The 45,154-nt window shown below is 72.4% G+C and carries 44 protein-coding genes, 1 other RNA gene and 1 pseudogene (2 of these 46 only partly in view); 25 read left to right on the top strand and 21 right to left on the bottom strand.

All coding sequences use genetic code 11. The annotated features are described in order from the left end of the window. Nucleotides 1–531 precede the first annotated feature (531 nt). The 5 genes from ACFY2Z_RS00500 to ACFY2Z_RS00480 all read right to left on the bottom strand — a co-directional run bounded on the left by ACFY2Z_RS00500 (nucleotide 532) and on the right by ACFY2Z_RS00480 (nucleotide 7,340). Nucleotides 532–1,524: a small ribosomal subunit Rsm22 family protein gene (locus ACFY2Z_RS00500; RefSeq protein ID WP_390741971.1), complete on the bottom strand. Its 993-nt coding sequence runs from the start codon at nucleotides 1,522–1,524 to the stop codon at nucleotides 532–534. Nucleotides 1,525–1,536: 12 nt separating this feature from the next. Further along, entirely contained in the window at nucleotides 1,537–2,724 is a 1,188-nt protein-coding gene (locus ACFY2Z_RS00495; protein ID WP_390741970.1) for a serine hydrolase domain-containing protein, read from the bottom strand. Beyond that, nucleotides 2,664–4,001 carry a multidrug effflux MFS transporter gene (locus ACFY2Z_RS00490; RefSeq protein WP_390742408.1) on the bottom strand — a complete coding sequence of 446 codons (1,338 nt, stop codon included), beginning with the start codon at nucleotides 3,999–4,001 and terminating at the stop codon, nucleotides 2,664–2,666. The genes ACFY2Z_RS00495 and ACFY2Z_RS00490 overlap by 61 nt, the downstream gene beginning before the upstream one ends. Before the next feature lie 422 nt (nucleotides 4,002–4,423). Beyond that, on the bottom strand, nucleotides 4,424–5,644 hold the full coding sequence (locus tag ACFY2Z_RS00485; protein WP_390741969.1) for a D-alanyl-D-alanine carboxypeptidase family protein: 1,221 nt from the start codon (nucleotides 5,642–5,644) through the stop codon (nucleotides 4,424–4,426). Nucleotides 5,645–5,747: 103 nt separating this feature from the next. Beyond that, nucleotides 5,748–7,340: a CocE/NonD family hydrolase gene (locus ACFY2Z_RS00480; protein ID WP_390742407.1), complete on the bottom strand. Its 1,593-nt coding sequence runs from the start codon at nucleotides 7,338–7,340 to the stop codon at nucleotides 5,748–5,750. A gap of 181 nt (nucleotides 7,341–7,521) precedes the next feature. On the opposite strand from ACFY2Z_RS00480, the gene ACFY2Z_RS00475 reads away from it, so the two are divergent. Next, on the top strand, nucleotides 7,522–8,253 hold the full coding sequence (locus ACFY2Z_RS00475; RefSeq protein ID WP_390741968.1) for a TetR/AcrR family transcriptional regulator: 732 nt from the start codon (nucleotides 7,522–7,524) through the stop codon (nucleotides 8,251–8,253). Here the strand turns inward: ACFY2Z_RS00475 and ACFY2Z_RS00470 are convergent. Further along, nucleotides 8,247–9,269: an aldo/keto reductase gene (locus tag ACFY2Z_RS00470; RefSeq protein ID WP_390741967.1), complete on the bottom strand. Its 1,023-nt coding sequence runs from the start codon at nucleotides 9,267–9,269 to the stop codon at nucleotides 8,247–8,249. The genes ACFY2Z_RS00475 and ACFY2Z_RS00470 overlap by 7 nt on opposite strands. A 196-nt stretch (nucleotides 9,270–9,465) precedes the next feature. On the opposite strand from ACFY2Z_RS00470, the gene ACFY2Z_RS00465 reads away from it, so the two are divergent. Further along, nucleotides 9,466–10,011, top strand: coding sequence for a DoxX family protein (locus ACFY2Z_RS00465; RefSeq protein ID WP_390741966.1), 546 nt, complete (start codon nucleotides 9,466–9,468; stop codon nucleotides 10,009–10,011). Between the two features lie 43 nt (nucleotides 10,012–10,054). Here the strand turns inward: ACFY2Z_RS00465 and ACFY2Z_RS00460 are convergent, their stop codons facing one another. Further along, a complete protein-coding gene (locus ACFY2Z_RS00460) occupies nucleotides 10,055–10,420 on the bottom strand; it encodes a MazG-like family protein (RefSeq protein WP_390741965.1) in 366 nt (121 codons plus the stop codon). Nucleotides 10,421–10,851: 431 nt separating this feature from the next. Between ACFY2Z_RS00460 and ACFY2Z_RS00455 the strand changes: the two genes are divergently transcribed. The 7 genes from ACFY2Z_RS00455 (at nucleotide 10,852) to ACFY2Z_RS00425 (ending at nucleotide 16,982) form a co-directional block, all read left to right on the top strand. Continuing rightward, nucleotides 10,852–12,054: an ATP-binding protein gene (locus ACFY2Z_RS00455; RefSeq protein WP_311690526.1), complete on the top strand. Its 1,203-nt coding sequence runs from the start codon at nucleotides 10,852–10,854 to the stop codon at nucleotides 12,052–12,054. After that, a complete protein-coding gene (locus ACFY2Z_RS00450; RefSeq protein WP_390741964.1) occupies nucleotides 12,051–12,452 on the top strand; it encodes a roadblock/LC7 domain-containing protein in 402 nt (133 codons plus the stop codon). The genes ACFY2Z_RS00455 and ACFY2Z_RS00450 overlap by 4 nt, the downstream gene beginning before the upstream one ends. Then, nucleotides 12,449–12,823 carry a DUF742 domain-containing protein gene (locus ACFY2Z_RS00445; RefSeq protein ID WP_311690523.1) on the top strand — a complete coding sequence of 125 codons (375 nt, stop codon included), beginning with the start codon at nucleotides 12,449–12,451 and terminating at the stop codon, nucleotides 12,821–12,823. Before ACFY2Z_RS00450 ends, ACFY2Z_RS00445 begins: the two co-directional genes overlap by 4 nt. Beyond that, nucleotides 12,798–13,385, top strand: a complete 588-nt coding sequence (locus tag ACFY2Z_RS00440) for an ATP/GTP-binding protein (RefSeq protein WP_390741963.1) — start codon at nucleotides 12,798–12,800, stop codon at nucleotides 13,383–13,385. Before ACFY2Z_RS00445 ends, ACFY2Z_RS00440 begins: the two co-directional genes overlap by 26 nt. Before the next feature lie 116 nt (nucleotides 13,386–13,501). Further along, nucleotides 13,502–14,812 carry a cytochrome P450 gene (locus ACFY2Z_RS00435; RefSeq protein WP_390742406.1) on the top strand — a complete coding sequence of 437 codons (1,311 nt, stop codon included), beginning with the start codon at nucleotides 13,502–13,504 and terminating at the stop codon, nucleotides 14,810–14,812. 107 nt (nucleotides 14,813–14,919) lie between these two features. Next, complete coding sequence (locus ACFY2Z_RS00430; protein WP_390741962.1) at nucleotides 14,920–16,185, top strand: cytochrome P450; 1,266 nt, start codon at nucleotides 14,920–14,922, stop codon at nucleotides 16,183–16,185. Next, on the top strand, nucleotides 16,182–16,982 hold the full coding sequence (locus tag ACFY2Z_RS00425; RefSeq protein ID WP_390741961.1) for an enoyl-CoA hydratase/isomerase family protein: 801 nt from the start codon (nucleotides 16,182–16,184) through the stop codon (nucleotides 16,980–16,982). The genes ACFY2Z_RS00430 and ACFY2Z_RS00425 overlap by 4 nt, the downstream gene beginning before the upstream one ends. Nucleotides 16,983–17,039: 57 nt before the next feature. Here ACFY2Z_RS00425 and ACFY2Z_RS00420 read toward each other — a convergent pair whose 3' ends face one another. The 3 genes from ACFY2Z_RS00420 to ACFY2Z_RS00410 form a co-directional block, all read right to left on the bottom strand. Continuing rightward, nucleotides 17,040–18,347, bottom strand: coding sequence for an MFS transporter (locus ACFY2Z_RS00420; protein ID WP_390741960.1), 1,308 nt, complete (start codon nucleotides 18,345–18,347; stop codon nucleotides 17,040–17,042). Between the two features lie 176 nt (nucleotides 18,348–18,523). Then, nucleotides 18,524–18,927, bottom strand: an RNA gene (gene rnpB / locus ACFY2Z_RS00415) — RNase P RNA component class A. A gap of 51 nt (nucleotides 18,928–18,978) precedes the next feature. Then, nucleotides 18,979–19,557, bottom strand: coding sequence for a Uma2 family endonuclease (locus ACFY2Z_RS00410; protein ID WP_390741959.1), 579 nt, complete (start codon nucleotides 19,555–19,557; stop codon nucleotides 18,979–18,981). 228 nt (nucleotides 19,558–19,785) lie between these two features. Here ACFY2Z_RS00410 and yaaA point away from each other — a divergent pair, with 228 nt between their 5' ends. Further along, nucleotides 19,786–20,586 (top strand): peroxide stress protein YaaA, encoded by an 801-nt coding sequence (gene yaaA / locus ACFY2Z_RS00405; protein ID WP_390741958.1) that lies wholly within the window; start codon nucleotides 19,786–19,788, stop codon nucleotides 20,584–20,586. A gap of 82 nt (nucleotides 20,587–20,668) precedes the next feature. Further along, entirely contained in the window at nucleotides 20,669–21,316 is a 648-nt protein-coding gene (gene eda / locus ACFY2Z_RS00400) for a bifunctional 4-hydroxy-2-oxoglutarate aldolase/2-dehydro-3-deoxy-phosphogluconate aldolase (protein ID WP_390741957.1), read from the top strand. A 37-nt stretch (nucleotides 21,317–21,353) separates the two neighbouring features. On the opposite strand, the gene ACFY2Z_RS00395 is transcribed toward eda, so the two are convergent. The 3 genes from ACFY2Z_RS00395 to ACFY2Z_RS00385 are packed head-to-tail and all read right to left on the bottom strand — an operon-like array spanning nucleotide 21,354 to nucleotide 24,229. Continuing rightward, nucleotides 21,354–22,610, bottom strand: coding sequence for a bifunctional RNase H/acid phosphatase (locus ACFY2Z_RS00395; protein ID WP_390741956.1), 1,257 nt, complete (start codon nucleotides 22,608–22,610; stop codon nucleotides 21,354–21,356). A gap of 12 nt (nucleotides 22,611–22,622) precedes the next feature. Then, nucleotides 22,623–23,366: a zinc ribbon domain-containing protein gene (locus ACFY2Z_RS00390; RefSeq protein WP_390742405.1), complete on the bottom strand. Its 744-nt coding sequence runs from the start codon at nucleotides 23,364–23,366 to the stop codon at nucleotides 22,623–22,625. Further along, nucleotides 23,363–24,229 carry a Nif3-like dinuclear metal center hexameric protein gene (locus ACFY2Z_RS00385; RefSeq protein ID WP_390741955.1) on the bottom strand — a complete coding sequence of 289 codons (867 nt, stop codon included), beginning with the start codon at nucleotides 24,227–24,229 and terminating at the stop codon, nucleotides 23,363–23,365. The genes ACFY2Z_RS00390 and ACFY2Z_RS00385 overlap by 4 nt, the downstream gene beginning before the upstream one ends. A 255-nt stretch (nucleotides 24,230–24,484) precedes the next feature. Between ACFY2Z_RS00385 and ACFY2Z_RS00380 the strand changes: the two are divergent. The 3 genes and pseudogenes from ACFY2Z_RS00380 to ACFY2Z_RS00370 all read left to right on the top strand — a co-directional run. Next, nucleotides 24,485–25,504, top strand: a pseudogene (locus tag ACFY2Z_RS00380) (hypothetical protein); the annotation flags it as partial. 561 nt (nucleotides 25,505–26,065) lie between these two features. After that, nucleotides 26,066–26,230, top strand: a complete 165-nt coding sequence (locus ACFY2Z_RS00375; RefSeq protein ID WP_390741954.1) for a hypothetical protein — start codon at nucleotides 26,066–26,068, stop codon at nucleotides 26,228–26,230. A 242-nt stretch (nucleotides 26,231–26,472) separates the two neighbouring features. Continuing rightward, a complete protein-coding gene (locus tag ACFY2Z_RS00370; RefSeq protein ID WP_390741953.1) occupies nucleotides 26,473–26,934 on the top strand; it encodes a hypothetical protein in 462 nt (153 codons plus the stop codon). Here the strand turns inward: ACFY2Z_RS00370 and ACFY2Z_RS00365 are convergent. The 3 genes from ACFY2Z_RS00365 to ACFY2Z_RS00355 all read right to left on the bottom strand — a co-directional run bounded on the left by ACFY2Z_RS00365 (nucleotide 26,903) and on the right by ACFY2Z_RS00355 (nucleotide 29,946). Beyond that, on the bottom strand, nucleotides 26,903–27,886 hold the full coding sequence (locus tag ACFY2Z_RS00365; RefSeq protein WP_390741952.1) for a 3-oxoacyl-ACP reductase: 984 nt from the start codon (nucleotides 27,884–27,886) through the stop codon (nucleotides 26,903–26,905). The genes ACFY2Z_RS00370 and ACFY2Z_RS00365 overlap by 32 nt on opposite strands. Before the next feature lie 34 nt (nucleotides 27,887–27,920). Continuing rightward, nucleotides 27,921–29,006, bottom strand: coding sequence for a Zn-dependent alcohol dehydrogenase (locus ACFY2Z_RS00360; RefSeq protein ID WP_390741951.1), 1,086 nt, complete (start codon nucleotides 29,004–29,006; stop codon nucleotides 27,921–27,923). Nucleotides 29,007–29,070: 64 nt separating this feature from the next. Then, on the bottom strand, nucleotides 29,071–29,946 hold the full coding sequence (locus ACFY2Z_RS00355) for a MaoC/PaaZ C-terminal domain-containing protein (RefSeq protein ID WP_390741950.1): 876 nt from the start codon (nucleotides 29,944–29,946) through the stop codon (nucleotides 29,071–29,073). Between the two features lie 280 nt (nucleotides 29,947–30,226). Between ACFY2Z_RS00355 and ACFY2Z_RS00350 the strand changes: the two genes are divergently transcribed. From ACFY2Z_RS00350 to ACFY2Z_RS00340, 3 genes are read left to right on the top strand one after another with little or no spacing between them, the layout of a single operon-like run. Then, the gene (locus tag ACFY2Z_RS00350; RefSeq protein ID WP_390741949.1) at nucleotides 30,227–31,138 is read left to right on the top strand and encodes an ATP-binding cassette domain-containing protein; all 912 of its coding nucleotides are present in this window, start codon (nucleotides 30,227–30,229) and stop codon (nucleotides 31,136–31,138) included. Then, complete coding sequence (locus tag ACFY2Z_RS00345; protein WP_390741948.1) at nucleotides 31,138–31,854, top strand: ABC transporter permease; 717 nt, start codon at nucleotides 31,138–31,140, stop codon at nucleotides 31,852–31,854. The genes ACFY2Z_RS00350 and ACFY2Z_RS00345 overlap by 1 nt, the downstream gene beginning before the upstream one ends. A 12-nt stretch (nucleotides 31,855–31,866) precedes the next feature. Next, nucleotides 31,867–33,192, top strand: a complete 1,326-nt coding sequence (locus ACFY2Z_RS00340; protein ID WP_390741947.1) for a sensor histidine kinase — start codon at nucleotides 31,867–31,869, stop codon at nucleotides 33,190–33,192. Here ACFY2Z_RS00340 and ACFY2Z_RS00335 read toward each other — a convergent pair. After that, nucleotides 33,170–34,654, bottom strand: coding sequence for an alpha-L-arabinofuranosidase B (locus ACFY2Z_RS00335; protein ID WP_390742404.1), 1,485 nt, complete (start codon nucleotides 34,652–34,654; stop codon nucleotides 33,170–33,172). The genes ACFY2Z_RS00340 and ACFY2Z_RS00335 overlap by 23 nt on opposite strands. A gap of 330 nt (nucleotides 34,655–34,984) precedes the next feature. Between ACFY2Z_RS00335 and ACFY2Z_RS00330 the strand changes: the two genes are divergently transcribed. The 7 genes from ACFY2Z_RS00330 (at nucleotide 34,985) to ACFY2Z_RS00300 (ending at nucleotide 41,877) form a co-directional block, all read left to right on the top strand. Continuing rightward, nucleotides 34,985–35,617 carry a response regulator gene (locus ACFY2Z_RS00330; protein WP_390742403.1) on the top strand — a complete coding sequence of 211 codons (633 nt, stop codon included), beginning with the start codon at nucleotides 34,985–34,987 and terminating at the stop codon, nucleotides 35,615–35,617. 190 nt (nucleotides 35,618–35,807) lie between these two features. Next, a complete protein-coding gene (locus ACFY2Z_RS00325) occupies nucleotides 35,808–37,547 on the top strand; it encodes an MFS transporter (RefSeq protein ID WP_390741946.1) in 1,740 nt (579 codons plus the stop codon). A 130-nt stretch (nucleotides 37,548–37,677) separates the two neighbouring features. Beyond that, complete coding sequence (locus tag ACFY2Z_RS00320) at nucleotides 37,678–38,397, top strand: class I SAM-dependent methyltransferase (RefSeq protein ID WP_390741945.1); 720 nt, start codon at nucleotides 37,678–37,680, stop codon at nucleotides 38,395–38,397. 67 nt (nucleotides 38,398–38,464) lie between these two features. After that, nucleotides 38,465–38,656 (top strand): CGNR zinc finger domain-containing protein, encoded by a 192-nt coding sequence (locus tag ACFY2Z_RS00315; RefSeq protein ID WP_390741944.1) that lies wholly within the window; start codon nucleotides 38,465–38,467, stop codon nucleotides 38,654–38,656. A 10-nt stretch (nucleotides 38,657–38,666) separates the two neighbouring features. After that, the gene (locus tag ACFY2Z_RS00310; RefSeq protein ID WP_390741943.1) at nucleotides 38,667–39,581 is read left to right on the top strand and encodes an N-acetylmuramoyl-L-alanine amidase; all 915 of its coding nucleotides are present in this window, start codon (nucleotides 38,667–38,669) and stop codon (nucleotides 39,579–39,581) included. Nucleotides 39,582–39,736: 155 nt separating this feature from the next. After that, a complete protein-coding gene (locus ACFY2Z_RS00305; protein WP_390741942.1) occupies nucleotides 39,737–40,510 on the top strand; it encodes a DUF5336 domain-containing protein in 774 nt (257 codons plus the stop codon). Between the two features lie 116 nt (nucleotides 40,511–40,626). Then, nucleotides 40,627–41,877 (top strand): LLM class flavin-dependent oxidoreductase, encoded by a 1,251-nt coding sequence (locus tag ACFY2Z_RS00300; protein ID WP_390741941.1) that lies wholly within the window; start codon nucleotides 40,627–40,629, stop codon nucleotides 41,875–41,877. Between the two features lie 247 nt (nucleotides 41,878–42,124). Here the strand turns inward: ACFY2Z_RS00300 and ACFY2Z_RS00295 are convergent, their stop codons facing one another. Continuing rightward, nucleotides 42,125–42,676 carry a hypothetical protein gene (locus ACFY2Z_RS00295; protein WP_390741940.1) on the bottom strand — a complete coding sequence of 184 codons (552 nt, stop codon included), beginning with the start codon at nucleotides 42,674–42,676 and terminating at the stop codon, nucleotides 42,125–42,127. A gap of 169 nt (nucleotides 42,677–42,845) precedes the next feature. Between ACFY2Z_RS00295 and ACFY2Z_RS00290 the strand changes: the two genes are divergently transcribed. Next, complete coding sequence (locus tag ACFY2Z_RS00290; RefSeq protein WP_355907665.1) at nucleotides 42,846–43,139, top strand: hypothetical protein; 294 nt, start codon at nucleotides 42,846–42,848, stop codon at nucleotides 43,137–43,139. Nucleotides 43,140–43,311: 172 nt separating this feature from the next. On the opposite strand, the gene ACFY2Z_RS00285 is transcribed toward ACFY2Z_RS00290, so the two are convergent. Beyond that, a complete protein-coding gene (locus tag ACFY2Z_RS00285; RefSeq protein WP_390741939.1) occupies nucleotides 43,312–44,382 on the bottom strand; it encodes a prenyltransferase/squalene oxidase repeat-containing protein in 1,071 nt (356 codons plus the stop codon). Then, nucleotides 44,379–45,154, bottom strand: the 3' portion of a protein-coding gene (locus ACFY2Z_RS00280) for a class I SAM-dependent methyltransferase (RefSeq protein ID WP_390741938.1). It continues 4 nt past the right edge of the window; 776 of the gene's 780 nt are visible here — the last part of the coding sequence; its start codon lies off the right edge, out of view; it ends in the stop codon at nucleotides 44,379–44,381. Before ACFY2Z_RS00280 ends, ACFY2Z_RS00285 begins: the two co-directional genes overlap by 4 nt. Further along, nucleotides 45,152–45,154 carry the 3' portion of a glycosyltransferase family 4 protein gene (locus ACFY2Z_RS00275; protein ID WP_390741937.1) on the bottom strand. 1,482 nt of this gene lie beyond the right edge of the window, so only the last 3 of its 1,485 coding nucleotides appear in the window; its start codon lies off the right edge, out of view; it ends in the stop codon at nucleotides 45,152–45,154. Before ACFY2Z_RS00275 ends, ACFY2Z_RS00280 begins: the two co-directional genes overlap by 7 nt.

The following is a 45,154-nucleotide window of genomic DNA, read 5'->3' as shown; positions in this document are numbered from 1 at the left end:
CCCGGTGCGGGCGGGGTCCCGTCGCCTGCGGAAGGGGCAGCCCGGTGCGGGCGGGGTCCCGTCGCCTGCGGAAGGCGCGGCCCGGTGCGGGCGGGGTCCCGTCGCCTGCGGAAGGCGCGGCCCGGTGCGGGCGGGGTCCCGTCGCCTGCGAAAGGCGCGGCCCGGTGCAGGCCGGGGTCCCGTCGCCTCCGAAAGACGCAGCCCGTGCAGGCCGGGGTCCCGTCGCCTCCGAAAGACGCAGCCCGTGCAGGCCGGGGTCCCGTCGCCTCCGAAAGACGCAGCCCGTGCAGGCCGGGGGCCCGTCGCCTCCGAAAGACGCAGCCCGTGCAGGCCGGGGTCCCGTCGCCTCCGAAAGACGCAGCCCGGTGCGGGCGGGGGCCGGGGCGGCCTCCTGGACCGAGGCCGCGTGCGTCGGAGACCGCGTACGTCGGAGACCGCGTACGTCGGAGACCGCGTACGTCGGAGACCGCGTACGTCGGAGACCGCGTACGTCGGAGACCGCGTGCGTCGGAGACCGCGTGCGTCAGGACCTCAGTCCTCCGGCGGCGGGGGCCAGGGGTCGCCCCAGTCGGTGTCACGGGCCGCCCGGTAGAGCGGGCCGTGGCGTTTGGTCACCGTGTCGCGGTGCAGGGACTCGTCCGGGCCGCACAGGTCGAGGAGGACCTGGCCCTTGCGGATCTGCGGTCGGCGGACGACCCGGGAGGCGGCCGGGTGCACCGGGAAACGGGCCGCGGCGACATAGCTGAACTTCTCGTCCTCGTACGCCAGCGAGCCGCCCTTGACCTGGCGGTGCAGCGAGGAACGGCTGACCCGGGCCGAGAAGTGGCACCAGTCCTCGCCGGGCACGATGGGGCAGCCCGCGCTGTGCGGGCAGGGGGCGGCGACCTGGAAGCCGGCGCCGATCAGCCGGTCGCGGGCCTCGATGACCCGGGCGTAGCCCTCCGGGGTGCCGGGTTCGACGACCACGACGGCCTGCGCGGCGCTCGCGGCGGTGTCGACGACGGCGGCACGGTCGACCTCGGTCAGCTCCCCGAGCACGTAGGAGACGGTGACGAGATCAGTGCTCTCAAGAGCGAGCGCCGATCCGATACGAGAGCGGTGCCACTCGGCGGCCTTCAGCGCCGGATTCGCGGCGGCGATCTCCCGGCCCAGCGCGAGCGCGGGCTCGGCCCAGTCGAGCACGGTGACCGGGCGCTGTCCGTCCCAGGTGGCGCTGACGGCCCAGGTCGCCGCGCCGGTACCGCCGCCGATGTCGACATGGCTCCCGGGCGTCCAGCCGGGCACGGCGTCGGCGAACTCCGCCAGCGCCGCGGACACCGCCTCGAACGTCGCGGGCATCCGGTACGCGGCATACGCGACCACGTCCGAACGGTCCCGCAGCACGGGCGCGTCGGTCGGGGTGCGCCCCCGGTAGTTGACGATCAGCCGCTCCACGGCCTGCGCGGCCTGCTTGGGCGGCAGCCCGTCGAGCAGTCCGGCGAGGGCGGCGCGCAGGGTGTCGGCTGGGGAGACGGGGGCGTTCACCCGCCGATTCTCTCAGGTGCCCCGGACCGCCCGCGCCAGCCGATCCCCCATCGCCACCCGCACCCGGTGGTCCGGATCCCGGCGACGGGGGTGGACCGTGTTCGCGAGCAGGACGAGAAAGGTGTCCGTCGCCGGGTCCAGGACCAGGGACGTGCCCGTGAAGCCCGTGTGGCCCGCCGCGCCCCGGCCCGCCAGGGCGCCCATGAACCACGGCGCATCGACCGCGAAGCCCAGGCCCGGCGGGGTCAGCATCAGGTCGACGAGGTCGGGGCCCAGGATGCGCGCGGCCCCGTAGGACCCGCCGGACAGCAGGGTGCGGCAGAAGACGGCCAGGTCCCGTGCCGTCGAGAAGAGGCCGGCGTGCCCTGCCACCCCGCCGAGCGCCCAGGCGTTCTCGTCGTGGACCACCCCGCGCAGCATGCCCCGGTCCGCCTTGGCCCACGGTCGCCGCTGGTCCTCCGTCGCCGCCGCGTCGGGGCTCGGCCCGAAGCCGGTCGACGTCATGCCGAGCGGGCGGGTGATGCCGTCGTGGACGAGCACGTCGAGCGGGTGCCCGGTGACGCGTTCCAGGACGTGCTGCAGGAGCAGCAGGTTCAGGTCCGAGTAGCGGTAGGTGCCGGGCACGCCGACCGGGGCCTCCGCGCGCAGCAGATCGAGCCGGGCTGCGTCCGACGGGCAGTCGTACAGCGGGAGTTCGGGCCGCAGTCCGGAGGTGTGGGTGAGCAACTGCCGTACGGTGATGCCGCGTTCGGCCGCCGGGCGAAAGTCCGGCAGATACGCCGCCACCCGCGCGTCGATGCCGAGTGTGCCGCGCTCCAGCTGCTGCATCGCGGCCACCGCCGTGAACAGCTTGGTGAGCGAGGCCAGGTCGAAGGGGGTGTGCACGGTCATCGGCACCCGTGCCTCGGGCGGCAGTTCGACACCCCGGTCCGTCTCCGCGTCGTAGGCGGCATACCGGACCGCCCAGCCCGCCGCCTCCTCCAGGGCGATCACCGGGCCGCGCCCGGCGAGCAGCACGGCACCCGCCGCCCAGGGGCGCTCCCCGCCGACGGCGGCATGGAGGTCCCGTACGGCCAGACGCAGTTCCTGCGGATCGAGCCCCGCCTTCTGCGGTGTGTCGATGCGCAGTCTCGGTGCGCTCAGCTGTCCTCCCCGAAACTCTCCACGCCCGCGCGGGTGCGGGTGTGCCAGGGACGGCACAGTGCCACGAAGCAGGCGAGGGCCACCAGTGCGGCCGCCAGTTGGACGACGGCCATCGGGACGGCCGTGTGCTCGCCGGCGATCCCGACGAGCGGCGAGGCGCCCGCCGCGATGAGGAAGGAGGTGGTGCCGAGCAGCGCGGAGGCGGAGCCGGCGTGCTGCCGGGTGCGCATCAGGGCCAGCGCCTGGGTGTTGGGGAGGGTGAAGCCCATCGCCGACATGAGGACGAAGAGCGCCGCGGCGACCGGCGCGAGTCCTACGGGGCCGAGGGCGCCCGTCGTCAGCAGCAGCAGCGCGGCTGCGGCGAGGGTGACGACGGTGAGGCCCGTCGCCAGCACCTTGTCGAGGGCGACCCGGCCGACCAGGACCTTGCCGTTGATCTGCCCCGCGACCATGAGGCCGACGGAGTTGAGGCCGAACAGCAGGCTGAAGGTCTGCGGGGAGGCGCCGTAGATCTCCTGGATCACGAACGGGGAGGCGCTCACGTAGGCGAAGAGCGCGGCGAAGGCGCAGCCGCCCGCGAGGGTGTAGCCGGTGAAGGCCCGGTCGGCGAGCAGGCCCCGCAGGGAACCGAGGGCCGCACCCGCTCCCCCGCCGTGCCTGCGGTCCCGCGGCAGCGTCTCGGGCAGCCTCGTCCAGACGAGCGCGGTGAGCGCGATCCCGACGGCCGTGAGGACGACGAAGACGCCCCGCCAGTCCGTGAAGCGCAGGATCTGACCGCCGATCAGCGGTGCGACGATCGGCGCGACCCCGGAGATCAGCATGAGGGTGGAGAAGAACCGGGCCATCGCCACGCCGTCGTACAGATCACGGACGACGGCGCGCGCGATCACGATTCCGGCCGCGCCCGCGAGCCCCTGCACCAGCCGGAAGACGACGAGCGCCGCGATCGAGGGGGCGAGCGCGCACAGCGCGGTGGCGACGACGTAGACGGCCAGCCCCACGAGCAGGGGGCGCCGCCGCCCCCACTTGTCGCTCATCGGGCCGACCACCAGCTGACCGACCGCCATGCCCGCGAGACAGCCGGTGAGGGTGAGCTGCACCGTCGCGGCGGGCGCGTGCAGCGACGTGGTGACCTCCGGCAGCGACGGGAGGTACATGTCCATGGCGAGCGGAGGTGTGGCGGTGAGCCCGCCGAGGAGGAAGGTGACCAGGAGCCCGGTACGGCGAAGCGCGGTGGTGGTGGGCGGTGGTGGGGCGGGGGCGGTCACCTCCACCCCGGGTATGTGGTCTTCCGGCTCGTTCTGGTGACGCGTGGTGCGGCCACCCTCGGGCATGAACCCCTCCCTCTCCTCGCGGTCCGCCCCCATGGTCTCAGCTCCTTTGGGGCGGCGGAGGAAACGGGCGGCCGGCGGACGCCGCCGGTGCGCTGCCGCCGGTTCCGGGGTCCGCGTGAACCTGCACAAGCGGAATGTGAACCTCCGCACCGTACCGGCATGTGACGGGCTTATGCTCAACACTCCTCCACCAGAACTTCACACTTGGAGTGGCGAGGTTCCGGAGACCACACCAGGGGGGAGGCGGCAGCCGTTCCGCGGACCGGCAGGGGGTGGACCCCGCCTGGGACCGCGGGGTGCGCACGGATCGCGGAACGGCTGCCCACTTGCCGCTCGTCCCCACCGACCACCGCTCGCCCGGCTCGTCACCACCGACCACGGCCGCCCGGCTCGTCACCACCGACCAGGACTCGGACGGCTCGTCAACGCCGGTGGCGGCCCTCCTCCGTCGCCTCCCGCCGCCCGCGGCTCCCCTCCGCCGTCGGCCGCCGCCTGCGCCCCCGCAGCGCGTACGCCCCGCCGGCCAGCAGCGCCACCACCCCCGAGGCCCCGCCGGCCAGGCCCCACGAGGAGCGGTCGCGCGCGGTCGCGGAACCGGCCGCCCCGGCGTGCACCGCCCCCTCGGGCCCGGGCGTCGCCTTCGCCCCGCCCTCGCTGAGCGGATCCACCAGCGCACCCACGGACCGGGCGGTCCCGCCGTGCCCGAAGCCCCAGTCGAGCAGGGCGGCGGTCTCCTCGTAGACACCGTTTCCGCCCGGCTCGGGGTGCATCACGGTCACGAGGAGGGTGCGGCCCCCACGGGTGGCGGCTCCCGTGAAGGTGTTGCCCGCGTTGCTGGTGTAGCCGTTCTTGACGCCGATGAGCCCCTTGTAGACGCCGAGGCCCCACGCACCGGTGAGCAGGCGGTCGGTGTTCTGGATCTGGAAGGTCTTCCTGCCGCCCGCCGGGAAGTCGGCGGTCCTCGTGGCGCAGTAGCCGCGGAAGTCGGCGTTCGTCAGGCCGTGGCGGGCGAACAGCGTGAGGTCGTACGCGGAGGACAGCTGTCCCTTGTGGTCGAAGCCGTCGGGGCTGACCACATGGGTGTCGAGGGCCTGCAGATCCTCGGCCCTGGCCTGCATCTCGGCGACGGTCTTCGCGAGCCCGCCGTTCATATGGCTGAGGACGTGCACGGCGTCGTTGCCGGACCGCAGAAAGACACCGAGCCACAGCTGCTCGACGGTATAGGTGATTCCGGGCTTGATGCCGACCAGGCTGGACCCGGCCGGGACGTCCGCGACCTCCGCGTCGGCCACCTTGTGGGTGAGGCGGCGGTCGAACTTGCCCAGCACGGTGTCCGCGAACAGCATCTTCAGCGTGGAGGCGGGCGCGAGCCGCTGGTGCGCGTTGTACGACGCCAGCACCTCACCGCTGTCATGGTCGGCGACGAGCCAGGAGCGAGCGGTGAGCTTCTTCGGCAGCGCGGCCGCGGGGCCCTGCACCTGGACGCCGGGGCCGCCGAGACGTGTGCCGCCGATGATCACCGGGCGTCCGGGGCTCGCGGAGGCGGGCGCGGCGACGGTCAGCGGCGCGGCGGCGGCGAGCCCGAGAACGGCACGCCGGGCCATCCGCGCGGCAGGAGGGGAGGGCGAAGAGGAATCACGCACCCCGGGACCGTACAAGGCAGCCTTCGACAGCAGACAGCGGGTCCCCAAAGGGTCGGCAAAGCCAGGGCCATGACGGAGTCACTCTCGCCCGTCCCCTGCCCGCTCAGCCTTCCGGAAGCGTCAGCACCGAGTCCGCGTGGAGCGTGATGCGCACCGGCACGAAGGTGGTGGCGTCCACCGGCGACTCCCCGGTGCCCGTACCGCGGACGAAGCGCGGATGGGCGCCCCCGCTGATCTGCCAGCGGATGCGGTGACCGACGGCGAAGCGATGGGCGGTGGCGCTCATCGGAACGGTGACCCGCGAGGGTGTCTCCGCAGTCGTCCGAATCCGGCCCAGCCCGTCACAGACGTTGACGGAGCGGCCCTCTTCGTCCACGTCGCACAGGCGGGCGAAGACGTGGGCGTGGCCGGTGTCCGTGGAGATGCTCAGCCGTGCGGTGACCGGGCCCAGGATGTCCACGGGCTCGGTCAGCTGCGGTCCGGTGAACGTCACGACGTCGGTCCGGGATTCCAGGGTGCGGTTGTCGCGAGGGCCGGCGGTACGGGAGAGCAGCGGGCCGCCGAGGGACGGGGTGGGGTCGTCCGGATCGTAGCGAAATGTCGTCAGCGGCGCGGAGTCCGTGGGGGCCTGCCGGGTGAGATGGCCGTCCGGGGTGGGGTACCAGGAGGTGGTGGCCGGGGCCGGCGGCCAGTCGTCGAGGTCGCGCCAGGCGTCCTCGCCGCCCATGTGCACACGCACCGCGGTGGGGCGCAGGGCGGAGGGGTCGCCGCACAGATGGGCGCGCAGCCACGCGAGGCTCTCGGCGAACACCTCGGGCCATCCCCGCCGGAGGGTGGAGGTGTGGGTCCAGGGGCCGACGAGCAGGGCGGTCTCGCAGCCGGCCCGGCGCAGCCGGTCGTACTGCTCGAAGGTCTGGTCGGCCAGCGCGTCGTACCACCCCGTGACCAGGCTCGTGGGCACGCGGAGCCGCTCCGCCGCCTGCGCCGACGACGCGCCGCGCCAGTACGCGTCCTGGGCGTCCGGGTGCGTCATCACCTCGTCCAGCCAGGGCACCTCGCCCCCGAGGGCGGACACATACGCCCCGCGCAGGGGCCGTGCGGTGGTGACGTCACGCAGGCGGCGCTGCAGACGCAGCGCCGCCCTCAGGAACGCGGCCGTGCCCCGGTGCTGGTAGGTCATGCCCAGGCCGTCGACGAGGGCGTTCTCCAGGCGCAGCACACCGTCCGTGTAGAACAGGGCGTGCGGATCGTGCAGCCCCACCTGCACCACCATGGCCTTCAGTTCCGGCGGCGGGTCGAGGGCGAGGGCCCATTGCACATAGCCCAGGTAACTGGGGCCGACGGTCCCCAGTGTTCCGTCGAACCAGGGCTGTTCGCGCAGCCAGGACACCGTGGCCCCGCCGTCCGCCGCCTCGTTGCGCCACAGGTCGAACGCACCCCCCGAACCGCCGGTGCCGCGGCAGCTCTGCAGGACCACGTGAAAGCCCTGTTCGGCGAAGAGCAGGCCGTACATGGGAGACCACGGCAGGCCCCGGCCGTAGGGCGAGCGGACGAGCAGGGTGGGGAAGTCGCCCTCCGCGCGCGGGAAGTAGTGGTCGGTGAGCAACGGGCTGCCGTCGGCGGCGGGCACCACCAGCCCCGGCTCCCGTCCGGCCTCGTGCCGTCTCGCCGGGAGGCCTCGCCAGGTCGCCCTCATCAGCCGTGCGGACAGTGGCGGCTTTCCGGCCGGTGGCGCCCAGGACGATCCGGCCACGGTGCCGGGCATGCGTGATGGCATCGTTCCCCCTCCTAGATTCCGTACCATGTACGAGAATAGGGGATGCTTGGATGGCCTTGGCAAGGGCCGCCACGACGACGGGGGAAAGGAGCGCGAGACCGTGCCCCAGGACGGAGGACCCGGCACCGCGGGCGTCGACCCCGAACAGCTCTGGCTGCCCCCGGCCGAACCCCGCAAGGGCCGCAGGCCCTCCTTCAGCCGTGCGGCGATCACGGCGGCGGCCGTCACCCTGGCGGACGCGGAGGGACTCGACGCGGTCACCATGCGGCGGGTCGCCGCCCAGGTCGGGGCGGGCGTCATGTCGCTCTACAGCTACGCCCCCGACAAGGAGACCCTGCTGGAGTTGATGGTCGACCACGTCAGCGGGGAACTGCCGACCACGGACCCCCTCACCGGCGACTGGCGGGCCGACCTCAAGGCCATGGCCCACCTCCAGCGCGCCCTGATGCTGCGGCACCCCTGGCTCCCCGCCGTCCTGATGTCCACGCGCCGCACCCTCGGCCCCAACGCCCTGGCCTTCCTGGAACGCGTCCTCGCCGCCCTGCGACCCTCCGGGCTCGACGGTGCGGCGAGGCTGGAGGTCTTCGCCCAGCTCACCGGCTTCGTGGCCGGGCACGTCGGCTACGAGATCGCCCAGGCGGCGCCCGTACGATCCCCCGACCGGGTCGCGGCCGAGGCCCGCTACCTCACCGCTGTCGCCGCGGACGGCCGCCACCCGGAACTCGCCGAGGTCCTCTCGGCCCCCGGGCGCCCCCTCACCCCCGAGGCCACCTTCACCCGGTTCCTCAACCGCCTGATCGACGGCCTCGACACCGACGGCCAGAGCTACTGATGCGCGCCCTCCGGGCCCGTCCCCCTGCCGAGGATCCGGTCGGCCTCGGCCAGTTGCCCGGGGGTGAGCGGTCCCTTCGCGAGCGCGCCCGCGTTCTCCTCCGCCTGGGCCACCGAACGGAAGCCGGGGATCGGGACGGTGCGCGGGCTGCGGGCCCAGATCCAGGCCAGGGCGCCCTGGGCGGGCGTACGGCCGTCGCTGGTGAGGACGTCCCTGAGCGCCTCGACCCGCCGCAGCCACTCGGCGTCGGCACCCTCGCCCCGCCGGAAGCCCGGCAGCCACGCGGGCGGGGTGTTGCGGATGTCGCCGGATCCGAGGGTGCGTCCCGCGTTGTGCCTGCCGGAGAGCAGTCCCATGGCGAGGGGGCTGCGGTTGATGCTCGCGAGGTCGAACTCCTCGCACACGGCGAGCAGTTCGGGCGCGTCCTGAAGGACGTTGAGGCGGTGCTGGACGGCCGCGCAGTGGGGACCCTCGGCGAAGACGGCGGCCCGCGCGGGGTCGTCGGTGCTCCAGGCGTAGGCCCGGACCAGCCCGGCGCGGACGAACTCCTCGCAGACGTCGCGGAGTTCGGCGGCGCGCTCGGGGTCGGCGTCGGACAGGTGCAGCTGGTAGAGGTCGATGTGGTCGGTGCCGAGGCGGCGGAGGGAGGCGTCCAGCGCGCGCCGAGCGTACGCCGGGGAGTCGTCGCTGCCGAGGTGCAGCCGGCGTTCCTCGTCGGTGACCGTGCCCCACTTGGTGGCGATGACCACGTCTCCCCGCCGCTTGCCGAGGGCGCGGGCGAGAACACGCTCGCTGTGCCCGGCCCCGTAGGCGTCGGCCGTGTCGAAGAAGGTGACACCGAGGTCGAGGGCCCGCCTGACGGCCCGTACGGACTCCTCGTCGTCGACCTTGCCCCAGCCGAGGGGCTGCCCGTCCGGGGTGCTCCACTCCCCGCCGATGGCCCAGCAGCCGAAGCCGAGGGCACTCACGTCGATCGCGCTGCGTCCCAACGTCCTGTTGTGCGCCGTGGTCTCCATGCCCGACGACGCTAGGAGTTGGAGTGCACTTCAGGGCAAGAGCCCAGGTCGGATGATCAAGGGCTGTCTGTCCCCCAGGGCCTGTCGATGGATCCCGCCGCGCCACCCGAACGGCGCCGTGGGCAGGCCGGACGGACGGGCCCGGTGGGACGGTGGGGAGGCGGAACCGTTCCTGTTGTCCGGCCCTGGAGTGATCGTGAACCGTGTCGACCGACGTGACGTGGGGCTGCTGCTGCTCCGGCTGGGCACCGGCGGGGTGCTCGCCGCGCACGGCACACAGAAGCTGTTCGGCTGGTTCGGCGGCGGCGGTATCGAGGGGACCGGTCAGTTCATGGAGTCGGTGGGCTACTCCCCGGGGAAGGCGAGCGCGCTGGCGTCCGGGCTCACGGAGACGGGCGGCGGCGTGCTGCTCGCGCTCGGCCTCGCGACACCGGCGGCGGGCGCGGCGGCGGCCGGCGGGATGGCGGGGGCGGCGGCGGTGCACGTGCCGAACGGCTTCTTCGCCCAGGGCGGCGGCTACGAGTACGCGGCGACCCTCGGCCTCACGGCGGCGGGCCTGGCGATCGCGGGACCCGGCCGGCTCTCCGTGGACGCGCTGTTCGGCCAGGCCGTGAACCGCGAGTGGATGGTCCCGGCGGCGTTCGCGGTGACGGCGGCGGCGACGGCCCTGGTGATCGGTGCCCGGAACAAGCGGCTGCGGAGGAAGCCGGAAGGGCAGCAGGAGGCACTGTTCGAGGAGTAGCGGGCGGGACGGGCCGACGGCTCGCCCCGCCCCGCCGCCTCTCCTACGAACCGCCGGAGGCGTCGGCGGCCGCGTCCGGACCGCCCAGCGAGCGTGCGGTCACCCGTTCCAGATGCGTCGTGAACACCTCGCGCGCGTCCGGGGTCATCGTGCGCAGTGCCACCAGGGCCGTGATCACCACGTCGCACAGCTCCGCCTGGACGTCCTCCCAGCTGTGCGTGGTGCCCTTCCGGGGGTTCTGCCCCGTCGCGCCGATCACCGCCTGGGCGACCTCGCCGACCTCCTCCGACAGTTTCAGCACCCGCAGCAGCAGCCCGTCGGCGCCGCCGTGCGCGCGGTTGGCTTCCAGCCAGGCGTGCAGCCGGCCGATCGAGTCCCAGAGATCCGCGGATGTGCCGTGCTCGTCCATACCGGCAGCGTGCCATGCGGGCCGCCCTCCCGGGCCCGCCCGTTCCGCGGCGCCCAGGGACGACGTGGCGTACCCCGGAAGATCCCCCGGCGCGATCCTGTGTACGAGCCGCCGTCCGTCGAGGCATCGAAGGATCGTTTCAGCGGCCTCGCCCCCGCTGCCGGGGGATGAACGGGCGTGAAACCTTCGTGTCCATGTGGCCAAGTAAGCGTTCCTGGGCGGGCGTTGGCACTTACCCGACTGATAAGATCGTCGGACTTTCAGCAGGCTGGTATCGCGTCAAGTACGCGCAAACGGGGGACAGTCTCGCAGGCCCGATCGCGAAGGAGTAGCCGTTGGTCCGCCGATAAGGCCCGCGGCCCGCGATTCGGGGGCCTCGGTCGTGTGGCCGGCAGTTACTCACTTCCGCGAGGCGACTTGAAGAGAGTCTCATGACGTCACTGATCAAGGATCCGATCCTGTGGATCCTGCTGGTAGTACTGATCGCTGCGGTCATCGCAGTGAATCGAGCCCGGAGAACCAACATGGCGCTCCGGAAACAGAACACCGACCTGCGCACCGTCCGGGACGGACTCCACATGGAGACCCAGCGGCTGCACGGCGAGTACGCGGCGCTGCGGGCCGACCAGGAGCGAGCCCTGGCCGAGGTGCGCGGCGACGCGGAAACGGAGACGAAGGACGTTCTCAAGGCGTGGATGCGCAGCCTGCAGGTGCTGGCCGACCAGCAGCAGCGCTCCATCAGCGATCTGGCCCGGCTGAAGTACGGCGATGATCCGCTGATCCTCGCCGACCTGATGACGATCGACCACACCAACAGCCAGTTCGGCCGGCGTGCCCAGGGCATCGCCGCGCTGTGCGGCGGCTGGCTGGGGCGCCGCGAGACCGCCGCGTCGGTGTACGACGTGGCTCGCAGCGCCACGGGCCGGATCAAGCACTTCGACCGGGTGAAGATCCACAGCCGGGTCAACGTCCATGTCGCCGCCACGGCGGTGGAACCCGTGGCCGTCGTGCTCGCGGAGCTGCTGGACAACGCCACCAACTACAGTGCGCCGGGTACCCCCGTCGAGATCAACATCCAGGCCGTCCCGACCGGTATCTGCCTGATCGTCGACGACGCGGGTCTCGGGATCAGCCAGGAGGAGAAGGACCGTGCGGCCGCTCTGCTGAGCCCGGCGGCACCCATCTCGATCACCAGCCTCGGCAATCCGCCCCGGGTCGGTTTCGCTGTCGCCGGAGTGCTCTCCGACCGGTACGGCTTCAAGGTGTCCGTCGATTCTGTGTCGCCGTACGGCGGTGTACGCGCGGTCATCCTTCTGCCGGAGAGCCTCTTGACCAACGAAGCGCCCGAACCAGCGGCCGAGACCGGCCTGTCCGTCGAGACCGAGGCCCCGGCGGCCGCAGCGCGCGTGGCCCGGATCCCCGCCCCGGTGCCGATCATCGGGACTACGGCGGGCGGGCTGCCCAAGCGCCGACGGGCGGTCGCGGTGGTTCCGCAGCCTGCCGTCACCGAGCCGGCCCCGGAGCCGGTGTCGGAGCACAACAGCGAGGTGACCGCGTCGCGCATCGGTGCCTTCGCACGCGGAACGCTCCGCGGACGGGACACCACCACCACGGAAGGAACTCAAGAACAGTGAAGCCGGATCTGTCGTGGGTGCTCGACGACGTGCTGACGGTGAGCGGCGCCCGCCATGCGATTCTCGTCTCGGCCGACGGCCTGCTGCTGGAACGCTCCAGCGGCATCTCCCGGGACGACGCCGAGAAGAACGCCGCCGCGATGAGCTCGATGCAGTCCCTCAGCCGGGCGGTCGCCCCCTTCGTGGCAAGTGGCAAGGGGGTCTGGAAGCAGACCCTCATGGAGTACGACGGCGGCTGGATCTTCCTGATCGCTGCGGGCAGCGGGTCCTACATGGCGGTCTCCGCCGCCCTGGACGTCGACATGGAACTCATGTCGATCCGTATGCAGCAGCAGGTGAAGGCACTGGGTGTCGCTCTGAGTACACCGGAGCGCCAGAGCGCTGGTGCCGACGCATGACGATGCCCGGCGAGGAAGCTCCGGTGTCCAGCGAACTCGTCCGCTCCTACGTCATCACCGGCGGCCGGCGGCTGCCCTCCGCCGACGACCTGTCGCTGCACACCCTGGTCACCCTGGCTCCCGACCGCGAACTGCCCCTGGGAGCCGGCCCGGAGGTGCGCGCGATCTGGGAGCTGTGCGGCGGAGGCTATCTGGCCGTGGCCGAGGTGGCCGCACATCTGGGCCTGCCGGTGGGTGTCGCCCGTCTGCTGCTGAGCGACTTAGCCGAGCAGGGACACCTCTTGCGCCGCGCCGCGCCTCCCCCTGCCCAGGCCGTCGACAGAGACCTGATCGAAAAGGTGCTGTATGGACTCCAATCCCGTTTCGCCTGAGACCCGTTACGTCTCGGGTGCGGTGACCACCACGGCGAAGATTCTCGTGGTGGGGCACTTCGCCGTGGGCAAGACAACGTTCATCGGCTCGCTGTCCGAGATCGCCCCCCTGCGCACCGAGGAGAAGATGACGCAGGCGTCCATGCACGTGGACGATCTGCGCGGCGCGCCGGACAAGATGACGACCACCGTGGCCCTGGACTTCGGCCGTCTCACCCTCAGCGACGAGGTGGTGCTGTATCTCTTCGGCACGCCTGGTCAGCAGCGGTTCATGCAGCTGTGGGAGGACATGGCCCGGGGCGCGATGGGGGCGCTGATCCTGGTGGATCCCGTCCGGCTCGCCGACTCGTTCCCGGTGATCGAGCTGGTCGAGAAGTACGGCCTCGAGTACTCCATCGCGGTGAACAGCTTCACGCCGGAACAGTACGAGGAGGACGAGATCCGTGAGGCGCTCGATCTCCTGCCCCACACGCCCGTCTCGTACTGCGACGCCCGCAAGCGGGAGTCCTCGGCCCAGGCGCTGATCACCCTCGTCCAGCATCTCCTCGTCCGGTCGGCCTGAACCGACCGCCTTTCGCCACCACGGCCCGGGGTGCGGAGCGCTCCGGGAACTCAAAGGAACATCTCATGGACCTTCAGCATTCGGCCGCCGTATCGGGCGTACCGGCGAGATGCCCCATGCACGGCCAGGACTTCGCCGACGACCCCCAGGGCGTGTACGACGCCTTGCGTGCGTTCGGGCCCGCGGCCCCGGTCGAACTCGCCCCGGGCGTGGACGCGACCCTCGTCACGGACTATCAGGCGGCGCGGACCGTTCTGCAGAACACCACGGACTTCAGCCGGGACCCGCGCCGCTGGAAGGCCCTCAACGAGGGCCGAATAGCCCTGGACAACCCGGTGCTGCCGATGATGGCGTACCGTCCGAACTGCCTGTTCACCGACGGCGCCGTCCATCTCCGGCTGCGCAAGGCCGTCACGGACAGCCTCGACCAGCTCAACATCGGCAGGATCCGCCGCGACGTCGAGCCCATCGCGGCCTTCCTGATCGACCAGTTCAGCGAGCGCGGGCGCGCCGACCTCCTCAACGACTACGCCAAGCTGCTGCCGCTGCTGCTGTTCAACCGGCTCTTCGGCTGCCCCGCCGGCATCGGCGACCGGCTCACCAGCTCCATGTCCGCGATCTTCGACGGCAAGGACGCCCTCAAGGCCAACGAGGAGCTGACCGCCTGCCTCATGGAGCTGATCGCGCTCAAGCGGCGTGAGCCCGGGGACGACGTCACCTCCTGGCTCATCCGGCACCCCGCCGGGCTGAACGACGAGGAGCTCAAGGACCAGTTGGTCATGCTGATGGGCGCGGGCGTCGAGCCCGAGCGCAACCTCATCGGCAGCGCCCTGCTCCTGCTGCTGTCGAGCGGCTCCTCCGCCCGCGGCGCTGGGATGCTGACCGAGGAGGCGCTGGACCACGTCCTGTGGAACAACCCGCCCATCGCCAACTACGCCACCCACTACCCCGTCCACGACGTGGACCTGGGCGGCGTTCCCGTCGAGGCCAACACCCCTCTGGTCATCAGCTTCGGGGCGGCCAACAACGACCCCTCGCTCCGGGAGGCCCGCCAGTCCCTCAGCAAGGGGGCGCACCTGGCCTGGGGTGCGGGGCCGCACGCCTGCCCGGCGAAGTCTCCGGCCACGGTGATCGCCCTGACCGCGATCGAGGCGATCCTCAACGCGCTGCCGGACCTCACCCTCGATGTCCCGGCGGACCATCTGCAGTGGCGGCCGGGCCCCTTCCACCGTGCGCTGGCCGCCCTGCCCGTCCGGTTCACGCCGACCCCCGGCACCCGGGTGGCCGCGCTCCACGCCCCCGCGCAGACCACGCGGACGGCGGCGGCGGAGCCGCCGCGGGCCCGCACCGCACCGGTCCCCCGTCAGGAGACCAGGCCGGCCAAGAAGGGATTCTGGAGCACCTTCCTCGACGTGTTCCGCGTGTGAGGCACGGAATGTGACAGGGGCAACACTCAGCGGGGCATGACCCAAGGTCGTGGAAGGGTAGATTCCGCCGGAATCACTTCGGTAACGCCCCGCCTAAGGAGCCCCGCGTGACCGCTGTTGACGACATAGGTGGCATAACCAACGACCGCCGCGCCGTCATCTCAGTCCTCCGGCGTCTTCGCTCCACCGACGGACAGCACACCCCCCTCCCCGTCTGGGCAGAGCTACGCGCGTTGGGAGACGTCGTAGCCGCCCCCTGGGGCGGCTACTTCATCACCGGTTTCGAGGCATGCAGCCAGGTCCTGCGCGGCAGGAACTGGCTGGTGCCCGACATCGCGTGGCAGGAGCGCCAGTCCGGTCCGGAGCGCTGGCAGGCCCCGGCCACCCAGGAGATGAGCCACGTACTGTCCCGGCTCAACGCCCCTGTCCACACCTGCCAGCGCCGTGCTCTCGGGAATCTCTTCGACCGTCACACCCTCGACGCCATGCGGCCCGACATCGAAGAACACGTCGACGAGCTCCTCGACGACCTCGACGCACGGCTGCGCGACCACGGCGAGGCCGACTTCGTCGCCGCCGTAAGCGAGCAGCTGCCGGTCCGCACGGTCGGACGCTGGCTCGGCATCCCGCCCGAGGACTACGCGCACATCCTGGACATCACCCACCGGCAGGTGCACGCCCAGGAACTCCTGCCCACCAAGAGCCAACTGGACGTCTCCGCCGAGGCCACGCTCCGGCTCCGGGCCTACTTCACCGACCTCGTCCGGCAGCGTCGCGCCCGTCCCGGCAACGATGTCGTCTCCGGCTGGATCCGTCACTGGGACGCCGAGATGCCCGGCGACCAGGAAGCCGCGGACCGCCTTCTCTACTACCTGACGATGTTCATCACCATCGCCTCCCTGGAGACCTCCGCGACCCTGCTCTCCGTCGCCGTCCGGCTCCTTCTGGAGGACCCGGCCCGCTGGGACTGGCTGCGCCGCCACCCCGAGCACATCGACGACGCCATCGACGAGGCCCTGCGCTACGACCCGCCCATCCACCTCAACTCGCGGGTCGCCGCCGACGACACGGTCCTCGCGGGCGTGCCCATCGCCAAGGACACGATGGTCCACGTCCTGTACGGCGCCGCCAACCACGACCCGCGGCGCAACGAGAACCCCCACACCTTCGACATCCTCCGCAGCAACCGCGGCCATCTCACCTTCGGTGGTGGAGCCCACTACTGCCTCGGCGCGGCACTCGCCCGGCTCGAGGCCCAGACCCTGCTGACCCGTCTGCTGAATCGATTCCCGACCCTCCGACTCACCGCCGGGCCCGCCTACGCGCCCCGTATGGTCTTCCGGCGTGTGACCTCCCTGAAAGTGACGACATGAGTGCCCTGCCCACCCCCACCAGCCAGTCCCTCAAGACGCTGCGGACCGACCGGCAGGGGCCCGTGCTGTCCATCGAGCTGAACGCCCCCGACCAGGGCAACCCGGTCACCGAGACCCTGCTCGACGAGCTGCTCGCCGTCCTCGACGCCCAGGACGCCGGTACCCGGGTCATCGTGCTCTCCGCCGCCGGCCCCGACTTCAGCCTCGGGGGCGACCGCACCGAGTACGCCGAGCACCTGGCCGAGGACCCGGCGGGCAGCGGCATCCGTGGCTCGGGCGTCAAGGCGCGCCGCGTCTGCGCGGCCCTCACCGACAACCCGGCCGTCACCATCGCACGCGTCCAGGGCAAGGCCATCGGCGCGGGCCTCGCCCTCGCTCTCGCCTGCGACCTCAGGGTCGCGGCCGACACCGCGACCTTCCGGCTCCCGGAACTCGCCCTCGGCCTGCCCACCGCCTGGGGCGGCCTGCTCCCCCGGCTCCTGGCCGAGGTCGGCGCCGCCCGCGTCCGCGAGCTCATCCTCACCAGCCGTGCTTTCACCGCCCAGGAGGCCCAGACGCTCTCCATCCTCCAGAACGTCGTACCCGAGGAAGACCTCGACGCGGCGGTGGCGGCCTGGTACAGGCCGATCCTGCGCCGCTCCCCCGCCGCTCTGCGGGTCAACAAACTCCTGCTCAACGCCCACGCCGCGACCTCACGTCTGGCCGACGCCTCCGCTCTCGACTCCGAGCTGATGGCATCGGTGCTCGCCGAGGCCGAGTACACCCGGGGACAGCGGCGCACCGGGCATCTGGTCTGAGCGGCACGGCGGCGCGATCACCGCGCCGCCGTGCTTCCCTGCGAACGGCCGCCGCGGTCAACTCCGGTCCGCGGGGCGGCGGTCCGGTTGGAACACGTCGGCGACTCGGGGCGTGGCGAGGGTCGCCAGTCGCCGTAGGCCGGCCCGTCGCTGCACCATGCTCAGCCCGGTGACCCCTGCGCCGAGCGCCAGCCAGCCCGCCGGACCCGCCGTCATCACCGCGCCGGTCAGCAGCAGGGGACCCAACGACTTCTGTACGGACTGGGCCATCCCGGCCACTCCCAGATAGGAGGCCCGGGCCCGCGGCGGCGCCAGGCTGACCGCCAGCTCCCAGGAACTCACCGAGCGCATCAGTTCGGCGAGGGTGACCAGCATCGCGGCCACGAGCATGGCGAGTGAGGCCGACCAGGCCCCACCGCCGGTGGCGGTCGCCAGTACCAGGCAGCAGACGAACAGGATCACGCCGTACCAGCCCACCGCCACGGCCGCCCCGCGCGGGCCCTCGACCCGTGCCGAGATCCGCAGTTGCAGGACCACCACGAGCACGGTGTTGAGCACCAGGAAGGCGGGGACGACAGCGTGCGGCGCGCTGGTGTGGTGCACCAGCCACAGCGGCAGGCCGACGTTGAGAACCGAGTCGTCCAGGTTCATCGGGATGTCGAGCAGGACGAAGAGCAGGTAGCCGCGATCCCGCCAAGGACTGGGGGAGTAAGACGGCGCGTCAAGAACCCTTCCTTCGCCCTGTGCCACGACCAGTCCCTGGCCGGCCGGCTCCCGGGTCCGCCGGACCAGTGCGGCGGCCAGGACGAAGGAGAGCGCGTCGGCCAGGATCAGCGCGCGGTAGGCGTTCGCCGTGCCCACGCCGAGGCCGATGGCGGCGATGCCCGCGCCGACCGCGTATCCGGCGTTGGCCACACTCCGGGACAGCGCCTGATAGGTGGCTCGTTGCTCACCCGCGACCCGGGTGGCGAAGAGCATCTCCAGCGTCTTGGCCGCTCGCTCCCCCAGACACGTCACGGCGACCACGGGCAGCAGGGTGACGAAGTCGCGGGCGACCAGCAGCAGGCCCATCGTGCCCAGGCGCAGCAGATGACAGCCGATCAGCAGACCACGTACCGGGAACCGTTCGGCGGCGCGCCCGGCCAGCGGCGACCCGGCTATCCCGGCGACCGCCCCGACTCCCAGCAGCAGTCCGAGCCGGCGCGCGTCCAGACCGCTGACGAAGGTGAAGTAGAGCACGGAGGCCGCGGCCCACACCCCGGTCCCGGTCCGGTCCACACACTGCGCGAGCAACATGATCCGCGCGTCCCGCCCACCCGGCGGCCGCCGCAGCTGCGCTATCAGTCCGTCCCCGGCCCATGACATGGCTGTCCCCTGTTCCCCCGTCCGAGTCATCTCGACGTCAAGATACTTGATATCGACAGAGTTCGCAGCCGATGGCGGGGGTGGCTCGCCGAGACCGATCCCCGAGTGCGCCCCGAAACGCCGGATGCCCCGGAGGATTCCTCCGGGGCATCTGTCGGCGCGCGTCGATCGAGAGGCAGACGAGTCGGGCTGTACGCCGGGTTCTGTACCGGGGGGTCCTCGCGGGCCCCTCGGTGACGGCCATCCATCTAGGGCCGACGTTGCCGCCGGCCTCGTGCGGTCTACCCGCGGACTCGGGCGAGCAGCCCTCCGACGTCCGCGCAGGGCGCCATTACAGCGGCCCCTTTTGACCTTGCTCCGGGTGGGGTTTACCTAGCTGCCCAGGTCACCCTGGGCACTGGTGGTCTCTTACACCACCGTTTCACCCTTACCGAGGACCGAGGTCCCCGGCGGTCTGTTTTCTGTGGCACTGTCCCGCGGGTCACCCCGGGTGGCCGTTAGCCACCACCCTGCTCTGTGGAGCCCGGACGTTCCTCGGGAAGGTCCACAAGAACCTCCACGCGGCCGTCCGCCCGGCTCGTCTGCCGTAGCGACCATGGTACCGGGCCGGTAGGACCTCCCGGTCCGACGGTCAGCGGAACGCCGCCGTCTCCAGCTCGAAGGCCAAGGGCTCCGGCAGAGCGAGCGGCTTGCCGAAGGGGATCGTGCAGTGCTGGCGGTAGTCGTCGCGTTCCGGATCGCTGAACAGCGTGACCGAGGAGTCGTCGCGGTCGACCAGCAGATAGAGCGGGATGCCGCCGCGGGCGTAGCAGCGCCGTTTGCCCACGCGGTCGATCCCGGGCTTGGCGGACGTCACCTCCAGGACCATCGCGACGCCGTCGCAGGGCATCCAGGAGCCGGCGCCCCGGAAGATCCGCAGTTCCTGGGGGGCGAACGTGCCGTCGGGGATCACATGGTCCCTCGGGCAACCGCCGCCGCTCCGGAGTCTCAGACCTTTGTTCCCCGAGAAGTCCATATCGGTCCGGGAGCGACGGATCACCTGTTTCATGATCAGGCTGATGTAGTCCTCGTGGTCCCCGTCCGGCGGCGGTGTCACAACGATCTCCCCCTCGATCAGTTCGGCCCGGAAGCCCTCCGGGGTGTCGAGGGCCTGGAAGATCTCCAGCAGTCCCTCCGCCGGCGTGATCGGCTCGTGGGCCATGGCGGTCATGTCACGCCCCTCCTTCGGTCGCTCGCCAGACTGGGACATGGAAGATCACCTGTCCAAGGGATCGGGAACCGTTCCCTCGATCGTGGCACAGGGGCACAGGCTCCGTCAGGGACGTACGGGTGGCGGGGCCGCACCGTCACCGGCCCTCGGGCCCGGGCGCCAAGGCCTCTCCCCCGCCGTACCCCGTAACCTGGCGCGAGTCCCGCTGTTCGGTCTCGAGGAGAATCCGTGCTCGTCCTGCTGCCGCCCTCCGAAGGCAAGGCACCCTCAGGGAGCGGTGCCCCCTTGGAGCTGGAGTCGCTGTCGCTGCCCGGGCTGACCGCCGCGCGGGAGGGCGTGCTCGGTGAGCTGGTGGAGCTGTGCTCGGGGGACGAGGACAAGGCGCGCGAGGTACTGGGAATCGGCGAGGGGCTGCGCGGGGAGGTCGCCAAGAACGCCGGGCTGCGGACGGCGGGGGCGCGGCCCGCCGGGGAGATCTACACCGGTGTGCTCTACGACGCCCTCGACCTCGGTTCGCTGGACGCGGCGGCCACCCGGCGCGCGACAGGGTCCCTGCTCGTCTTCTCCGGACTGTGGGGCGCGGTCCGCGTGACCGACCGCATCCCCTCGTACCGCTGCTCGATGGGGGTGAAGCTGCCCGGTCTGGGCGCCCTCGGTGCGTACTGGCGTACGCCGATGGCCGCAGCCCTGACCGCGGCGGCCGGCCACGGACTGGTGCTCGATCTGCGCTCCTCCGCCTACGCGGCGGCGTGGAAGCCGAAGGGCGAGGTGGCCGGGCGGACGGCGACCGTGCGGGTGCTGCACTCCCGGACGGTGGACGGGGTGGAGAAGCGGTCGGTCGTCAGCCACTTCAACAAGGCCACGAAGGGGCGGATCGTCCGCAGTCTGCTGACGGCGGGGGCCGTGCCGAAGGACCCGGCGGAGCTGGTGGAGGCGCTGCGGGACCTCGGGTACGCGGTGGAGGCCGAGGCCCCGGGCCGGGCGGGCAGGGCGTGGACGCTGGACGTGGTGGTGACCGAGATCCACTGAGGCGCAGCAGCCCGTACGAGCGACCATTGCACTATGTGCAACGACCTTTGCGCATAGTGCTTTCCGCGGGCAGGATGAGGCCATGGCCTCACCCCTGCCCCCGTCGGCGTCCGCGCTCTCCGTCCTCGACGTCGCGCCCGTCCTCCCCGTGGTCGTGGTGACGGACGCGGCCGACGCCGTACCGCTGGCGCGCGCCCTGGTGGCGGGCGGGCTCCCGGCGATCGAGGTGACACTGCGGACCCCCGCCGCGCTGGCGGCGATCCGGGCGGCCGCGGCCGAGGTCCCGGGCGCGATGGTGGGGGCGGGCACGGTCCTCACACCGGAGCAGGTCGGCGACTGTGTGGCGGCGGGCGCGCGCTTCCTGGTCAGTCCGGGGTGGACGGACGCGCTGCTGACGTCGATGCAGGCGTCCGGGGTGCCGTTCCTGCCGGGGGTCTCGACGACGTCGGAGGTGGTCGCGCTCCTGGAGCGCGGCGTCACGGAGATGAAGTTCTTCCCGGCGCAGGCCGCGGGCGGCACGGCATATCTGAGGTCGCTGGCCGGACCGCTCCCCCGGGCCCGCTTCTGTCCCACGGGCGGGATCGGCCCGGTGAACGCCCCGGACTATCTGGCGCTGTCCAACGTCGGCTGCGTGGGCGGGACTTGGATGGTGCCCCAGGATGCGATCGCGGCCCGGGACTGGGTGCGGATCGAGGGGCTGGCCCGGGAGGCGGCGGCGCTGCGGAAATAGCTCCCCGGGGGACGCCGGTGGCGCCCCCGGCGGGCGTTCAGCGCAGGTGGGCCGTGTCGTTGAGGAGGCGGACGCTCGCGTTGCCGTCCGCGTAGTACGCCACCGCGGTCAGCGAGGCCGCCGACAGCTCCATGCGGAACAGCGCCTGCGGGGGCGCCTCCAGGGCGAGGCGGACCAGGGTCTTGATCGGCGTGACATGCGAGACGAGCAGGACCGTACGGCCCGCGTACGCGGCGACGAGCCGGTCCCGCGCCGCGGCGACCCGGCGGGCGACGGCCGCGAAGCTCTCGCCGCCGCCGGTGGGTTCGGCCTCCGGGTCGCGCAGCCAGGCGTTCATGTCGTCCGGGTACCGCTCCCGCACCTCGCCGAAGGTGAGGCCCTCCCAGACCCCGAAGTCGGTCTCCCGCAGCCCCTCCTCGATGCCCACCTCGCACCCGAGCCGGGCGGCGACGGCCTCGGCCGTCTCACGGCAACGGGCGAGGGGCGAGGAGACGACGGCCTGGACGGTCCCCCGCGCGGCGAGCACCCCGGCGGCCAGTTCCGCCTGGCGCCGGCCGACGTCGGACAACGACGGATCGCTGCCGCCGCTGCCGGAGAACCGCTTGAGCGGGGTGAGCGGCGTCTCGCCGTGCCGCAGCAGCACGAAGGTGGTCGGGGTGCCGAGGTCGGGCGGGGCAGCGGCGACGTTGCGGGCGGCCCGCACATCGGCCGTCGTGGAGCCGACGGTACCGGCGTCCCCCGGCGCGATGGCGGTGGCGCCCGCCAGGGCCGCTCGGGCCTTGGCCGCGCCCGCGGCCGCGTCGCCCGGTGGGCCGGCCGGCTCGGGGACCGCGACGGCGCGCGCGGCCAACTCCGCGGTGGACCGGGACGGTTCCCACCGCTCCCCCCGGCTCCCCGCGTCCATCGCCTCGTTGGCGAGCCGGTCCGCGTGCTTGTTCTGCTCGCGCGGGATCCACTCGTAGGTGACCTGCCCGGCCGGGAACAGGGCGGCGGCCTGCATCGCCAGCGGTCGCATCGCCGGATGCTTGATCTTCCAGCGGCCCGACATCTGCTCCACGACCAGCTTGGAGTCCATGCGGACATGCACCCGGGCGGCCGGGTCCAGCTGGTCGGCCGCGCTCAGACCGGCCAGCAGCCCCCGGTACTCGGCGACGTTGTTGGTGGCGGTCCCGATGAACTCGGCCCGCTCCACGAGCGTCTCGCCCGTCGCCGCGTCCAGCACCACGCTGCCGTAGCCCGCGGGCCCCGGGTTGCCCCGGGAACCGCCGTCGGCCTCGACGATGAACTCCCGCACGCCCAACGCCTCTTACAGACCGGACTCGGACGTACGCACCAGGATGCGGCGGCAGTTCTCGCAGCGGACGACCGTGTCGGGGGCGGCCCCGCGGATCTCGTTCAGCTCGGTGATCGCCAGCTCCTGGCGGCAGCCCTGGCAGGTGCGCTGGTACAGCTTGGCCGCACCGATGCCGCCCTGCTGCTCGCGCAGCTTGTCGTACAGCTTCAGCAGGTCCGCGGGCACCGAACCGGCGACGACCTCACGCTCCTTCGTCACCGTCGCGGCCTCGCCGTCGATCCCCTCGAAGGCCGCGTCCCGGCGCGCCGTCGCGTCGTCGATCTTCGACTGCACCGACGCGACCCGCTCGGTCAGCTCGGCGACCCGCTCCTGCGCGGACTCGCGGCGCTCCATGACCTCCAGGACGACGTCCTCCAGGTCACCCTGGCGCTTGGCGAGCGAGGCGATCTCGTGCTGGAGGTTCGCCAGGTCCTTCGGGGAGGTGACCGCACCCGAGTCGAGCCGCTGCTGGTCACGGACGGCGCGCTGACGCACCTGGTCCACGTCCTGCTCCGCCTTGGTCTGCTCGCGGGCGGTGTCGCTCTCCTCGGTCTGCGCGGCCACCAGCAGGTCGCGCAGCTGCGTGAGGTCCTTGGTCAGCGACTCGATCTCGGCGTGCTCGGGCAGGGACTTCCGCTTGTGCGCGAGCTGCTGCAGGCGTACGTCCAGGGCCTGTACGTCGAGGAGTCGGATCTGGTCGGCGGGCGCGGCGTTCAGTTGGGGGCTCCAGGGGTCTTCGTCGGGTTGGACGACGCCGCGTGGGCGGTCCAGGGGTCGGTGACCGTCTTCGAGACGTGGACGCGCAGGTCCCATCCGTGGCGGTCGGAGATCTCGTCGAGCTGGGCGGCGGCCAGCTCGCACCAGGGCCATTCGGTGGCCCAGTGCGCCGCGTCGAGCAGCGTGAGAGGACGGTGGGCGTCGGCGGCCATGAACTCCGACGCGGGGTGATGGCGCAGGTCCGCGGTGAGGAAGGCGTCGACACCGGCCGCGCGGACGTCGTCGAAGAGGCTGTCGCCGGAGCCGCCGCTGACGGCGACCGTCCGCACCAGCGCCTCGGGGTCACCGGCCACCCGGATGCCCTGCGCGGTGGCGGGCAGCCGCTCGGCGGCGCGGGCGGCCAGCTCGCGCACGGTCACGGCGTGCTCCAGCTCGCAGATCCGGCCGAGGCCCCGGCGTCCCTCCGGGTCGGTCGCGTCCGGGACCAGGGGGCGTACGACGCGCAGGTCGAGCGCGCCGGCGAGGGCGTCGCTGACGCCGGGGTCGGCCCGGTCGGCGTTGGTGTGGGCGACGTGCAGCGCGATGTCGTTCTTGATGAGGGTGTGCACCACGCGGCCCTTGAAGGTGGAGGCCGCCACCGTCGTCGTACCGCGCAGATAGAGCGGGTGGTGCGTGACCAGCAGGTCCGCGCCCAGCTTCACCGCCTCGTCGACGATCTCCCGGACGGGGTCGACCGCGAACAGGACCCGGGAGACCTCCTGGTCGGGGTCGCCGACGACGGTGCCGACCGCGTCCCAGGACTCGGCCCGCTCGGCGGGCCACAGGGTCTCCAGCGCGGCGATGACTTCAGACAGACGGGGCACGGGGAAAAGGCTACCTGCCCCAGGTCCGTGCCCGGCCGGTCACGGCTGACTCCCCGGACCGGACGCGCCCCGGGCGACCCGCACCGAGTGCCGGGGGTTGTGCACGGGTGCGGTGCGCGCCCTCTTGTGCAGCACAGCCGCCCCTGTTTCCTCAGGCGATTGGCTGCACGAACACCCTTATGTGTGAAGCGAGCGTCCGCGCAGGTCACGTCCGTGCGTACGAAAACTAGCGTCGTCGCCGGAGGTGACCGAACGATGACGGCCTGTGCCTTCGAGTCCGCCACGGCGGACGGGAACGAGTGGGCGACCCGGCCCGGATGTGTGATCACCGCGGACGGGTCCTACGCGGCCCGTCTCGCCCTGAGCGGTGGGTCCTGGTATCCGGAGCGCTGGACCCTGGACGGCCCCGAACCCTACGCCGTACCGCTGCCCGGCAGTCAGCCGGAGGAACCCGGCACCGAGGTCCAGCCCCTGGCCGACGGCCGGGTGCTGATCCACCGCCTCGTGGCGGGGCGCCATCTGTTCTCGCTGCTGTACCCGGCCGGACGGGGGACCGGCGAGCTGCCGCTGGGCGCGGTGGACGACCCCGGCGAGGCGACCCGGCTGGAGCTGCTGCCGCCCGCACCGACGGGCGACGGGGCCTTCGCGCTCGCGGTGGGCCCGCGGTCCACCGCGGTGTGGCTGGTGGCGGGCGGGGCGACCGGGCCCGAGCGCCTGGCGGAGCTGCCCGGCCACTGCACGGGCGGGGTCTGGCTGGACCGGGCCGGCCGGCTGCTGGCCCTGGACCGCACCCAGGACGGGGGTCCTGTCAAGACGGTGGTGGTGGATCTCGCGCGGGGCGGGGAGGTGTCGCCGCTGCTGCAGATCGCGGACGGGAGCGACGACCGGCTGCTGCTCGCGGATCCGGACAGCGGGCTGCTGCTGATCCGTTCCGACGCGCCCTCACCGGGCCGGGAGCGGCTCGGCTGGGGGGTGTTGGGGAGCACGCTGCCGGTGCGCTTCCCCGACTGTCTGCGCCTGGACTGCCCGGTGACCCCGTTCGCGATCCAGCCGGGGCAGGTGCTCACTCCGGAGAGCTGCGCGGTGGCGCTCAGGATCGACGGGGCGGCGGGCAGCTGGATCGGGGTCTGGCGCCCCGCGCACCGCCGGATCCTGCATCTCGCCGCGCCCCAGGGGTGGTTGGCCGGGGCGGGGCTGTGGACCCGGGAGGGGGAACTGCGGCTGCCGTTCACCACGGATGCGGTGCGCTGCGGGGTGGCACGGGTGGAGGCGCCGGTGCCGACGGTCGAGCCTCAGGCGCGGGAGCAGGGGCCGGTACGACCCGTACCGCTGCAACAGGCGCCCCTGCAACGGACATCCTCCCACCAGTCGTCTTCCCGACAGACGCCGTCCCGACAGGCGCCACTGCAACGGACACCCCCGCAACAGGCGCCCTCCCGACAGGCGCCCTCGCCACAAACACCCCTGCACCACCGGCCGACAGCACAGCCCCCGGCCACAGAGCCGACACCGCACCCGTCGGTGCCACCCCAGCCGGTGCCACACCAGCCGCCGCCACCCCCACGCCCCCGCAAGACCCCCGCATCGGCCGGGGTCTCCCTCCGCCGCACGCTCACCTGGCCGCGCCCCGACCCCGGCAGCACCAGCGACACCGGACGGTCACGGCCCCGGGCGGCAGCCCTGCCCACGGCCGAGGCGGCCTCCGCACTACCCGGCCCGGACGCCGTCACCACCCCCGACACGACGGTCGTGACAACCCCTGTCACAACTGTCACCGCAGCCCGTTAGACTCGCCCGGCTGTACGAAGGATCATGTTGACGGGGTGAACACTTCTCATGAGCGACACCAGCACCGCATCGCCGCTGTCCGCCGAGGCCCAGGACCCCCTGGTTCACGGCCGGCACCGTGGCCCGGTCTCGGCCGAGGACCACGAGGCGGCCCCGCACGGCCGGCACCGCAAGCCGTCCGGGCAGCAGGAGGAATCCGACACCGCGGCCTGACCGGCACGAGGGAGCGCGAACCGTCGGCGCCCACCACCATGGGCGCGCCGACACCACGGTGAGCGCGCCGGTCGACGCACCGGAACCCCCGCCCGTCGTACGACGGGCGGGGCCGTTCCGTATGGGGCTCCCCCGTGCCCCGGCGGTGGCGACACCCGCGACTCCCCCTTGTCGCGCCGTGCATCGACCCCCACGATCGAGACCCCACGGCACGGAGCGCGACATCACGGCGGTAACCCAGATTGCTGGGACACGACGGCGGTCTCCGGCACCACGGCACCACCCGGGACGCGCCGATGATCCCGTCCGAGACCGTCAGACGCCTGGAGCGCGCCCTGCGCGGCGCGGCCGGCGCCCTCTCCGTACTCGACCGCACCGCCGAGGTCCTGCTCGACGCCGTACCGGCCGATGTGTGGTGCGCGGTGATCCTCGACCCCGCCACGCTGCTGGACACCGGCGGGCAGCACGCCCACGGCTTCCCGGAGGGGAGCATGCTGCGCCTGTTCGAGATCGAGCACGTGGAGCAGGACGACGTCGACGATCTGCGGGCCCTCACCCGGCGTTCCGGCGCGGCGGGGGTGCGCAGCAGACGGGAGCTGGTCGGCGAGCTGTTCCTCCGGCACTGTCTGCCGCAGCTCGCCCACCCGCCGCCGGCCACGGACGGCCGGCTGCTCAGCGATCCGCCGCCGCCCCCGCGTGCTTGAGCCCGAGCACCTCGGCGGCCGCGAACGTCTCGCCCGGGGGCCGCCGCGCGTAGTGCGGAGTGAGCAGCGCGTCGAGTTCGTCGTAGGTGAAGACGTCCTGCTCGGTGTCGAACCTGGCCTGTATCCGGGGTCGTTCGACGATCGCGACCATGCCGCCGTGCACGACGAGAAGCTGCCCGTTCACCTGTGCGGCGGCCGGTGAGGCGAGGTAACCGACGAGCGGGGCGACATGCTCGGGGGCCAGCGGGTCGAGGCCCTCGCCGGGCTGCTGAACCCCGGCGAAGACGTCCTCGGTCATCCGGGTGCGGGCGCGCGGGCAGATCGCGTTCGCCGTCACCCCGTACCGGGCGAGCGCGAGGGCGGTGGACGTCGTGAGGCCTACGATCCCGCCCTTGGCCGCCGCGTAGTTGGGCTGCCCGGCGGATCCGGCCAAAAACGCCTCCGAGGACGTGTTCACGATCCGCCCGTACACCGGGCCGTCGGCCGCCTTGGCCCGGGCCCGCCAATGCGCGGCGGCGAAGCGGGTGGTGTTGAAGTGGCCCCTGAGATGGACCCGGATCACCGAGTCCCACTCGTCCTCGGACATCGAGAAGACCATGCGGTCGCGCAGGATGCCCGCGTTGTTGACGAGGATGTCCAGCGGGCCGAACTCCTCGACCGCGAACTCCACCAGCGTCCGGGCCTGTTCATGGTCGCCGACGTCCCCGCTGTGGGCGGCGGCCCGGCCGCCGGCCGCGCGGATCTCGGCGACGACCTCCTCGGCGGGTGCGGCGGAGGCCGCGCCGGAACCGTCGCGTCCGGACTGTCCGTGGTCATTGACGACGACCGACGCGCCGAGCCGGGCCAGTTCCAGCGCCTCGGCCCGGCCGAGGCCCCGCCCGGCGCCCGTGACGATCGCGGTCCGTCCCTCAAGGGGCCGTGACGGCCGTGAAGGCAGTGATGGCGGTGTCATCAAGTTCGGTTCCTTCCCGTCCCCTCGCGGAGGTTCAGATCTCGATGCACGTACGCAGCGCCGTACCGGTCCGCATCTGTTCGAGTGCCTCGTTGATCCCGGCCAGCGGCACCCGGTGGGTGATCAGGCCCTCCAGATCGATCCGGCCCGCCCGCCACAGCGCGATCGTCCGCTCGTAGGAGCGCAGGACGTCCCCGCCGCCGTACAGCGAGGGCAGGATCCGCTTCTCGTCGAAGAACAGCTCGAACATGTTGAGCCGCAGGAAGTCGTCCAGCGCGCCCGCGCCGACGACCACCAGGGTGCCGCCGCGCCGGGTGTTCTCGTACGCGGTCCGGGCGGTGGCCGACTTTCCGACGACCTCGAAGACATGGTCGAAGCCCTCGCCGGCGGTCACCTGATGCTTGGCGTCGGGCAGCCCGTCCGGGGCGACGGCCCGGGTGGCGCCGAACCTCAGGGCCGCCTCGCGGCGGGAGGCGACCGGGTCGACGGCCACGATCTCGGCGGCTCCCCTGAGCCGGGCGCCCTGGATCACGGACATGCCGACGCCCCCGCAGCCGATGACCGCGACCGATGAACCGGCCGCCATGTCGGCGGTGTTGAGGGCGGCGCCGAGCCCGGTGGTCACCCCGCAGCCGATCAGGGCCGCGATGTCGAAGGGCACGTCGTCGGGGATGGGCACCGCGCAGCCCGCGTCGACGACGACCTCCTCGGCGAAGGTGCCGGTGCCCGCGAAGCCGAACAGGTCGGCGGAACCGCCCGTGGTGCGCCGGAAGTTGGGGGTGGCCGCGTTCATGAACCCGGCCAGGCACAGCTCGGTCTGCCCCCGCTCGCACGCGGGACAGGCGCCGCAGGCGGGCAGCCAGCACACCACGACCCGGTCACCGGGCTTCACCCGGCTCACGCCCTCGCCGACTTCGAGGACCTCGCCCGCGCCCTCGTGTCCCGGTACGAAGGGAGCGGGCTGCGGCAGTACGCCGTTCATGGCGGACAGGTCCGAATGGCACAGCCCCGTGGCGCGCACCCGGATCCTCACCCTGCCGGGCCCGAACCCCGCCGCCTCGATGCCGTCGAGCACCTCCAGCTTGTCCTGGCCGATCTCGTGCAGTACGGCTGCGCGCATGGTGCGGCTCCCCTCGGAGTACGGAACTCACAGATTCGGAAGTGCCGACCGGCCGGGCCGGCACTCAGGCGTGCTCCACGACGGTGTCGGCGAGCACGGGCACGTCGTCCCGCTCGACGGCGCTCACGGCCACCCGCACCGCGCCGTCCCGCCGCCACATACGGATGCGCAGCGTCTCGCCGGGGTAGACGACCCCGGCGAAGCGCGTGGCGTAGGAGCGCACCCGGGTCACATCGCCGTCGAGCAGGGTGTCGACGACGGCCTTGAGCGTGCTGCCGTAGGTGCACAGGCCGTGCAGGATGGGCCGCTCGAATCCGGCGAGCTTCGCGAACTCCGGGTCGGCGTGCAGCGGGTTCCAGTCGCCGGAGAGGCGGTAGAGCAGGGCCTGATCCTCGCGCAGCGGCCGTTCGACGGTCCGGTCGGGCTCGCCGGTGGGCGGGTCGAGCCGCAGGGAGGGACCGCGGTCGCCGCCCCAGCCGCCCTCACCTCGTACGAAGATCTGGGAGTCGTTGATCCACAGCGGGCCGTCTGAGTCGGCGACCTCGGTGCGCATCACGAGGACGGCCGCCTTGCCCTTGTCGTACACGGCGGCGATACGGCCGGTGGCGGTGGCGGTGCCCGCGACGGGCAGGGGGCGGTGCACGGTCAGGGACTGGCCGCCGTGCAGGACGCGGGCGAGGTCGACCTCGATGCCCGGCAGGGACAGTCCGCGGATCACGGCGGGCGAGCCCGCGCCGGCGACGGTGGCGAAGCTCGGCAGGACGTGCAGCCGGGACTCCAGGGTGTAGCGCAGCTCGTCGGGGTCGGTGGCGGGGCTGTCCTTGTCGGGGCGGGCGCCCGCGCCGATGCCGAGGTGGTACAGCTGGACGTCCTTGTGGTCCCAGGTGATCTCGCTGGATCGGGGTTCGGCGGCGAGGGCCTTGGCTGCGTCGATGGGCATGGGGCTCCTGACACTCGCGGGGATGACCCCGGTGCGGCCGTCCGCACCGTCGGCCGCACCGGGGTCGTCACGGGGCCGCGGGAACCCGTCCGTTCTAGAACGCGTTCCAGTACGGCAGACCTCTGTATAGCCCAGGGCCCCCTGCTTGTGAAGGCTCCTGACACAGCGTCAGTTCGGGGGGCGGCACCGCGCCGGTCCCGTCGGCCATGACATTTGTCCTGCCCGAGTCCGTACAACAGCATCTGCCGGGCGCACCCTGGCAGCCCGTAGCGTCGGGGACATGACGAAGAAGACCGGGACACCACCTGCCGTGTCCTTCACGGGGGCGGTCAAGACCTACGGAACCGTACGCGCCGTCGACGGTGTCGACCTGGAGATCGGGACCGGCGAGACGGTCGCCCTGCTCGGCCGCAACGGCGCCGGCAAGTCGACCACGATCTCGCTGCTGCTCGGCCTGAACGAGCCCGACACGGGCACGGTGGAGCTGTTCGGCACCTCCCCGGAGCGGGCCGTGCGCGCGGGCCGGGTGGGCGCCATGCTCCAGGAGGCGCGGGCCGTGCCCCGCGTCACCGTGCGCGAGCTGGTGTCCTTCGTGGCCGGGCGCTACCCCGACCCGCTGCCCGTGAACCGGGCGTTGCAGCTGGCCGGGATCACCGAGCTGGCGGGGCGGCGCGTGGACCGGCTCTCCGGCGGACAGACCCAGCGGGTGCGGTTCGCGGTGGCGCTCGCCGGAAACCCGTCGCTGCTCGTGCTGGACGAGCCGACGGCGGCCCTGGACGTGGAGGCGCGGCACGCCTTCTGGGACTCGATGCGGGCCTACGCCCAAAGCGGCCGCACCGTGCTGTTCTCCACGCACTACCTGGAGGAGGCGGACGCGTACGCCGACCGGATCGTCGTCATCGACCGCGGCCGGATCGTGGCGGACGGCACGGGCGAGGACCTGCGGCGGTCCGCGGGCGGCAACCTGGTCTCGATCGACCTGGCGGGCCGTGCCACCGAGGGGCTCGACCTGCTGCCCGGCGTGCGGTCGGTGGAGGTGCGCGGGGACCGGGCGCTGCTGCGCACCGACGACTCCGACGCGACGGTGATCGCCCTCGCCCAGCTGGGCGCGATACGCGGCCTGGAGGTCGCCCCTGCGTCGCTGGACGACGCGTTCCTGGCCCTGACGGCACGCGAGAGGGAGACGGTGTGATGTGGGACTATCTGCGGCTCGAGGTGCGCCGGACCCTGCGCGACGTCGGCTTTGTGATCGGCGGGGTCGCGATGCCGGTGATGATGTACCTGCTCTTCACCAACATCGGCGACGACGACGGCGCCTGGAAGACGGCGTCCATGGTGGGCATGGCGGCCTACGGCGCGGTCGGCTCGGCGCTGAACACCGGCGGCGGGGTCGCCGAGGACCGGGCCATCGGCTGGCTGCGGCAGCTGAGGGTGACCCCGATGACCCCGCGCCAGGTCGTCGTCGGCCGGGCCCTGACCGGTGCGGTGACGGTCCTGCCCGCGATCGTCGCGGTGCTCTTGGCGGGCGGGCTGGTCAACGGGGTGCGGCTGGCCGCCTGGCAGTGGGCGGCGATCGCGCTGCTGCTGTGGCTCGGCTCACTGCCCTTCACCCTGCTCGGGCTCGGCAACGGCTACCGGATGACCGCGCAGACCACGGGCGTGACCAACATGGTGTGCAATCTGGGGCTCGCGGTGCTCGGCGGTCTGTGGTTCCCGGTCACCCTGTTCCCCGGCTGGCTGCGCGCCCTGTCCGCGTACACCCCGACCCGTCGTTTCGCCCAGCTCGGCACGGCGGTCGCCGACGGGCACGCCCCGGCGCTCACCGCGATCGTGATCCTGGCCGCTTGGCTGCTGGCCTTCGGTTCGTACGCTGTCCTGTCGTACCGCCGGAGCGCGGCGACCAGCTGAACGGGGAGAGAGATGTCCTGGATGCGCAAGGCCTCACAGGGATGGGACGCGAGGCGGTCGGCTGCGCGGGAGGTCCTGGAGCGGCAGCGGTCGGCCGTGCGGGAGGCCCGGGAGCTCCAGCGGTGCTACCAGGAGAACAAAACACGTCTGAAGGCCGAGCAGCGGGCGGCACGCAAGGCCGGGAAGCTTCTGGAGACCCCGGGCCCGCCGCCCAGCGGCTTCACCCTGTTGCCCTGGCTGCTGATGGGGATGGGGGCCTTCTCGAACATCTTCCAGGGCAAGACCCCGAACCCGTGGATCGGCGGCCTCGGCCTGCTCGCCTTCAACTCGTTCTATGTCTACGTGACGTTCCGCGCTTTCTCGAAGGAGAAGCGCGAGGCTCTCTCCACCCGGGTGGCCCTCGGCCTGATGGCCGTGGTGACCTGCGGACTCGCCATCGGGTACGGCGGCACCTGGCTGCTGTTCTTCCCGCTGCTCGGGCTCGCGACGGGTGCGCTCCTGCGCGGGCACCTGCGTGCCTACGGCACGGCGGTCGCCCTGCTGGCGGGGGTGGTCAGCTGCTACCGCGACGGATGGAACGGCCTCAACATCGCCTACGCCACCTGGATCTCGACCATGGTGACGGCCGTGGTCCTCTCCCTGTCCGAGGCCGTGCGAGAACTGCGCGCCGCCCGCGAGGAGCTGGCCCGGCGTGCGGTCGAGGAGGAGCGGCTGCGCTTCTCCCGTGATCTGCACGATCTGCTCGGCCACACCCTCTCGGTGATCGTCGTGAAGTCGGAGGCGGCCCGCCGGCTGGCCCCCAGGGACATGGAGGCGGCGCTCGCACAGGTCACGGACATCGAGTCGGTCGGCCGCCAGGCGCTCACCGAGATCCGTGAGGCGGTGACGGGCTACCGCGAGGGCAGCCTGGCCACGGAACTGGACCGGGCCCGATCGGCCCTGACCGCCGCCGGCATCGAACCCCGCGTACGCCGCTCGGGCTCTCCCCTGGCCCCCCAGGCGGAGGCCCTGCTCGGCTGGGTGGTGCGCGAGGCGGTCACCAACGCGGTGCGCCACAGCGGTGCCGCCCACTGCCGGATCACCATCGAGGGCACCCCCGAGCGCGTACGTCTGACGGTCGACGACGACGGGGCCGGGGCGCCCGCGCAGCCCGCCCCGGAGGGTGTCGGCGGCACCGGTCTGCAGGGACTGACCGAACGCCTCGCGGCGGCGGGCGGCTCCCTGCGGGCCGGCCCGTCGCCGCGCGGCGGCTTCACGGTCACCGCCGAGCTCCCCGTGGACGGCGAGCGCCCCGCGGAGCCGGTGGAGGTGCTGTCTACGGCGCCCAGGGCGACGTGACCGCCCAGCTCACGTCGTCCGACCACGAGGTGGCGCTGTCCCAGGCGTTGGAGCCGCCGTCACTCGCGAGGTAGAGGCCGTAGTCGTAGTGGCGCAGATACTTGCTCGGGTAGTTGTACGACGCGAACGACGTCCCGTTGCCGCTCCTGCCGGTCACCGGGCAGAACGTGGCGTCGGCCCGGAACAGCGCGCTGCCGTTCATGGGCTGCCGGTGGAGCCGGAAGTTCTGGTGCCGGAGGAAGTCGCCCGGGTAGTTCCTGGACTCGAAGGAGACACAGGAGCTGTCGGCGAGGCCGCGGCGGACGATCCAGGTGGCGTCGTTCTTGTCGAGGCTGGAGCTGCTCGACGTCACCGGGGAGATGACCGCCGCGTCGTCCTGGTGACGGATGTAGTCACCGGTGCAGCAGGAGGTGGTCGCGCGCAGCGAGATCTCCGATCCCGGGCTCAGCGAGCCGGTGGAGCCGGTCGGGCCGCCGTAGCCGACGGAGACGATGTTCGCCTGCACGGCGTTGTCGGCCGCGTCCGTCGGGATGCCGGCGGTCATCACGCCCTCGAAGAAGGACCCGATGGAGCCGTTGCTGTTGTCGCCGCCCGTGCCCAGGACGATCGCGCCCTCCTGCTTCATCGGTGAGTAGCCGCCGCCGTTGACGCTCGGCTCGGGGCCGGAATACGTCGTCGTGAGAGCGCCGGTCCGGGAATTGCCGTATTTCAGCGCGAAATGGTCCTGCCCGTTGTTCTTGAGCAGCGCGGTCACGAACGGCAGCGGGCCCGTACCGGTGTTCGCCGTGTTCTTGCTGTAGCCGGAATCCGACTGGAACAGCCCGTTCTCCAGATCGGCCTGTACCCAGGGGCCCTGACCGTAGCAGGGCGCGAACCAGCACTCGGTGCCGAAGTTGATGGCGTCCATGTGGCCGTTGCCGGTGTCCGTGTTGTTGGTCTCGGCGTTGCCGTAGTCGAAGCAGCAGCTGCCGTTCACATGGGTGCCGGAGGTCACCATGTACATCCCCTCGGCCTGCCCGTCGACCGCGACCCCCGAGGTCGAGTTGTCCCGGTAGCCCATGCCGGCGGAGATCTCCAGGCCGTAGACCTGGTGGCCGCCGGCGGTCACCGGCAGCGCGTCCGCGGGCGCGCCGACATCGGCCGCGCCCGCGCCGCCCGCGCCCTCGACGGTGAGGTCGTTGTGGCGCGCGGACTGGTCGTAGATCTTGGAGATGAGGCAGGTCGTCCCGGAGCAGAAGGAGTCCTGGGCGGCCGCGTCGGCGTAGCCGCCGGCCGACAGCACGCCGATGTTCGCCGTCGCGCTGTCCGAGGCGCGCTGCACCTGGTAGAGCGGGCCGTCGTACGCCGAGTACAGCGCCCGGACGAGGCTGTGCGCGGCGACGCAGGGCGTGCCGGCGGCGGCGTAGATGTCGCACGGGAGGGAGCCCGCGGCGGCGGCCCCGGGCGCGCCGGCGGCGAGCATCACGACGGCTGCCACCGCCGCGAGCGCGGCCGTCGCGGCTCTGCGGAGTCGTAAGAACACGGTGTTTTCCTTTCGTTCCGGGTAAGGCGGTGCGAGTCGTTCCGGGTGGCGCGGCACAGGTACCTGGTCGAAATACCGGACGCTGTTCGGGCGAGATACCGAACGATTCCCGGATCTGAAATGCCGAACAATGCGGGAAGGCGGGATCGGCGCAGGAACGACAAAGACGAGTGCCGAATGCCGAGCCGATTGTTTTCCTGGCTTTCCGGTCCGTCAAGATGCCGGGATCACAACGGCGCGGTGTCTCCCTAGGATTGGGCCGTGAACGAGATGCCACGGGACCACCGGCCCGCCCCGCCCGTCCGCGTCCTGCTCGCCGAGGACCAGGGCATGATGCGCGGCGCCCTCGCCCTGCTGCTCGGCTTGGAGGCCGACATCGAGGTCGTCGCACAGGTCGCGGCGGGCGACGCGATCGTGGACGCCGTACTGACCCACCGCCCCGATGTGGCCCTGCTGGACATCGAGCTGCCGGGCATGAGCGGCCTGGACGCGGCGGCCGTGCTGCGCGAACAGGCCCCGGACTGCCGGGTGCTGATCCTCACCACCTTCGGCCGGCCCGGCTATCTTCGCCGCGCCATGGAGGCGGGGGCCGCGGGGTTCCTGGTGAAGGACGGGCCGGTGGAGGAGCTGGCCGCCGCGATCCGGCGGGTGCTCGCCGGTGAGACCGTCATCGACCCGGGGCTGGCCGTGGCGGCGCTGAGCGCCAAGCCCAATCCGCTGACCGCGCGCGAGTGCGATGTCCTGAAGGCGTCCGTGGACGGGGCGACGGTCGCCGACATCGCCGCGAAGCTTCATCTCTCCGAGTCCACCGTGCGCAACTACCTCTCCTCCGCCATCGGCAAGACGGGCACCCGCAACCGCATGGAGGCGATGCGGGAGGCCCGGCAGCAGGGGTGGCTGTAGGGACCGAGCGGGGCCGGATCGTCTGACGTCGGGTCACTTCATCACGGGATGGTCAAGGATTCGTTAGGGGCCCAAAGCAACGGAATAGTTGCCCGTGCATACGAGGTTTACCCGGTACTTGTCGCACGCGGATCGCGTCGAACCGACCTCGTCCCGTACATCTTCACTTCCGGCCTGGAGGCCCCACCCCATGACGCACACGACGGCCGACCAGCCCACACGGAGGCCCTCCGGCGCGCTTGTGCCGGTACTCGCCTTCGCGGGCATCGTGGTCGCGGTGATGCAGACCCTGTTGGTCCCTGTCATCAAGGATCTGCCCCAGTTGCTGAGCACCGCGCCCAGCAACGCCACCTGGGTCCTGACCTCCACCCTCCTCGCGGGCGCCGTGGCCACCCCGATCATGGGCCGCCTCGGCGATCTCTACGGCAAGCGGCGGATGCTGCTCGCCAGCCTGGCCGTCATGGTGATCGGCGCACTGGTCAGCGGGTTCACCGACGCCCTGCTGCCGATGATCGTCGGCCGTGCGCTCCAGGGCTTCGCGATGGGCGCGATACCCCTGGGCATCGGCCTGATGCGCGACATGCTGCCCCGCGAGCGGCTCGGCTCGGCGATGGCCCTGATGAGCTCCTCCATCGGCGTCGGCGGCGGACTCGCGCTGCCCGCGGCGGCCCTGGTCGCCGAGCACGCCGACTGGCACGCCCTGTTCTTCGGCGCCGCCGGACTGGGTGCCCTCTCGATCGTCCTCACCCTGCTCGTCGTGCCGGAGTCCCCGGCCCGCGCCGGAGGCTCCTTCGACCTGCCGGGCGCCATCGGCCTGTCCGCCGGTCTGGTGCTGCTCCTGCTGCCGATCACGAAGGGCAGCGACTGGGGCTGGTCGTCCGGCACCACGCTCGGCCTGTTCGGCGCCTCCGCAGTGGTCCTCGTCCTGTGGGGCCTGTTCGAGCTGCGCGTGGCCGCCCCGCTGGTCGATCTGCGGACCACCGCCCGCCGCGAGGTGCTGCTGACCAACCTCGCCTCGATCATGGTCGGCGTCTCGTTCTACGTCGTCTCGCTCGTGCTGCCGCAGCTGCTCCAGCTGCCCGCCGCCACCGGCTACGGCCTCGGCCAGTCGATGGTCGTCGCGGGCCTGTGCGCCGCCCCGCTCGGCCTGACGATGATGTTCACCGCGCCCGTCTACGCCCGTCTCTCCGCCCGCTTCGGCCCCAAGGTCACCCTGATCATGGGCCTGCTCATCATCGCGATCGGCTACGGCGGCGGCCTCGGCCTGATGGACGCCCCCTGGCAGACCGTCATCACCTCGGTGATCCTCGGTGCGGGCATCGGTCTCGCCTACTCGTCGCTGCCCGCGCTGATCGTCGGCGCGGTCCCGGCCTCGGAGACGGGCGCGGCCAACGGTCTGAACACCCTGATGCGTTCCATCGGCACCTCGGTCTCCAGCGCCGTCATCGGCATGGTGCTCGCCAACACCGCGCAGCACACGAACGGCCTGGCGATCCCGACCATGCACGGCTTCCGCCTCTCGTTCCTGATCGCGACCGGTGCGGTGACGATCGGCCTGCTGCTCGCCCTGTTCCTGCCCGGGCAGCGCCCCTCGGCCAAGCCGCAGCTGCGCGCGAGCAGCGAGGAGGACGCCAACCTGGAGCGCGCCGAGGAGATCCTGCGGGGCTTCCGCGGCCGGGTGCTGGACGCCGAGGGCACCCCGGTCGCCCGCGCCAAGGTCACCCTGATCGACCGCCGGGGCCGCCAGGCGGGTGCCACGCTCTCCGCGGAGGACGGCAGCTATGTGCTGGCCGTGCCGGCGCGGGGCCCGTACGTCGTGGCGGCGCGGGCCATGGGCCACGCCCCGCACGCCTCGTCGGCCACCCACCCGGGCGAGGAGCGCTCGGTGGACCTGGATCTGTCCCTGCCGGCCGAGACCGTCTCGGCCTGACGCACAGCGCCCTGCCGCACCCCCCGTCGCCGACGCGACGGGGGGTGCGGCAGCATGGGGCGCCTACAGGTCCGTACGGCGCCTTCGCGGCGGTACGCGCCTGACCGGACGTACGACCGAAAGGACCCCCATGCCCGCGGCGCCCTCCCCCGAGATCCTGGCCTCGTTCGAGGCCGCGAAGGGGTTCATGCCGCTGCGCGAGGGACTCGCGCTGTACTCGGCCGCCGTCGAGGCCGGGCGACTGGGACTGCCCCTGCTGGAGGTCGGCACCTACTGCGGGCGCTCCGCGATCCTGCTCGCCGACGCGGCCCGCGCCGCCGGCGTGACCGCCCTCACGGTCGACCACCACCGCGGCAGCGAGGAGCAGCAGCCCGGCTGGGACTACCACGACCCGGAGACGGTCGACGCCGAGGTCGGGCTGATGGACACCCTGCCCACCTTCCGGCGCACCCTGCACAAGGCGGGCCTGGAGGACCACGTGATCGCGCTCGTCGGCCGTTCGCCACAGGTGGCCGCGGTCTGGAACAGCCCGCTCGGCCTCGTCTTCATCGACGGCGGCCACACCGACGAGCACGCGAACGCCGACTACGAGGGCTGGGCCCGCCATGTGGCCGAGGACGGCCTGCTCGTCATCCACGACGTCTTCCCGGAGCCGGAGGACGAGTTCACCGGCCAGGCCCCGTACCGCGTCTACCTCAGGGCCCTTGGGTCCGGCGACTTCACGGAGGTCTCCGCGACCGACTCGCTGCGCGTCCTGAGGCGAACGCGGGCGGCGGGCGACCAGCGGTCGCGGGTCACGTCACGGTCGGCGGCGCGTCCGGAGGTCAGTTCTCCTGCCACCAGCCGGTGACGGCCCCGGCGTAGGCGTCCGCGGCCTCCTCCCAGACGAAGTGGCGGTCGGCGGCATCACCCGCGCGGTGGCCGAGCTCATGGCCGACGGCACATGGTCCCGCATCCGCGTCTGCGACAACGAGGGATGCCGGCACGTGTTCTACGACACCACACGCAGCCGCACCCAGCGCTGGCACTCGTACGCGACCTGCGGCAACAGGACCAATGTGGCCTCGTACGGAGCGCGGAAGAAGGCCGGCCCCGAAGTCAGACCATAAGGTGGCAGGCATGTCGTACGCTGGACCGGACTTCGATGCCCCCGAGCCCCGCCGTCCCCGGCGCGGGCCGCTGATGATCGCCGCCGCCGCGCTGGTACCGGCCGCGCTGCTCGGCTGGCTGGTCTACGAGGCGGTCGCGGACAGCGGCGGCACACCGGCCGCTGCGACGCCCCGGACGGGTCCGCCCGCCGCCGCGGACTCCCCGAGGGACGACGGCAAGCTCACCAGTCCTCCCGCGACCGCCGGGGCGGCCTCGCTCAAGGGCAAGATCGTCCTCGTCGACCCGGGACACAACCCCGGCAACTTCCGGCACACCGCCGAGATCAGTCGCAAGGTGGACATCGGCACCAACCGCAAGGAGTGCGACACCACCGGCACGTCCACCAACTCGGGTTACACCGAGGCCCAGTTCACGCTGGACGTGGCGCGCAGACTGCGCACGATCCTCGAACAACAGGGCGCGACCGTGAAGTTCACCCAGGACGGCGACCGTGCATGGGGGCCGTGCGTGGACGAGCGGGCGCACATCGGCAACGCGGCCCACGCGGACGCGGCCGTCTCCATCCACGCGGACGGCGCACCGCAGGGCGACCGCGGCTTCCACGTCATCCTTCCGGCCTCGGTGCACCAGGGCTCCGCCGACACCCGCCCCATCGTGGGCCCCTCACGCGACCTGGGCACCCGCATCAGGGACGGCTTCAACCACGTCACCGGCAGCCCCCTCTCCAACTACCTGGGCAAGGGCACCGGGCTGGTCGTACGCAGCGATCTCGGGGGCCTCAACCTGTCCACCGTTCCGAAGGTGTTCATCGAGTGCGGCAACATGCGCGACAGCAAGGACGCCGCACTGCTGACGAGCGGCGCATGGCGGCAGAGGGCGGCGCAGGGGATCTCTGAGGGAATCGTGAGTTTCCTGCGGGGGTAGCCCTCACCTGCCCGGGCCCGGCGGACACCCCGACCGGGCGGACGATAGTGTCGTCCCTACGATGAGGGGCCGCCCGCGCGCTTCACACCGCGGCCCGAGGGCGACATGGTGACAGCGACGCCTCCAACGACGAGACGACAGACGAAGGACCCGAAGTGAATATCCGCTCCCTCACTAGAGGCGACGGCGTGGTGATCGGAGCAGCGGTAGTGCTGTTCATCGCGTCGTTCCTCGATCTCACCGGCTGCGGCAGCGTCGACGCCGCGATCTGTTCCCGGCTCGACCTTCCCAGCGCCTGGGACGACCTCGGGCTCGGGCTCGGCACCTACACGGCCGGGGTGATCGGGGGCGGGCTCGTCGTGTTCGCCCGGCTGCTCCCCGCGCCGCGCAAGGTCGCGGGCCTGGAGCTGGGAGCCTTCGGGACCGCGCTGACCGTCGCCTCCGCGTGGGTGCTGCTGTGGACGCTGATCGACGCCAACAACGCGGGCGCCGGTCTCATCCTCGGTTTCATCGCCGCCCTCGTGCTGGCCGCCGCCGCAGTCGCCGCCCCGCTCGTCCCGGCCCTGCAGGCCGCCCTCGTCCCCGCCCCCAAGCCGGCCGCACCCCAGCCCTACGGCGCGCAGCCGTCGGCCGGTCACGGCTACCCGGGCGCCCAGCAGCAGCCCTACGGCCAGCCCCAGCCCCAGCCGACGCAGGCCTACGGCGGCCAGCCGCAGCCGGCACCCGCCGCGGAGTTCTCCCCGTTCTGGTTCGCCGTCCCGGTACCGCGCCCGCTGTACGCGGAGGACGGCTCGCCCGTGCCGATCGCCGAACTCGCCCCCGGCACCTGGTACCTGGCCGTCGAGCAGCGCGGCCCCGGCCTGGTGGCGCAGACGCAGGACGGCCGCCGCGGCGTGCTCCAGGACACGAGCGGCATCCAGCGCGGCTGAGCGTTCCGACCGCTTCCGTACGGCCCCTCGCCCTTCCGGGCGGGGGGCCGTCGTCGTACAGTCGCACCTCCGGCAAGGTACTGACGAACCGTCAGTCGTGGACGTCTGGAGGCGTGATGCGGCTGGGACTGGCGCTCGGCTACTGGGGTCGCGGCCCCGACGCGGGCCACCTCGCGCTCGCGCGGGAGGCCGAACGGCTCGGCTACGACTCCGTGTGGACCGCCGAGTCCTGGGGCTCGGACGCCTTCACCCCGCTGACCTGGATCGCCGCGCGGACATCGAGGATCAAACTGGGGACGGCGGTCGCCCAGATGGCGGCCCGCTCCCCCACCGCCACGGCGATGCACGCGCTCACCCTCGACCATCTCTCCGGCGGCCGGATGATGCTCGGCCTCGGTCTGTCGGGGCCTCAGGTCGTCGAGGGCTGGTACGGACGGCCGTTCCCCGCCTCCCCGTTGACCGCGACGAGGGAGTACGTCGACGTCGTCCGCCAGGTGCTGCGGCGCGCGGGCCCGGTGACGCTGGACGGCCGCTTCCACGCGCTGCCGTACCGGGGCGCGGACGGCACCGGGCTCGGGAAGCCGCTGAAGCCGATCACTCATCCGCTGCGGGCGGACCTTCCCGTCCTGCTGGGCGCGGAAGGCCCGAAGAACGTGGCGCAGACGGTACGGATCGCGGACGGCTGGCTGCCGCTGTACTGGTCGCCGACCCGTCCGGAGGTCTACGAGGCGTCGCTGGCCGGGCGGCGGGAGAGCGACGGGGAAGCGAGCCCCGGGCCCTGTCGTCGAACTCCCGCCTGCCCCGCGACGCACTCTCGCCGCACCCCGCACCGTCCCGAGTACATCCAGTACGAGGGCCTGCGCGCGGCACGCCGAGAGCACGCACCTGACGCCGCAGGGCCCGCCCTCCGGGCGGACGACGGGAGTTCGACGACCGGACCTGGCCGCTTCCTCGTCGCACCGATGGCCCGGGTCAAGGTCTGCGACGACGTGGCCGAAGGACTGCTGCCGGTGAAGGCGATGCTCGGCTTCTACATCGGCGGGATGGGCCCGATGCAGGGGCGCGCGGAGCGCTCCGTCAGGGGTGGCGGCCGGGCGACGGGCGGGCGCAACTTCCATGCCGACCTCATGGCGCGCATGGGCTACGAGGAGGAGGCGCACCGGATCCAGCGGCTGTTCCTGGAAGGGCGGCGGGAGGAGGCGGTGCTCGCCGTGCCCGACGCCTTCGCGGACGAGATCTCCCTCGTCGGACCGCGCCGCCGGATCGCCGAACGTCTGGAGCTGTGGCGCAAGGGCCCGGTCACGGACCTGCTCGCCCTGTCCCCCGACCCGCACACCCTCCGCGTGCTGGCCGAGCTGAGCACCTAGGTCCTGTCGTCAGACTCCCGCCTGCGACGCCATGCACGCTCCTCCACGCTCGGCTTCGCTCGCGCGGGCGGTGCCCCCTCCGCCGCACCGGGCGAAACCCCACGTACCTCCAGTACGAGGGCTTCCGCCCGGCACTCCCCAGAGCTCTTCGAGCAGGGGGTGCCCCCAGAGCACGCACCTGACGCCGCAGGGGCCGCCCTCCGGGCGACGACGCGAGTTCGACGACAGGACCTAGCACTCCCCCGGTTCAGCCCCGGGCGAGCTGGGGCCCGGACGGCACCTGGTTGTGCACGGTGACGCCCGCACTCTTGCCCGCGGCCTTCACCTTGCGGACCACGGCGTCGAAGGCGGCGACGGCCGCGGCGTCGCCGTGGCGGAGCTTGCCCGGCAGATACTTGAGGGCGTCGATGGACGCGCTGACCGGCGCGAGGGCCCTGGCCAGCGCGGGGTCGCCCTGGGCGTTGTACCGCGCGCCCTTGAGCCGGTCGTAGGCGAAGGTGCCCGCGAGGCCCGCCTTGAGCAGCGTGGCCGCGCGACCCGGCGCGCCGTCGGCGAACTCACCGCTCTTCCACGGCTTCACTATCCACTGCCGGACCGTCCCGGCCGCGAGGCCCGCGCTCAGCGCGAACCGGGATCTGGCCAGTTGCTGCCGCTGCGCCTGGGTGCTCGGGGACGGCGAGGGGACCGTGATGTAGGCGGCCACCTGCCGGGTGGCACTGCCGCTCCCGCAGGCGGCGGCGCCGACCGGCAGGGTGCTGCACAGCGCGAGAACGGGGGCGAGGGCGCGTATCGGGGGCACGGGCACAGGAGTCCTCCGGGTCGACCAGGGTGACTGCTCCACCGGCAGCCTCACCCGGCCCGCCGCGACGCGCCGCCCCGGCGCGGCCGATCGGGTGAAACCCTTGTCCCGCAAGGCCTCCAGGGCCCCCGACGCGTTTCAACACAGGCCGACGGGCAATCCGGAGAGCATGTCCCCTCGATATCGCAACGGTGCCAATCAGGCCGGCACGGTCATAGCGGTCGTCGCCGATGTCATGGCCCTCATCCTGGGCCTGTGGATACTGATGTATCTGCTGCACGCGAATCCGGCCAACGCTCTGGTGCAGTTCGTCCACGACACCGCCCAGTGGCTCGCGGGCTGGTCGCGTGACCTGTTCACGTTCAACAAGGCCTGGGCCCGGGTGGTCGCCGGGTACGGTCTGGCCGCGGTGGTCTACCTCTTCATCGGCCACACCATCGCCAACCGCATCCAGCGCCACTGAGCCCCTGACCGGACCGGGAGGCCGGTGCTGCGGCGGGGAAGCTTCGCCGAGTTCGGCGAACCTTCCCGGTCACAGCACGGGTCGTCAAACTCCCGCCTGCCCGCGACGCCATGCCACACCGCACTCGGCGGCCCCCACCGATCAGCCGCGTAAACAACGCGGGTCAATCCACCTAGGCGCAGCAGTCCGGGTCCAGCCCCCTCGGCAGGTGTTCGCCGCCGAAGACCGCGCAGGTCGGCTCGTGGCCGCCGAGCGCCGCCACGGCCAGCAGCAGCGAGCCCGCCGTCCAGGTGGTGAGTTCACGCGGCCAGATCACCTGGTCCTCGAAGACGTAGCCGGTCCAGTACAGGCCCGTCTCCGGGTCCCTCAGATGCTGGATCGACTGGAGGATCTCCAGCGCGCGGTCGGACTCGCCCATCACCCACAGCGCCAGGGCGAGTTCGGCCGACTCGCCGCCGGTCACCCACGGGTTGGGGACGACGCAGCGCACCCCGAGCCCGGGCACCACGAAGCGTTCCCAGTCCGCCTCGATGCGCTCCTTCGCCGCCGCGCCGGTCACCGCACCGCCGAGGACGGGGTAGTACCAGTCCATCGAGTAGCGGCCCTTGTCCAGGAACCGCTCGGGGTGCCGGCCGATGGCGTGCCGCAGCGCGCCCACCGCCAGCTCCCAGTCCGGCTGCGGCTCCTCCCGCTGCTCGGCGATCGCGAGGGCGCAGCGCAGCGCGTGGTGGACGGACGAGCACCCGGTCAGCAGCGCGTCCGCGACGTCCGTGCCGTCGTCCTCGCGCTTCCAGCCGATCTGCCCGCCGGGCTGCTGCAGCCGGAGCACGAACTCCACGGCCGCGTACACCGTCGGCCACATCCGGTCCAGGAACGTGTCGTCGCCGGTGGCCAGGTAGTGGTGCCAGACGCCGACGGCCACGTACACGACGAAGTTCGTCTCCCGGCCGCGGTCGGTGATGCGCTCCGGCTCTCCGTCGGCGTAGGCCGCGTACCAGGAGCCGTCCTCGTTCTGGTGCCGGGCCAGCCAGTCGTACGCCCGCTCGGCCGCCGCGTGTTCGCCGGCCGCGTCGAGCGCCATGGCCGCCTCGACGTGGTCCCACGGGTCGAGATGGTGTCCGCGGAACCACGGTATGGCTCCGTCCTCCCGCTGTGCGGCGAGGATCCCGCCGACGGTCGCGGTGGCCTCCTCGGCGGTGAGGACCCCGGGCAGGACCAGGTGTTCCGTCCGGGGAGTCGTCACTTGGCGGCCGCCTCGGAGCGCCCGGAGGACGCGGCGGACGCGGCCGGCTCGTCGACCCGCGGCAGGTGCGGTTTGGTCGCGTAGGCCACGAAACTCTTGCCGATCAGCGGGTTCAGGGCCTGTTCCGCGACCCGGGTGGCGAGCGGCTTCTTCATGATGTCCCAGACGAGGAGCTTGTGGTACGCGCGCACCGGCAGCGCCTTGTCGTTGTCGACGCCGAACGCGCACTTCAGCCACCAGTACGGAGAGTGCAGCGCGTGCGCGTGGTGCGTGCCGTACGGCCTCAGTCCCGCCTCCCGTATCTTCGCGAGGAGTTCGTCCGCCTTGTAGATGCGGATGTGGCCGCCCTCGACCTCGTGGTAGGCGTCGGACAGGGTCCAGCAGACCTTCTCGGGCCCGTAGCGCGGCACGGTGATCGCGATACGGCCGCCCGGCCTGAGCACCCGGACCATCTCGGCGAGGACGCCCTTGTCGTCCGGGATGTGCTCCATGACCTCGGAGATGATCACGACGTCGAAGGACTCGTCCGGGAAGGGCAGCGCGAGGGCGTCGCCCTCCATGGCGGTCGCGGTGGCGCCCTCGGGGGCCTCCCCGGCCTCCTTCATCGCCGCGAACCACTTGGCGACCTCGCGGATCTCCTCGCCGTTCTGGTCCAGGGCCACGACCTGGGCGCCGCGCCGGTAGCACTCGAACGCGTGCCGTCCGGCACCGCAGCCGAGGTCCAGGACACGGTCGCCCGGGGCGAGCGGGAACCGGGAGAAGTCGACGGTCA

It is taken from the genome of Streptomyces sp. NPDC001222 (genome assembly GCF_042896945.1).
Lineage (GTDB): Bacteria > Actinomycetota > Actinomycetes > Streptomycetales > Streptomycetaceae > Streptomyces > Streptomyces gibsoniae.
Note: the sequence above shows the minus strand (reverse complement) of the source record. Positions and strands in the feature narration are given on the sequence as shown.

Bases quoted from the DNA above. Each gene is read 5' to 3' on its own strand.
- ACFY2Z_RS00470 (WP_390741967.1), bottom strand. From the start codon at position 9,269: ATGGAGACCACGGCGCACAACAGGACGTTGGGACGCAGCGCGATCGAC.
- ACFY2Z_RS00425 (WP_390741961.1), top strand. From the start codon at position 16,182: ATGAGTGCCCTGCCCACCCCCACCAGCCAGTCCCTCAAGACGCTGCGG.
- ACFY2Z_RS00340 (WP_390741947.1), top strand. From the start codon at position 31,867: ATGTCCTGGATGCGCAAGGCCTCACAGGGATGGGACGCGAGGCGGTCG.
- ACFY2Z_RS00435 (WP_390742406.1), top strand. From the start codon at position 13,502: ATGCACGGCCAGGACTTCGCCGACGACCCCCAGGGCGTGTACGACGCC.
- ACFY2Z_RS00350 (WP_390741949.1), top strand. From the start codon at position 30,227: ATGACGAAGAAGACCGGGACACCACCTGCCGTGTCCTTCACGGGGGCG.
- ACFY2Z_RS00445 (WP_311690523.1), top strand. From the start codon at position 12,449: ATGACGATGCCCGGCGAGGAAGCTCCGGTGTCCAGCGAACTCGTCCGC.
- ACFY2Z_RS00355 (WP_390741950.1), bottom strand. From the start codon at position 29,946: ATGCCCATCGACGCAGCCAAGGCCCTCGCCGCCGAACCCCGATCCAGC.
- ACFY2Z_RS00320 (WP_390741945.1), top strand. From the start codon at position 37,678: ATGCCCGCGGCGCCCTCCCCCGAGATCCTGGCCTCGTTCGAGGCCGCG.
- ACFY2Z_RS00345 (WP_390741948.1), top strand. From the start codon at position 31,138: ATGTGGGACTATCTGCGGCTCGAGGTGCGCCGGACCCTGCGCGACGTC.
- eda (WP_390741957.1), top strand. From the start codon at position 20,669: ATGGCCTCACCCCTGCCCCCGTCGGCGTCCGCGCTCTCCGTCCTCGAC.
- ACFY2Z_RS00440 (WP_390741963.1), top strand. From the start codon at position 12,798: ATGGACTCCAATCCCGTTTCGCCTGAGACCCGTTACGTCTCGGGTGCG.
- ACFY2Z_RS00330 (WP_390742403.1), top strand. From the start codon at position 34,985: ATGCCACGGGACCACCGGCCCGCCCCGCCCGTCCGCGTCCTGCTCGCC.
- ACFY2Z_RS00420 (WP_390741960.1), bottom strand. From the start codon at position 18,347: ATGTCATGGGCCGGGGACGGACTGATAGCGCAGCTGCGGCGGCCGCCG.
- ACFY2Z_RS00490 (WP_390742408.1), bottom strand. From the start codon at position 4,001: ATGCCCGAGGGTGGCCGCACCACGCGTCACCAGAACGAGCCGGAAGAC.
- ACFY2Z_RS00325 (WP_390741946.1), top strand. From the start codon at position 35,808: ATGACGCACACGACGGCCGACCAGCCCACACGGAGGCCCTCCGGCGCG.
- ACFY2Z_RS00480 (WP_390742407.1), bottom strand. From the start codon at position 7,340: ATGAGGGCGACCTGGCGAGGCCTCCCGGCGAGACGGCACGAGGCCGGA.
- ACFY2Z_RS00290 (WP_355907665.1), top strand. From the start codon at position 42,846: ATGTCCCCTCGATATCGCAACGGTGCCAATCAGGCCGGCACGGTCATA.
- ACFY2Z_RS00335 (WP_390742404.1), bottom strand. From the start codon at position 34,654: ATGCTCGCCGCCGGCGCGCCCGGGGCCGCCGCCGCGGGCTCCCTCCCG.
- ACFY2Z_RS00300 (WP_390741941.1), top strand. From the start codon at position 40,627: ATGCGGCTGGGACTGGCGCTCGGCTACTGGGGTCGCGGCCCCGACGCG.
- ACFY2Z_RS00375 (WP_390741954.1), top strand. From the start codon at position 26,066: ATGAGCGACACCAGCACCGCATCGCCGCTGTCCGCCGAGGCCCAGGAC.
- ACFY2Z_RS00455 (WP_311690526.1), top strand. From the start codon at position 10,852: ATGACGTCACTGATCAAGGATCCGATCCTGTGGATCCTGCTGGTAGTA.
- ACFY2Z_RS00360 (WP_390741951.1), bottom strand. From the start codon at position 29,006: ATGCGCGCAGCCGTACTGCACGAGATCGGCCAGGACAAGCTGGAGGTG.
- ACFY2Z_RS00410 (WP_390741959.1), bottom strand. From the start codon at position 19,557: ATGACCGCCATGGCCCACGAGCCGATCACGCCGGCGGAGGGACTGCTG.
- ACFY2Z_RS00460 (WP_390741965.1), bottom strand. From the start codon at position 10,420: ATGGACGAGCACGGCACATCCGCGGATCTCTGGGACTCGATCGGCCGG.
- ACFY2Z_RS00365 (WP_390741952.1), bottom strand. From the start codon at position 27,886: ATGACACCGCCATCACTGCCTTCACGGCCGTCACGGCCCCTTGAGGGA.
- ACFY2Z_RS00310 (WP_390741943.1), top strand. From the start codon at position 38,667: ATGTCGTACGCTGGACCGGACTTCGATGCCCCCGAGCCCCGCCGTCCC.